38 protein-coding genes and 2 pseudogenes are annotated in these 48,083 nt (G+C 43.7%); 17 read left to right on the forward strand and 23 right to left on the reverse strand.

What is annotated here, in order from left to right:
* Positions 1-439: 439 nt before the first annotated feature.
* Positions 440-3,166, reverse strand: a complete 2,727-nt coding sequence (locus A8L45_RS08640) for a nitrate reductase (protein ID WP_068901286.1) — start codon at positions 3,164-3,166, stop codon at positions 440-442.
* A 504-nt stretch (positions 3,167-3,670) separates the two neighbouring features.
* Here A8L45_RS08640 and nirB point away from each other — a divergent pair.
* The 4 genes and pseudogenes from nirB to A8L45_RS08660 all read left to right on the forward strand — a co-directional run bounded on the left by nirB (position 3,671) and on the right by A8L45_RS08660 (position 9,969).
* Positions 3,671-6,236: pseudogene (nirB, locus tag A8L45_RS08645) on the forward strand (nitrite reductase large subunit NirB).
* Positions 6,233-6,565, forward strand: coding sequence for a nitrite reductase small subunit NirD (nirD, locus tag A8L45_RS08650; protein ID WP_068901287.1), 333 nt, complete (start codon positions 6,233-6,235; stop codon positions 6,563-6,565). Before nirB ends, nirD begins: the two are co-directional and overlap by 4 nt.
* Before the next feature lie 126 nt (positions 6,566-6,691).
* Positions 6,692-8,158: a NarK family nitrate/nitrite MFS transporter gene (locus A8L45_RS08655; protein WP_068901288.1), complete on the forward strand. Its 1,467-nt coding sequence runs from the start codon at positions 6,692-6,694 to the stop codon at positions 8,156-8,158.
* Between the two features lie 29 nt (positions 8,159-8,187).
* Positions 8,188-9,969, forward strand: coding sequence for a bifunctional protein-serine/threonine kinase/phosphatase (locus A8L45_RS08660; RefSeq protein ID WP_175401950.1), 1,782 nt, complete (start codon positions 8,188-8,190; stop codon positions 9,967-9,969).
* Positions 9,970-9,972: 3 nt separating this feature from the next.
* Here the strand turns inward: A8L45_RS08660 and A8L45_RS08665 are convergent, their stop codons facing one another.
* Entirely contained in the window at positions 9,973-10,668 is a 696-nt protein-coding gene (locus A8L45_RS08665) for an aspartate/glutamate racemase family protein (RefSeq protein ID WP_068901291.1), read from the reverse strand.
* A 248-nt stretch (positions 10,669-10,916) separates the two neighbouring features.
* On the reverse strand, positions 10,917-12,689 hold the full coding sequence (locus A8L45_RS08670) for a hypothetical protein (protein ID WP_068901292.1): 1,773 nt from the start codon (positions 12,687-12,689) through the stop codon (positions 10,917-10,919).
* A gap of 622 nt (positions 12,690-13,311) precedes the next feature.
* On the opposite strand from A8L45_RS08670, the gene A8L45_RS08675 reads away from it, so the two are divergent.
* Positions 13,312-14,622: a cache domain-containing protein gene (locus A8L45_RS08675; protein ID WP_175401951.1), complete on the forward strand. Its 1,311-nt coding sequence runs from the start codon at positions 13,312-13,314 to the stop codon at positions 14,620-14,622.
* Positions 14,622-15,257 (forward strand): response regulator transcription factor, encoded by a 636-nt coding sequence (locus A8L45_RS08680; protein WP_068901295.1) that lies wholly within the window; start codon positions 14,622-14,624, stop codon positions 15,255-15,257. Before A8L45_RS08675 ends, A8L45_RS08680 begins: the two co-directional genes overlap by 1 nt.
* Positions 15,258-15,416: 159 nt before the next feature.
* On the opposite strand, the gene A8L45_RS08685 is transcribed toward A8L45_RS08680, so the two are convergent.
* From A8L45_RS08685 to A8L45_RS08695, 3 genes are all read right to left on the reverse strand, one after another.
* Positions 15,417-15,917, reverse strand: a complete 501-nt coding sequence (locus A8L45_RS08685) for a GNAT family N-acetyltransferase (protein ID WP_068901297.1) — start codon at positions 15,915-15,917, stop codon at positions 15,417-15,419.
* A 226-nt stretch (positions 15,918-16,143) separates the two neighbouring features.
* Complete coding sequence (locus A8L45_RS08690) at positions 16,144-17,691, reverse strand: MATE family efflux transporter (RefSeq protein WP_349266994.1); 1,548 nt, start codon at positions 17,689-17,691, stop codon at positions 16,144-16,146.
* Positions 17,692-17,894: 203 nt separating this feature from the next.
* The gene (locus A8L45_RS08695) at positions 17,895-18,341 is read right to left on the reverse strand and encodes a GNAT family N-acetyltransferase (protein ID WP_068901299.1); all 447 of its coding nucleotides are present in this window, start codon (positions 18,339-18,341) and stop codon (positions 17,895-17,897) included.
* Between the two features lie 110 nt (positions 18,342-18,451).
* Between A8L45_RS08695 and A8L45_RS23780 the strand changes: the two genes are divergently transcribed.
* Together A8L45_RS23780 and A8L45_RS08700 are read left to right on the forward strand one after the other, a co-directional pair.
* Positions 18,452-18,763: a cysteine-rich CWC family protein gene (locus A8L45_RS23780; protein WP_083228265.1), complete on the forward strand. Its 312-nt coding sequence runs from the start codon at positions 18,452-18,454 to the stop codon at positions 18,761-18,763.
* A 184-nt stretch (positions 18,764-18,947) separates the two neighbouring features.
* Entirely contained in the window at positions 18,948-20,258 is a 1,311-nt protein-coding gene (locus A8L45_RS08700) for a glycoside hydrolase family 18 protein (RefSeq protein ID WP_068901300.1), read from the forward strand.
* A gap of 98 nt (positions 20,259-20,356) precedes the next feature.
* Here A8L45_RS08700 and A8L45_RS08705 read toward each other — a convergent pair.
* The 4 genes and pseudogenes from A8L45_RS08705 to A8L45_RS08715 form a co-directional block, all read right to left on the reverse strand.
* Positions 20,357-22,947 (reverse strand): annotated as a pseudogene (locus tag A8L45_RS08705) (M14 family zinc carboxypeptidase).
* Between the two features lie 47 nt (positions 22,948-22,994).
* A complete protein-coding gene (locus A8L45_RS25265; RefSeq protein ID WP_245680682.1) occupies positions 22,995-23,843 on the reverse strand; it encodes an ATP-grasp domain-containing protein in 849 nt (282 codons plus the stop codon).
* Positions 23,822-24,376 (reverse strand): ATP-grasp domain-containing protein, encoded by a 555-nt coding sequence (locus A8L45_RS25270; protein ID WP_245680683.1) that lies wholly within the window; start codon positions 24,374-24,376, stop codon positions 23,822-23,824. The genes A8L45_RS25265 and A8L45_RS25270 overlap by 22 nt, the downstream gene beginning before the upstream one ends.
* A gap of 2 nt (positions 24,377-24,378) precedes the next feature.
* A complete protein-coding gene (locus tag A8L45_RS08715) occupies positions 24,379-25,290 on the reverse strand; it encodes an ATP-grasp domain-containing protein (RefSeq protein WP_217492143.1) in 912 nt (303 codons plus the stop codon).
* A gap of 198 nt (positions 25,291-25,488) precedes the next feature.
* Here A8L45_RS08715 and A8L45_RS08720 point away from each other — a divergent pair, with 198 nt between their 5' ends.
* The gene (locus tag A8L45_RS08720; protein ID WP_068901304.1) at positions 25,489-26,628 is read left to right on the forward strand and encodes a M20 family metallopeptidase; all 1,140 of its coding nucleotides are present in this window, start codon (positions 25,489-25,491) and stop codon (positions 26,626-26,628) included.
* 39 nt (positions 26,629-26,667) lie between these two features.
* Here A8L45_RS08720 and A8L45_RS08725 read toward each other — a convergent pair whose 3' ends face one another.
* The 3 genes from A8L45_RS08725 to A8L45_RS08735 all read right to left on the reverse strand — a co-directional run bounded on the left by A8L45_RS08725 (position 26,668) and on the right by A8L45_RS08735 (position 28,974).
* Complete coding sequence (locus tag A8L45_RS08725; protein ID WP_068901305.1) at positions 26,668-27,105, reverse strand: nuclear transport factor 2 family protein; 438 nt, start codon at positions 27,103-27,105, stop codon at positions 26,668-26,670.
* Positions 27,106-27,556: 451 nt separating this feature from the next.
* The gene (locus tag A8L45_RS08730; protein WP_245680684.1) at positions 27,557-28,156 is read right to left on the reverse strand and encodes a GNAT family N-acetyltransferase; all 600 of its coding nucleotides are present in this window, start codon (positions 28,154-28,156) and stop codon (positions 27,557-27,559) included.
* 128 nt (positions 28,157-28,284) lie between these two features.
* Positions 28,285-28,974: a Crp/Fnr family transcriptional regulator gene (locus A8L45_RS08735; RefSeq protein WP_083228266.1), complete on the reverse strand. Its 690-nt coding sequence runs from the start codon at positions 28,972-28,974 to the stop codon at positions 28,285-28,287.
* A 176-nt stretch (positions 28,975-29,150) separates the two neighbouring features.
* Here A8L45_RS08735 and A8L45_RS08740 point away from each other — a divergent pair, with 176 nt between their 5' ends.
* From A8L45_RS08740 to xylA, 3 genes are read left to right on the forward strand one after another with little or no spacing between them, the layout of a single operon-like run.
* Complete coding sequence (locus tag A8L45_RS08740; protein ID WP_083228267.1) at positions 29,151-31,244, forward strand: beta-glucosidase family protein; 2,094 nt, start codon at positions 29,151-29,153, stop codon at positions 31,242-31,244.
* Between the two features lie 33 nt (positions 31,245-31,277).
* Complete coding sequence (gene xylB, locus A8L45_RS08745; RefSeq protein WP_083228268.1) at positions 31,278-32,789, forward strand: xylulokinase; 1,512 nt, start codon at positions 31,278-31,280, stop codon at positions 32,787-32,789.
* A 27-nt stretch (positions 32,790-32,816) separates the two neighbouring features.
* Positions 32,817-34,160, forward strand: coding sequence for a xylose isomerase (gene xylA / locus A8L45_RS08750; RefSeq protein WP_068901310.1), 1,344 nt, complete (start codon positions 32,817-32,819; stop codon positions 34,158-34,160).
* An 88-nt stretch (positions 34,161-34,248) separates the two neighbouring features.
* On the opposite strand, the gene lepB is transcribed toward xylA, so the two are convergent.
* The 7 genes from lepB to A8L45_RS08785 form a co-directional block, all read right to left on the reverse strand.
* Positions 34,249-34,899 (reverse strand): signal peptidase I, encoded by a 651-nt coding sequence (lepB, locus tag A8L45_RS08755; RefSeq protein WP_068901312.1) that lies wholly within the window; start codon positions 34,897-34,899, stop codon positions 34,249-34,251.
* Between the two features lie 62 nt (positions 34,900-34,961).
* A complete protein-coding gene (locus tag A8L45_RS08760; protein ID WP_068901315.1) occupies positions 34,962-35,276 on the reverse strand; it encodes a DUF6693 family protein in 315 nt (104 codons plus the stop codon).
* Between the two features lie 416 nt (positions 35,277-35,692).
* The gene (locus tag A8L45_RS08765) at positions 35,693-36,091 is read right to left on the reverse strand and encodes a hypothetical protein (RefSeq protein ID WP_139122343.1); all 399 of its coding nucleotides are present in this window, start codon (positions 36,089-36,091) and stop codon (positions 35,693-35,695) included.
* Between the two features lie 315 nt (positions 36,092-36,406).
* Complete coding sequence (locus A8L45_RS08770; RefSeq protein ID WP_068901320.1) at positions 36,407-36,826, reverse strand: GNAT family N-acetyltransferase; 420 nt, start codon at positions 36,824-36,826, stop codon at positions 36,407-36,409.
* A gap of 191 nt (positions 36,827-37,017) precedes the next feature.
* Positions 37,018-38,502: a DUF2306 domain-containing protein gene (locus tag A8L45_RS08775; RefSeq protein ID WP_068901322.1), complete on the reverse strand. Its 1,485-nt coding sequence runs from the start codon at positions 38,500-38,502 to the stop codon at positions 37,018-37,020.
* Positions 38,503-38,589: 87 nt separating this feature from the next.
* The gene (locus A8L45_RS08780; protein WP_068901324.1) at positions 38,590-39,696 is read right to left on the reverse strand and encodes a hypothetical protein; all 1,107 of its coding nucleotides are present in this window, start codon (positions 39,694-39,696) and stop codon (positions 38,590-38,592) included.
* Positions 39,697-39,952: 256 nt separating this feature from the next.
* Positions 39,953-40,582, reverse strand: a complete 630-nt coding sequence (locus A8L45_RS08785; protein WP_068901326.1) for a CPBP family intramembrane glutamic endopeptidase — start codon at positions 40,580-40,582, stop codon at positions 39,953-39,955.
* Positions 40,583-40,718: 136 nt separating this feature from the next.
* Between A8L45_RS08785 and A8L45_RS08790 the strand changes: the two genes are divergently transcribed.
* From A8L45_RS08790 to A8L45_RS08805, 4 genes are all read left to right on the forward strand, one after another.
* Positions 40,719-41,885 (forward strand): hypothetical protein, encoded by a 1,167-nt coding sequence (locus A8L45_RS08790; RefSeq protein ID WP_139122344.1) that lies wholly within the window; start codon positions 40,719-40,721, stop codon positions 41,883-41,885.
* A gap of 222 nt (positions 41,886-42,107) precedes the next feature.
* The gene (locus A8L45_RS08795) at positions 42,108-43,568 is read left to right on the forward strand and encodes a coniferyl aldehyde dehydrogenase (protein WP_217492144.1); all 1,461 of its coding nucleotides are present in this window, start codon (positions 42,108-42,110) and stop codon (positions 43,566-43,568) included.
* A gap of 9 nt (positions 43,569-43,577) precedes the next feature.
* Positions 43,578-44,195 carry a TetR/AcrR family transcriptional regulator gene (locus A8L45_RS08800; RefSeq protein ID WP_068901331.1) on the forward strand — a complete coding sequence of 206 codons (618 nt, stop codon included), beginning with the start codon at positions 43,578-43,580 and terminating at the stop codon, positions 44,193-44,195.
* A gap of 404 nt (positions 44,196-44,599) precedes the next feature.
* Positions 44,600-44,890 (forward strand): VOC family protein, encoded by a 291-nt coding sequence (locus A8L45_RS08805; RefSeq protein ID WP_217492145.1) that lies wholly within the window; start codon positions 44,600-44,602, stop codon positions 44,888-44,890.
* 375 nt (positions 44,891-45,265) lie between these two features.
* Here the strand turns inward: A8L45_RS08805 and amrS are convergent, their stop codons facing one another.
* Both amrS and A8L45_RS08815 read right to left on the reverse strand, forming a co-directional pair.
* Positions 45,266-46,369: an AmmeMemoRadiSam system radical SAM enzyme gene (gene amrS / locus A8L45_RS08810; protein WP_068901333.1), complete on the reverse strand. Its 1,104-nt coding sequence runs from the start codon at positions 46,367-46,369 to the stop codon at positions 45,266-45,268.
* Between the two features lie 229 nt (positions 46,370-46,598).
* A complete protein-coding gene (locus A8L45_RS08815) occupies positions 46,599-47,006 on the reverse strand; it encodes a helix-turn-helix domain-containing protein (RefSeq protein WP_068901335.1) in 408 nt (135 codons plus the stop codon).
* A gap of 156 nt (positions 47,007-47,162) precedes the next feature.
* Here A8L45_RS08815 and A8L45_RS08820 point away from each other — a divergent pair, with 156 nt between their 5' ends.
* The gene (locus tag A8L45_RS08820) at positions 47,163-47,741 is read left to right on the forward strand and encodes a DUF2938 domain-containing protein (RefSeq protein ID WP_068901337.1); all 579 of its coding nucleotides are present in this window, start codon (positions 47,163-47,165) and stop codon (positions 47,739-47,741) included.
* Positions 47,742-47,903: 162 nt separating this feature from the next.
* Here A8L45_RS08820 and A8L45_RS25015 read toward each other — a convergent pair.
* Positions 47,904-48,083, reverse strand: a 180-nt coding sequence (locus A8L45_RS25015; protein WP_217492146.1) for a hypothetical protein, incomplete at its 5' end; no start/stop codon positions are given.

The following is a 48,083-nucleotide window of genomic DNA, read 5'->3' on the forward strand; positions in this document are numbered from 1 at the left end:
TTGTATCTGATGAATGCTTGAATATCATTTGTATACATCAATGTCTTGGATACTATACAGCAACTACTATGCCAATGTTTAAAGGCCGTATTTAACGGTGCATCCACACTAATAGACTGAATAAATTGGATAAATTCGAGTGATAATTACCGAATATTGGTAATATTTACTAAGTTTTGAAATTTTAGAAAATATAGATTAAGCGTGTTTTATTAGGCAAAACAGGCGACTGTAGGACAGACATAACCGTCTATGTTTTATGGTGGTTGAGAACAGTTCTAGCGTTATCACATCATGTTTGAATCACTTATTGTTTACTGTACTGAATACTTTGCAGGTATACCGCCCTAGAGTTATGACGCCTTTCAGCATAAGAGCGGTTTTTCGATAGCGTTCTGCTGACATGTTTGCAGAAACGATTCTGATTGAGCTGGCAGGTCTACGCGATGCCGATTTCCTTTATCGGTATACGCTGTTGGTTGGTTTGCTCGGAAAGGATAACATCGAGTTCTGACAAACAGGAGCCACAGCCAGTTCCTGCTCCAGTGCATGCTGAGAGTGTCTGCCTGTCACAATCACTATTATTCTCAATAGCTTCAATAATGGCTGATTTCGTTACTTGCTTGCACGCGCAAACGACCTCTGATTGCTGAGTGCCTACCTCACCTCGCATAAACCGATATATGGTCATATTCTCTGTCGTCAGTCCCAGTATCTCTCCTTGCCAGCTTCCGATTGTGTTGCAGCTATCATCTTCAATTTCTAACGTGCTGACACAGGCTCCCTGATAGAAATTGACTTGCCTAATGTTTCCATTTCCTTCGAATATGATCGGCTGCTGTTCGTTGGTCAGTATTACTGCTGATAGTGCATTGTGTAGGCTAGATATGTCAGCCTGAGACGCTATTTGATAGAGGTAACCTTGTTTTAGTCTTTTTCTACTCCAGTATGTTACTTCATCAGTATTCAGTAACTCTGGTTCGATCGGCGTGACACTCGTTACGACAGCGATATGTGTTACTGCAACTGCAGATATTCTGACTGGTGTGATTTTAAATTCAGGCTGCCCTGAGTTTAGGTCACATTCTGGTGATATAAGGGTGCACACAGAGGCTGATGACGAGGTGGTTTTACTCCAGTGAATAGGAGCGAATACATGCCCTTTACACAAACCTGCGGTGATTTTTGCTCTGAATAGGCCACTGCCCTTTATACTGCTTACCGATACCAATTGATGTTGGCTAACCTGATAGGCATCGGCATCCTTAGGATGGATAAACAGCGTTGGTTCTTCGACATGTTCGGCAAGCCTACTCGACAGCCCTGTTCGGGTCATAGTATGCCATTGATCCCGCAGACGACCCGTATTCATGATAAGTGGAAATAAATCCGACGATTGACTTGCCGGTAGAGAGTAGGCGACTGATACAAAGCGTGCTTTTCCGTTCGGCGTAGGGAAAATTGAATCAGTAAACAGGCGTGCAGAGGTGTTTGATTCAGCACCAATAGCATTTTGACAGTCAAAAGATGCAACGGGCCATTGAATCGGCGACAGACTGTCATACTCTTTTTGTCCAATATACTTCAGACCATTTAGGTTCAATTCTCTGAATTGTCTTTCTTTTTCATTTCCCAGTGCTGTAAGCCGAGCGTGTTCGGTAAAGATCTCCGCTTCATTGCGATAGTTAAAACTGTCAGTGAAACCCATTTTTTTCGCTACCTCGCAGACAATCCACCAGTCTGGCATCGCTGACCCGGGTGAGGGCATCAGTTTGCGCTGTCGGGATATTCGGCGTTCAGAGTTGGTTACTGTTCCAGACTTTTCACCCCATCCCTGAGCGGGCAACCGTATCGTGGCATGTCTGAGCGTATCGTTATCCTCAATACAGTCTGACACAATCACACAGGGGCATTTTGCCAGCGCCCGATTAATCTTCTCACTGTCCGGTAAACTTACTGCGGGGTTTGTCGCCATGATCCAGACTGCTTTGATATCGCCCCGTTCGATAGCATCGAACATTTCAATCGCTTTGAGGCCCGGCTTCTGACTGAGGTTATCCGTTTGCCAGAAGTCGCTGACTAATTTGTGATGTTCCGGCTTACCGAAGTCCATATGTGCTGCCAGCATATTTGCCAAGCCCCCAACTTCCCGTCCACCCATTGCGTTGGGTTGGCCAGTAACGGAAAAAGGAGTCGCCCCCGGTTTACCAACCCTCCCAGTAGCAAGATGGCAGTTAATAATACTGTTCACCTTATCGGTCCCGGACGTGGACTGATTGACGCCCTGTGAGTAGACGGTAACAGTGCGATCGTTGTCAGCAAACCATTGATAAAAGGTCATCAGGTCTTGTGATGAAATACCAGTGACCATTGTCACTTCGTCGATAGCCTTGAACGGTTCTGCGTATTCAAGGGCTAGTTCCATGTCATCGGTGTGATGTGCAATAAAATTCCGGTCGGTATGCTTTTCGCGGTGCAGAAAAGAGAGTAATCCATTAAAAAGGGCCACATCGCTACCGGGAGATAAGGCAAGGTGTAAATCTGCAATTTCACAACTGGATGTAGCGCGCGGATCAATAACAACTACTTTAGTTCCACGCTGTTGTTTTGCTGCTTTCAATCGCTGAAACAGAACAGGGTGACACCACGCGAGGTTTGAACCTGTAAGTACGACTAAGTCTGCTACTTCCAAATCTTCGTAGCATCCGGGAACGCAATCTTCACCGAATGCCCGTTTATGACCGGCGACGGAGGACGACATACAGAGCCTTGAATTAGTATCTATACTCGATGTGCCAATAAACCCTTTGGCAAGCTTGTTCACAACGTAATAGTCTTCTGTCAGCAGCTGGCCCGACACATAGAAAGCAACAGCATCAGGGCCATGAAGACTAATGATTTCGTTCAGCTGTCGCGCGGTTTCGAGCAGTGCATGTTCCCACTGGCACTCCTTACCTGCCACAGAGGGTGACAGCATTCGTCCTTCATGGGTGACTGTCTCACCCAATGTCAGGCCTTTTGCGCAGAGCTTTCCATAGTTTGAGGGGTGGTCGGCGTCACCTCGCACTGTCAGTGAGCCATCTATATTTGTTTTTGCCTCAATACCGCACCCAACACCGCAGTATGCACATGTCGTCTTAACCCAGCCGTCTGTTTTTATTGTCATCCAACATCCCCTCATTGTTCTACGGAAAGTGCCACAGAAAATATTTCTACTGAGAGAAAAGCAATATATACGCCATTATTATTTTGGTTGTTACTGCAGTTGTTTTTTGTCATAAAAACCAATTTATTCAATAGGTTGATTTTTTTCTGGGTGAGAAATGATTTACTGATGGGGTGTTTTATTCTTTATGCACTGCTTGTTTTATTTTTTATGGTGCAATCAATGCTAATAACTGCACAAAGAAGGTGCTTTAAATTGTATTAAACAGAATTTCTAATAATGATCAATTTTACCATATTGATTTTAATTTACTGATTTAAAGATAATTAATTCTATATTTGATTCTTGATTTAATTTTGGCACTACCTTTGCTATTTCATCAGTAAACCCACCAAATAGATATTATTAGACTGATATCAGGTCCAATTAAAAATAGAAAAACATCCACATTATGTTGACGAAATAACACTGTCTCAACGTCAAAAAGCGGTAAGAGGAGAAGTGATGATAAAAGATAAAATGCGCATTATTGTTGTTGGAAATGGCATGGTGGGCCATCGTTTCATCGAAGAAATATTAGAAAAAACCAATCGTGAAAATATTCAACTGGTGACATTTGCAGAAGAAGAGCGTCTGGCTTACGACAGAGTGCAACTCAGCAGTTATTTCGGAGGGAAAAGTGCTGAGGATTTATCGTTGACCTCCGAATCCCACTATCAGGCATCGGGTGTTCAGTATTTTCTTAACCATCAAGTGATAGAGATTGACCGCGCCAATAAGTCAGTGACGACAGACAAAGGTGAAACCCTCAATTACGACAAACTTGTTTTGGCAACAGGCTCATACCCTTTTGTTCCCCCAATTCCCGGTAATGAACAACCACACTGTCATGTCTATCGAACAATTAATGACCTGGAAGCCATTGCTGACTCTGGCAAGAGCAGTCGGGTAGGGACTGTGATTGGTGGTGGTTTATTAGGATTGGAAGCTGCCAATGCACTTCGCCAAATGGGACTGGAGACTCATGTTGTTGAGTTCGCTCCCCGTTTGATGGCTGTTCAGCTGGATGAGGGCGGTGGTGAACTGTTAAGGCACAAAATAGAAGATCTCGGCGTCAGTGTTCATACTCGAAAAGCAACGGAATGCATTACGAGCGGAGATCATTGTCGATACAAACTTGTCTTTGCCGATGGTAGTGAACTCGAAACTGATATGTTGGTTTTTTCAGCAGGTATTAGGCCGCAGGATACGCTGGCTCGTCAGTCTGGTCTCGACATTGGTGAACGTGGCGGGATAGTGATCGATGATCACTGTCAAACCAGTGATGCTGATATCTTTGCTATTGGTGAATGTGCCCTGTGGGAGAACCAAATATTTGGACTGGTCGCCCCGGGCTATCAGATGGCGCGGGTGGCGGCAGCAGTGCTCTGTGGCGGAGATGGGGCATTTACCGGTGCGGACATGAGTACCAAATTAAAGTTGTTGGGTGTTGATGTTGCCAGTATCGGGGATGCACATGCAGCAACCCCGGGTGCGCAAACGTACACCCTCTCCGACGGCTTGAAGGGAGTATACAAGCGCATCATTGTTTCTAAAGAGGGTGACAGATTATTGGGTGCTGTCTTGGTCGGTGATGTCGAGTCATATCCAGAGCTGTTACAAAGCATGCTGAACTGTTTACCCCTGCCGGAACAACCCTCTGTGCTTTTGTTACCGCCAGCGGAATCAGAAGGAGGCCATTCAGGTGCAGCCATGGATGCCTTGCCTGATTCGGCACAGATTTGTTCATGCTATGACGTGACCAAGGGGCAGATTCGTGAAGCTGTAGCGGCAGGGTGCTGTGATATGGCCTCCCTGAAATCAACCACGAAAGCCTGTACCGGGTGCGGAGGTTGTGCGGCACTGACGAAACAAGTGATGGATACTGAGCTTGCCGCGATGGGGCATGAAGTAAATAACCATATCTGTGAACATTTCGCTTACAGCCGTCAGGAGCTGGCAGACATTGTCAGAGCAACGCGGGTGAAAAGTTTTGCTGAACTATTGGAAAGTCATGGCAAAGGGCTAGGGTGTGACGTTTGCAAACCAACCATAGGATCAATCCTTGCCTCGTTCTGGAACGATTACATTCTTGAACCGCAGCATATTGGCTTGCAGGATACCAATGACATTTATCTCGGTAATATGCAAAAAGACGGTACTTACTCGGTGGTTCCTCGTATTCCGGGCGGAGAGATCACACCTGAAAAGCTGATTGTACTTGGTCAGGTCGCTAAAGATTTCAATCTCTACACCAAAATCACGGGTGGTCAACGGGTAGATCTGTTTGGTGCCCAGCTTCATGAACTCCCTGCAATATGGCGAATTTTGGTTGATGCGGTTCGAAACCGGTCATGCATACGGGAAATCGGTTCGAACGGTAAAATCTTGTGTCGGTTCAACCTGGTGCAGATATGGTGTAGATGACAGCCTAGCGTTCGCCATCGGTATCGAGAATCGCTACAAGGGTCTGAGATCCCCCCATAAATTGAAATTTGCGGTTTCTGGTTGTACACGGGAATGTGCTGAAGCTCAGTCAAAAGATATCGGCATCATTGCAACTGAAAATGGCTGGAATCTTTACGTTTGCGGTAATGGAGGAATGCGACCAAGGCATGCAGATCTTTTTGCCTCCGACCTCGACAGTGACACCCTGATTCGCTACATCGACCGAATTTTAATGTTTTATATCCGTACCGCAGACAGGCTTCAGCGGACATCGGTATGGCTTGAAAATATGGAAGGCGGGCTGGATTACCTTCGTGAAGTCGTGATTGAAGACAAGCTGGATATCGGCGAAGAATTGGAGAGGGAAATGGCCGCTACGCTCGGTAAATACCAGTGTGAATGGAAGACGACTCTGGAGTCACCTGAAAAACTGGCGCGATTCCAACACTTCATTAATAGCAAACAGCAGGACGATGGAATCAAATTCATAGAAGAAAGAGGGCAGAAAGTTCCCGCGATGGATCTGACAAGCCAGTTGGCGATTCCTGTTATCGATATCACTAATGAGGAGACAATATCATGAGTATCTGGCAAACAGTGTGTGAAAAGGATGTTCTTATTGCAGACACTGGTGTCTGTGCCCTTGTGGGTGATGAGCAGGTAGCCATTTTCTTATCTGGGTTTGATGATGCCTTGTACGCGATCAATAACTTCGACCCTATTGGCAAAGCTAATGTGCTATCTCGCGGCATCATCGGCTCCATCGATGACAAAGTTGTGGTTGCCTCTCCCCTTTACAAACAGCACTTCTGTCTGACATCAGGGCAATGTATTGAGCAGGAGGATATTTTTGTGAGCACTTATGAGATCCGCATAGACGGTAATCAAATACAGGTTGCGTTAGGAGCCTGACGGCCTAAGCACCACGCTATGGATTTTTAATCCTAAGATACCCACGCCTTTGTGATTAAACAAATTATCCGGTGATAGATCTTTTCCCCGGACAGGGATTCTATTGTCTTTAAAAAGGAAAGAAATATGTCTTTATCCTCTGGCTTTAACCTTTTTTCCTTCAGTGGAAAAATGAAAATACTTCATCTCAGTTGGTTTGCTTTTTTTATTACTTTTGTTGTTTGGTTTAATTTCGCTCCGTTATTACAAGCAGTAAAAAGCTCGCTGGGCCTGACCACAGAAGAAATTAAAACGCTGTTAATTTTAAATGTTGCCTTGACGATTCCCGCCAGAGTATTAATTGGAATGTTAACAGACAGGTATGGGCCGAGATTGACCTATTCAGTATTGCTTGCAGTCTGCTCTATTCCCTGTTTTATGTTCGCCTTCGCGGAGTCATATGTTCAGGCTGCGATTGCCCGCTTTGCACTTGGTTTTATTGGTGCGGGATTCGTAATTGGTATTCGTCTTGTCTCTGAGTGGTTTCCACACAATGAACTGGGAACAGCGGAAGGCATTTATGGAGGCTGGGGGAACTTTGGTTCTGCAGCAGCAGCCTTCACTCTGCCGACACTGGCCGTCGCCTTTGGTGGTGAGGACGGTTGGCGCTATGCGATGGCGATCACCGGGGTGTTGAGCCTGCTGTTCTCAATGGTTTTCTATGCGAATGTCACTGATACACCTAAAGGGGCTACCTATTTCAAGCCTAAAAATACCGCAATGGAAGTCACATCTACCGGTGATTTCTTCCTGTTGTTAATTATGAAAGTGCCCATGTATGCGGCGTTGGCCTTGTTGGCATGGAAGCTGTCGCCAAATGGCGTGAATATGATATCCAGTCAAACATGTGGGTTGATTTATGCTGGTCTGGTTGCATTTTATTGCTTTGATATTCTTCAGGTCTGGAAGGTGAATAAACATATTTTCTCTGAGCCAGTTCCTGAGATTCATCGTTATAACTTTAAACAGGTTGCGGTGTTAAACGTCCTTTACTTTGCGACATTTGGCTCTGAATTAGCTGTGGTTTCCATGCTCCCCCTGTTCTTTTCCGAAACCTTCGAATTGACCCCAGTTGTTGCGGGAATGGTCGCATCGGCTTATGCCTTTATGAACTTAATGTCGCGCCCCGGAGGAGGATGGTTATCAGATAAATTTGGACGAAAGTCGACCTTACTCATCCTTACCGCTGGCCTTGCATTTGGCTATTTCCTGATGAGCCGTGTAGACAGTCAGTGGCCTGTATGGTTAGCGGTTATCGCTGCGATGGGATGTTCTTTCTTTGTCCAGTCTGGAGAAGGCGCAGTGTTTGCGGCTGTCCCATTGATAAAACGCAGAATGACAGGCCAGATTGCGGGCATGACCGGAGCTTACGGCAATGTTGGCGCAGTCTGTTATCTGACTGTGCTTTCTTTGGTCGATTACAGCACCTTCTTTATGATTATTGCCGCAACAGCAGTGCTTGGTTTCGTGATCCTTTTCTTCATGGAAGAGCCAAGCGGAAAAATGGCAGAGGTTAATGATGACGGCAGTGTTACGCTGATTGATGTTGCGTAAATCCGCGAGTTTAAATGGAAGGATCAAATTTGAAAAAAGGAAAGGGTAAGGCTGACAGAGCCTTATCCGACTTTTCTGTTAGCTATGGTGGTAACTCTGACAGGGGTGAGAAAAAGCATAATCAGGATGCTTTTGCTGCCTTGCTGCCGTCAAATCAGGCTGAATGTCGACACAAAGGTATGGTGGCTTGCATCGCTGACGGGGTAAGTTGCAGTGAAAATAGTCAGGTTGCCAGTCAGATAAGTGTCACACATTTTATTGAGGATTATCTTGCCACACCAAAAACTCTCACCGTCAGGGAGTCTGCGGGGATTGTGTTAAATCGTCTAAACCAATGGCTATTTCATCACGGTCAACAGGATAATCTGAAGCACAACACAATGGTGGCCTCGTTCTCTGCGCTAATTGTTAAATCAAATACAGCTTATATTTTCCATGCCGGGGATTGTCGTATTTATCTCTTTCGTAACAATGAACTGAGCGTGCTAACCCGTGACCACCGCCAATATACCCTGAACGAACAACATTATCTTATTCGCGGGCTGGGAATGGACGCCCATCTGGAAGTTGATTACCAGTCAATTGACATCCAACCGGGTGATATGTTGTTGCTCACGACAGATGGTATTCATGAAACGCTCAGCCAGACGGCTCTGAAAGATATATTGCTAGGGCAATATGACATTCGAAAAGAAAGTATGTTGGCCGCCAATAAAGGACATGATGCCGGGCTGGAATGTCTGGCAAAGCAGATTACAGATGCAGCTAAGCAAACAGGTGGAGATGATAACGGTACGTGCTTACTGGTTAGCATTCATTCACTTCCACCTCTTTTGTTAGGAGAAAGCATTGAATTCTTGTCAACACGAAGCATTCCGCCAGTGCTTGAAGTCGGACAAAAAATTGATGGCTATCTGATAAAGCGTGTTATTTATTCAGGCAGCCGCAGCCACCTGTATTTGGTGAAAGACCTTGAAGATAATAAAGAGTACGTTCTAAAAACGCCGTCAGAGAATTTTGAAGACGACCCCTCGTATTTACAGGCATTTATTCGTGAAGGGTGGATTGGTGAGCACATGAGCCACGCGGGAATAATGCGCGTTTTCGAGAGTCGGGAAAGCACGCCATTTCTCTATCATGTCTGTGAGCATATAAAGGGCGTGACATTACGACAGTGGCTGTACGACAACCCCAAACCTGATATCGCTGATGTAAGAATGATTGCTGCCGAAGTTATCGTTGCTATTCGGGCGCTACAAAGGGGAGGAATTTATCACGGTGATATTAAGCCGGACAATATTATGATTCGGCCCGATATGACGGTGGTACTGATAGACTTTGGCAGTGCACATGTTAAGGGCTATCAGGAGCTGAATGATCCAGTCACCCACTTGTTACCAGCAGGCGATTTAAATTACCTGGCTCCAGAATGCTTAATATCACCTGAACCGAACATGTCATCAGAACTATTCTCGTTAGGCGTAACCCTCTATGAAACGTTAACAGGAGAACTGCCCTACAAGCGGGTCAGGTCGCAGCGTATGGGAAGAACCGTGGCTAAGATGGACTATATTCCGATCAGTCGATTTAGGTCAGATGTCCCTGAATGGATTGATGTGGCGTTAAAAAAAGCCTGTCATCCGTTACCTGAAGGTCGATTTAACGCGTTGTCAGAATTTATCACGGCACTCCATAAGCCTGTGACCACTGATGTTACCAGTATGCCCCTCATCGAACGTGATCCGGTTTTATTCTGGCAATGTATCAGTGGTGTTTTATTGGCACTGTTGTTAGTGCAGTGGCTTTGGTGACGGTTACCCGTTAAGTGCCAATGCCACAGCCTGCTTCGCGTGGATCTCTGTGGTGTCAAAAAGTGGGATTAAGCTGTCCTCAGCAGTAAGCAGCAGGTTAATTTCGGTACAGCCAAGAGCAATTGCCTCTGAGCCCTGCTGGTGGAGTCTGTTTATCACTGCAAGATACTTCTCTTTTGACGACCGATGGATTTTTCCGAGGCAAAGTTCCTGATAAATAATAGAGTGCACTGTTTCTCTGTCGTTATCATTGGGTGTGATCAACTCAATATCAAACCTGTCTTTCAATCGATTTTTATAAAAGGACTTTTCCATGGTGAAAGCGGTGGCGAGCAGACCCACCTTCTTTAAACCATGCTGCTGAAGTTGCTCGCCTAATGTATCCGCAATATGAATTACAGGGATATCGACGGCCGCTTGAATCTGGTCAAACACAAGATGCATGGTATTGGTGCAGATAAGAATAAAATCAGCGCCAGCAGCTTCAACCGCGCGAGCAGCATCAGCTAAGATGACAGCCGCTGAATCCCAGTCCCCTTGCCTTTGTAGGGCCTCGATTTGACAGAAATTGACACTGTATAAGATACAGTTGGCAGAGTTTAAGCCCCCCAGTCGATGCTTTACTTCCTCGTTTAGAAGCTTGTAATAGATGGCGGTCGACTCCCAGCTCATTCCACCAATCATTCCTATTTTCCTCACTATCCTCACTCCTATATCTCTTGCCAATCATTTCAATTTATCGAGAAACAGATATAAAGCGTATCTGTAAGTAGGAAAACTTAGACTCATGTCTTGCCCATTATCAGAGCAATTTCTTTTATTCTTTGGCAAAAAATAAGTCTCGCTCGATACGTTAATATCAGATATCCAAGTAGTTAATCATGAAAAATACAAATTCTTTATCTGATTAACAGAAATATAATGCGAGACTTATTTATTATTTTCTTCTAATTAATTAACGCTTCGGTTTGAATAATTTCTGTCGGTATTCCACTTTGTCTTTGTACCGAGAAATAACTGTTTCCACCGACTGTTCCCACTTTAAACGAGACATCATCGTAGCGTGGAACACCATCAAGTCCTGCCCATGTTCCCTCGTCACCACGTGGCTTAAACGCAGCAAAAGAGTCTTGAATATAGAGGTTGATATCCTGATTATCATCAATCAACTCATCGAATATATTTTCATGGGGCATTGAGACGCTCACATCGATAATATCGGCGGGAACCAAGTTGCCTAAGAAGTAATTAGTTTCCTCAACGCTGGTTTGACTGCCCACTGTGTTTGTCACATTCCTTGAATTCTGCTGACCATTGGACGACACATGATCGAAAGAAGAGCCCGTCGATTGAGTGTTGACATGGTTAACCGTTAAGCCGACTTTTGCTCCTCCTGATTTCACAGGAGTTCCACCCCCAGCCTCACCACTCAGTGAAAAACCAACTGCAGTTTCACTCGTCTCGGTCTCAAACTGTGAATTACTATTACCACTTGACGCGCTAGATACTGTTCCCTCGGTGATTGTTGCATCGTTTGACGTTTGATTGTGGATTGTCTGTGACTGTTCCCGTAGCAACACTCGCTTCGAGGGTAAGCTATCGTTTGTTACAACCTGACCATCGCCTGTTACTTTGCTGTACGCATAAATATGTGCTTCCTGGCCGGATTCAGTCCAGTTTGAGGGTATTTTAATTTCAGTATGAATATAACTTCCTGCAGCTGGCTGACTTAAGTTTCTCTCACCATTTTTAGAGGAGGGAACAAGTCTCGCCTTTTCGTTGTAATCACTATTTTTTGAATCCTTATAAATAGTGTTCCAGTTGTCAACATAGTCATGTTTACTTGTCGCATTAAATTCCGTTTTTAAGGTCCAATTTGGGTCAAATCTACTTCTTATGTCTTTGAGTGCTGAAAGTTGATCTTGATTATTTTTGATTGAGTCGGGCAGACTATTTTCATCAATCTTACCCTGAATGAAATGATCTGCTTTCACGTTGAGTGAATTGCTCGGCGCTTTACCCAGTGCATTCGGACTGAGAAAAAAAACAGGTGAATTTATATTTGTTCTTCTTTCTCCGTTCGGGATACTGGCATCAGCGACATTGGCAGGGTTTTGAGATGGATTAACACCATTTAGACCTTTTAACTGAGCCTGTGTTTTGAACCTCTGATCATGTGTGGTTAGATCTATTATCTCATCAATCCCGAGTCTACTTTTCAGCTTCTCCTCTCTTGTGTCTCGCTGTTTAGCGTGGTCGAGTGAATGACTACGATCTGGTTGAGGTTGAGGATTTTTTGATTTGCCAGCACCGGGTGAGTGGGCACGGTTATGATTTGGAGTGGCAACGTTGTTTGACTCTGTAGGTGCACGGTTAGGTGGTGGAGACGTATTATTATTCACTGACTTTGCGTCTGTTTTATCACCAGTCGTTCTTGCAAATGCTTTACTCTCTGTCCCTTTACTCTCCGCCCCTTCTGTCTCTGTATTATCCTTCTGTTGAGTTTGTGTACTGCTCTCTATGCGTTGATGATTTACGACACTTTGTTGATTCTGATGTCTCCCCGGTCTGACAGTTTGGGATTTATTCGACTGATTCACTGGTATTGTCAACGAAGAGGTGTGGGTTTTGGGTTGATTTGCATTGACACTACTACCATCGATTTTAACTGTACTGATGTATCTTGTGTCTCTTCCCGGCTTTACAGTTATATTAGTCATTTTTATCTCCGTAATTAAATTTTAATAAAAATATAAATCCATTTTAAAAGTGTTTTTTGTTTTTTAGTTTTTAAAAGCGAATTTAAGCTACCAGTATTCAATAATTTTTTATTGGTTTTTTGATTTTTATAAATGAAAAATGAAGCCTGAATAGCTGATATTGGCAATACATAAATAGTTATTTATTATATGAGATATTATTATCATAAACGATAAAGATATATTTTATAATTAAAATTAGTTAGTTAATTGTATGAGAGTATTGAAGTAAATAATATTAGAGTGGAAATTACCTAATTCATATTCTTTTTAATTTTAGATATTTTACCTATTAATTTAGTTTGTTGATTAGGCGATGTTACCTAAGTACTAGAGAGTTAAACTATCAAATGATAAAAACTATCCGTGATTGTTTCAATTTTTCTCAAAAAGGAGTGTTAAATTATCATTTAAAAGACAAAAGTTAAAAATAACAATAATGGAAGGAAAGCTATATGGAAAATATGCTTTCGCCTAATTATATTTCATTTTCTTAATAAAACTAAAATATGTAATTATGAAGTTGAGACATAAGGTTATCCTTTTAACACTTACCCCCATACTCTTGGTGAGTAGTATTTTTATGTGGGTAATCAATAATCAACTATCTTTACTCGCAGTGAGTGAAACTGAGGCTCTAAGCAATGAGTTATTTGATAATCGAAAAAATATACTCAAACATTATGTCGAACTCACGACGAGGGTTATTTCATACCTAGAAACTACACCCTCATCCGAAGATAACCACACAAAAGAAGAGATACTCAATATCATAAGATCGCTGCGATTTGCCGATGATGGGTACTTTTATGTTTATGACGGTGAGGGTAACAATCTAGCCCATCCGGTTATACCGGCCTTGGAGGGTAAAAACCTTATTGAGCTGAGGGATTCAGAGGGCAACCTCGTGATAAGAAACTTATTGGCTGCCGCTCAATTTGGCGATGGGTACTATAAATATACATGGCAAAAACCATCGACCAGTGAAGTGGTACCCAAGCTTGGCTACGCCGTTTGGCTTCCCGACAAGAAATGGATGCTGGGAACCGGCCTGTACATAGAAGATATTGACCAGCAAGTCGCTAAGGTTGAATCAGTAATAGATTCCAGTATTCAACGAATATTTTCGATGTTTGTCTTTGTTCTCGTGACTGTGATTATTGTCATCATCCTCATTGCACTTGCTGTAAACCTTCACGAACATTATGAGTCTGATTGTCGCTTGAGAGAGCTGACCTATAAAAACGTAATACTTCAGGAAGAGAGCAGTAAACGACTCTCCAGAGAATTACACGATGGAGTCAATCAGTTGCTCGTATCTGCAAAGTGTCATCTGGAAATTATTAAAACGTCGCTGGATAAAAACCAGCCGCTACCCATATTGAATCACATTGTTAAGAGCGAACATTCACTGACTAAAGCGATTAATGAAGTCAGAACAATCTCAAGGAGGTTAAGACCAAGTGCACTTGATGATATCGGTTTAAATGCTGCGATTGAAAGTTTGCTTGATGACTTTTTTGCAGATGGTGCAATGAGGGTATTACTGTTTCTCGATCAAAAATTACCCTGCCTGCCATGTGACTTTGGTACAAGCCTCTACAGAACGGTTCAGGAATCTCTGGTCAATGTGAAGAAGCATGCTAACAGCCATAAGGTGGAGGTAACACTGAAATATATTCAGCCCTGCGTGCACCTTTCAATTAGAGATGAGGGTACTGGGTTTTCTGTTGAACAAGCGCTGGCAGGGGAGGGTATTGGCCTGAGGAATATGAGGGAGAGGATTGAATATATAGGTGGTGAATTTCATATATGGTCGCAGCCAAATAGAGGCACTGAAATTACAGCCGTCGTGAAAATACCAGAGACTGCATTAAAAATGGGGAATGATTGATGACTAAAATTCGCATAATGCTAGTGGACGATCATCAAATGGTTTTGGACGGTTTCTCGGCTCGTTTTCATCTTGAGGAGAGTATTGACGTAGTTGCGAAAGCCAATAATGGATTGGACGCATACCGTATTGCCGCCGAAAAACGACCTGATGTCGTGCTTATGGACATTAGTATGCCAGCCCTGAATGGCGTTGAAGCTACCGCAATGCTGAATAGAAACTACCCTGATATTCGCATTCTCATGCTGAGCATGCACGACAATAGAGAGTACATAAAGAGTGCGATAAACGCTGGTGCATCAGGGTATGTGCTCAAAGAAGTGCCGTTGGATGAAATGGTAGAAGCCATACACTCTGTTCATAGAGGAGCAAGCTACTTCTGCAGAACATCCAGCAATACATTGTTTTCAAATCCGAATGCTTTTGATTTTTGTGAACCCAAGGTAGAAATTAGTCAGAGAGAAAAGGCTGTATTGGCCCTTGTGGCAAAAGGCTTGAGTAGCAAAGAAATGGCCAAGGAACTTCAAATAAGTGCAAGGACCATTGATGCGCACCGAAGAAATATCAAACAAAAACTCCAGTTAAAGACGACCGCTGAAATGATCACTTACGCTTTAAACAACAAGATATCGTAGAGGACGACATATCGCAGAGTTATTGTATGAGCCTCATAAATAACGAATTTTGATCGTTCAAATTGGGAGTCATTACATCATATGCATCGATATAACACTCTGCTATTGCCGTTATAAAACCATCTAAAATCGTTAATTTAAATGGTCTTTTCTATGCTGTCACAGCTCCTTTCGGTATCGTGCAGCTGTCGCTTTTAGCACCTTACGGTAACCTTCTTCGCCGTCGGGCAGATAGCCTGAACGTAAATAAAATTGGTGGGCACCGATGTTGTCTTTTAATGCCCATAGAGTCACTGAGCCGTAACCCTGATCTCTCAGCTGCTGCTCTGTATGTTGAATGAGTGCTGAACCCGCTCCTTTTCTTTCATGATCGGGACTAAGATATATTGCTGTGATTTCGCCGACGTTGTCATCTGAATTAGCAGGGTCTCTACTCTGACAGCAATGAACAAAGCCTATAACCTTATCGTCTAATGTTGCGACAAACACATGGTTGGGTTGTTGGAGTAACTGTTGCCAAAACGCTGTCGTTTTATTTATCTCAACGCTCGCTAGAAAGTTATCACAAACAAGGCCACGATAAGTTTTATGCCATGATGAAACCTTAATATCTGCAATTTCTGCGGCATCGCTGGGTATCGCCTCCCGAATTGAAATCACTGTGTGCTCCATCCTTACACAAAAACTCAGTATATTTTTCAATTCTAAGAGGGTGAAACGTATTGAGTGTAACTACCTTCAAAAGTGCGAGATATTTCATAAGGTTGACGTTTAATACTATTTTTCGACAGGGTGTCAGCAACATATACGGATACTGGATTGGACGTGTAGAAAGTAAAAAGCAGGCTACGGGGAACCTGCTTTTGATATGTGTTCTTGCTCTTATCTAATTCGCAACGATGATTTGTTGACCAGCTTGCTGCTTGAGCTTCCAGAACATGTAAATAGTTAATGCCGCCGCAGTAACAGGAAGCGAGATCCATACCCCTGTTGCGCCAAAGAGCAGACAGAACAGTGCCAACACAGCCGCGATAAGTATTAGTTTACCACCCGTTAGCCAGTTAGCAACACTTGCCTGATTGACTGACTGAAAATAAATAGCACCAACCAGCAGCATACCCTCCAGTGGTAGCCCCCAGAAATACAGTTGCATACCTTCGACAGCGGTTTCTTCGAGAACGGGGTTGTGACTGGAAAAAGCTGCAACCAACAGCTCGGGTGATACATAGACGAGTAACATGCCAAGAGCGGCTATCACTATGGTTGAGGCCAATGCAATATTCCGACTTTCCTTCACTCTATCTATTCTTTCCGCACCGAAATTAAAGCTGGTGATGGGCTGCATACCCAGCGCGATCCCCTCGAAAACCAAATAGAAAAAAGCCTCGACGTAGCTGACGATAGCATACGCAGCAACATGTACTGTGCTGCCCAAAAACAGAAAGGCCATATTGTGGAAGGTGAGGACCACTGATAGATAGAGATACATTAAAAAACCGGGTGTGCCAATCTGAAAGATATCTCTTAATACCGCCGCTGATGGCAGCATACTGTTTAATGTGATCTTAAGTCTGGTCCCATTTCGGAAGAAGTGCTGGAGACATAATGCCGCGGTAACAGCTTGAGAAAGCATGGTCGCGATAGCTGCGCCCGTGAGCTCCCACGGAATAACGACAATCAATAGCCAGTCAAGCACGATATTCAACAGTCCGCCCAGGATCATGATCCCAGTGACAAGCTTGGGCTGTCCGTCGTTCCTCAGTAGGGTAGAAAACGCCATAGTCAGAATGGCAAAACCACCCAGAGCAAAGTACCAACGAAGATAGGTACTGGCCATTGATAGTATGGGTTCTTTTGCACCAAGTGAATGAAGAAGATCATCCGCAAAAAATAGCCCAAGCACAGAGGTCAAAAACGTCATTAGCAGACACAACAAGAATGCATTACCGACAATTTTTTGTGCTGCACCCGGAAGCTTCTGGCCAAGTTTTATTGACACCAAAGATGAGGCGCCCATTCCGACTAAATTACCCAAGGCATAGAGAACAGAACCAATAGGGTAGGCGACCATGATCGCAGCCAGGCCATCTTCGCCAATGAAATGACCAATAAAAATACCGTCAACAACCACATAGATACCTGTAACAAGCATGGCGGCGATGGTAGGTAATGAATAACGCAGAAATAATTTAAAAACCGGTTGCTCAACTAATTGTTGATCACTGGTTTCAAAAGCCGATGTCATAAATCCAAATCCAAAAATGCGAATACAACGGGAGTGAGCCCAATTCGTTTTTGCTGCTGACTTACATGAAGCTTGGAAGCGTTTCTTTGAGGGTAGCAGTAAACTGCCTTCATTCTGCTCAGCATCAAGGATAAAAGCAATCAGAACATCCAGCGAGATGACGGCGTTGCCGCAAAATAGAAAAAGCATTGGAAATGATTGGGCGGGTATTTGTTGTACACAGATAAAAGTAACAAACTATTGTTGTCATCAACCTCTTTATCGACAGAAAAAGAACAATATAGCGAATAACATTTATGCTGTGTTAACCGATGGATGTCCCTCTCTTTTCAAGCAGAGAAGGACTTTAAATAAGGGAAAAAAGCCTGATATTATCAGACTGTTTTATATTGTTAATTAAGGGGCTTGACGAAATTCACGGTCCTCTCTACTTCATCAAAACCCAGCTTTTTATGAAGATGAATTGCATGTTGGTTGTCGATTTGACTGTCGCTGGCAATAAAAGCAAATCCGCGTTCTTTTGCCCATTGTTCCGCCTCTTTGACTAAGCTTGCACCGTAGCCTTGAGAGCGATGATTTTCGCAGACGAACCAGCCTTCAATGTAGGGAACATACTTCGTTGTTACCCCTTCTGCATGACTTCTCACATTCAGTTCAATAAAACCGACCAGTTTGTCACTGGTGTTTCTCACACCGAATGCCGTGACTATGTCATTACTGTCGCCGCAAAGATATTCCTCAATATCGTCCTGATGCTGTTCAACGGATTCTTGCCAGAGTTGATGTCTGAGTAAGGCCCACTCGTTTTTGTCATCGAGCATCATTGGATAGGCTTGCATATTTCTATTCCCCCAATGTCTTTGCTTATCGAATAAGCACATTGTTTTGTAAGCTGTCTATCGCCTGATAATTTTGATAATCTGCACACAAAAAAATCAGAGGCAGATCAATGAAATCACCATGTATAGGTTCCTGCAAAAGCCAAGGCGGTATATGCAGCGGATGTCACCGAACGATGGATGAAATAGTGAATTGGGTTCGGTTTAGTGAGATAGAAAGACAAGAAGTTATGGATGCATTGTCAGGTCAGCTAACAACAGGCCACTGTATAGATTGTGGTCAACCTCTTCATTGTGATATCTCGGCCGGAAAAAATACCTGTTGGTGTTTTTCACTGGATCAGCGCGATACCTCCGACACTGCTGATAGCGATGCTTGTTTATGCCGCAAATGTTTATCAAAAAAGCCTGTATTGGTGTAGGGTAAAAGTGACTTAACTACTTGTGTTAGCAGTGAAAAAAGTAGTTATTTTGTTTGTGTAGACTCGCAAAGCGATACGTTAACCATCATAAACTTCACAAAAAGACACCGTTAATTCCAACTCATCGACAGGACGCCTTAAAAATAGCCAGTCTCATATTTTTCACCTAACACAGGGAAAACCCATGAAAAAACTGGCATTAAGCGCTGCGGCTATCGCCGCACTCTCCGGTCAGGCGGTTGCTGATCAACCCTCTGTTGTTGGCGGTTACTTTGCCGACTGGCAGTATCAGAACCAGCAAAATCCTTACACTGTTAAAGATATTCCCGCAGACAAACTTACCCATGTTATTTACGCATTTTTAAGTATGTGCGGACCTCATACTGGTGCTTCTGAAGCTGTCCGCAAGCAGGTAACAGCAGCTTGTAAAGACAAAGAACCTTTCAGTGCGATCGTCGTTGACCAGCAGGCTGCGCTGCATCATGACTTTGGCGAGGTATCGGTTAATGTGCCATATAACGGACACTTTGCTCAGCTTGCAGAGCTGAAAAAGACCCATCCCGATTTGAAAATCTTACCTTCCTTTGGCGGTTGGACCATGTCCGAGCCCTTCCATGCAATGGCGAAGGATGACGCAAGCATCAAACAGTTTGCCAAAAGTGCGGTTGAACTTATTGCTCAGTACGACTTTTTTGATGGTATCGACCTCGACTGGGAATACCCCGGCGGCGGTGGTTTAACAACGTCACCTTGGAATCCTGATACCAAGCTGACCGATGAAGAAATGGCTCTCGAAAAGCAGGCTTTTACCACATTGGTAACAGAAATTCGCCGTGAACTCGACAAATTACAATTGGAAACCAAACGTAACTACGAACTGTCGACGGCAGTTGGTGTAGGACCTAAAGCTACTCAAATCGACTGGGCAACAGCGGCACCAAAGCTGACCAACATGTTCGCCATGACTTATGATTTTCTTGGTGGCTGGGGAACGCAGACCGGGCATTTGACAAATCTCCATGCGACAGAACGAAGCTGGTGGGGTATGGGAGCGGATGTATTCGTTAATCAAATGATTGAAGCTGGTGTACCAAAAGAGAAATTAGTGCTTGGTGCGGCTTTCTATGGCCGCGGATGGGAAGGCACTACATTCGACGGTGGACTCCCCACTTCTGATCTGTCATCCGAAAAAGGTGCGAGCTTTGGGTCCGGTGAGGCCGGCTACTTTATGTATTGGGATCTGATGAAAAATTATCAGTCTGAACAAGGTTACACGTACAATTATGATGAAGATTCACAGGCACCGTATCTTTGGAATCCGGAGAAAAAAGTCTTTATTTCCTTCGATGACCAACGTTCAGTGAGAGCAAAGGCAGAGTGGGCGAAGGAGCAGGGGCTGGCTGGCATCTTTACATGGGAGCTTTCCGGTGACCCGGATAATGAGCTTACCGCTGTAATGAGCGAAGTCATGAATAGTAAGGTGGCGAAAAAGTAAGCTAGAAAAGAGATGTCGCATCAAATTGGCTACTGAGCAAAAACTGGCCGACAGCCTATTGTTAATCCTGTCAGCCAGTTTTTTAGCGAGCGTTGCGGTTACTCGCCTATATATTTCAGCACTTCAGGCTCAGAGTAGTTAGGTACGTCATCGTAGCTAAATACGGCGTAGTATTTGTCAATGCTGGGGTTACCGAAGTTGTCATAGGTATAACCGTCTTTTCCGCCATACAGTTTAACGCCGTCAAATGGCGATCTGGGGGCATGGAAGCGGTTACGCACGACAAAGCAGCCGACAAAGTCCTCGTCATCGGGGTTATCCCAATTCAGTCTCACCATATTATTTTCAAGCGTATACTGCAGATTGGCTGGGGGGCTGACCGCTTTGGTTCGCCGATTGACGTAATTAATGACCAATTCGGTACTGTTTTTGCTCTGCCCACTACTGTCCACCATCCACTCAACCAGAGCTTCATTAGGCTGAGACTCTACTGTTGCCCGAATAATAAAGTAAAAAGGCTTGTTCTGTTGATGGAGCCTACCAATTTCTCTGAGGCTAAAACTGTCAAAGATAAAGTAGTGACTACTTTGCTCTCGCAATTGATTATTACTGACTTCATAGCCGATGTACTCAATCTTACTTCGCTGCTGGACACTCTGATAATCCAAATCCTGAAGTTCGACAAGCTCCAAGGTAAAGCGCACATCTGTTCCGAGGGAAAGAGCATTCTTATTGACCAGCTTGACATAAGCACTGGTGAAAACGCATTTCTCAGGATTGGGTAGGCCAGCTAAGGGATAAACCATCTGACCATAAACGATTCTTCCCTCATTATCGAAGCCGGAGCGGAGCCGTTCAGGTGTGACTGTGTCGTGGCTGATCGTATTCACTGACGTTGGCGATAGACTCATCGTCTGCTCGGGCAGTTGGTAAATAATATCGAGATGCGGTCTGTAGTGCAGGCCGCCACCAAATGGACCATATCCAATATCAAATTGCATGACCTGAGAATTATTACCAAGCGGTAATGTCTGAGGCCCTTGCAGTCGCAAAATGACCACGCCAGTTTCTACCAGTGTTTGAAGTATTTCGCGTTCGACACCATTGAAATGCCATTGCATCCATATGCCCTGTGTCACTCTATCGGAGGCGATGGTTACCCCCAACGTATGAAGGGCAGGTGACTCGGCGATGGCATTGAAATCTTTGATATCAGATATTTTATTTGGGTCCAGAAGGGAGACAGACCATTCACCATAATTTTCGATTTTGGCGTTAACCCGGTTCATTGGATAAAGAGATAGAATGGCCTGTGAAACGGTAGAGTCGACCTGAATATTGCTGATATCAAATGCTATTACGCCAAGACTGGTGCCGCGTTTACTATCGACACCAACAAACATAGAGTTGTAACCGAAATGCTCGCGGTTCTTTGCCGATGTCTTTTTACCTAGATAACCGATTTGATCCTTTGCGGGGAATACAGTGACAGCGCATTCGTGGCCTGCCAGTTTTGTCTTTAGCCGAAGCTCTGGGCTGAATGGTGATTTAATGCCGCTTATCTTGTCTACTGCACGTATGTTGTAGAAGTAAACATGCCCACTTTTTAGCTGGGTGTCGGTAAACGTCAGTGATTTGGTAATAGCGACCAGATTATCCTCACCACAACGGCTTTTGTTGTTTTCTGATCGATAAATTTCAAAGTAGATGTCATCGCTTGTAGGATAATCCCATTCAAGTGTCACATTATCATACTCAATATCTTTGAGTGTAAAATTCGGTACTCTTTCGGGCGCGGCTGGCGAATAGTTGATACATTCACTGAGTGCGCAAATAAGAGCAGGGATATTTTCATTCACGCACTCGGTCATATTTTTCATGTAGTCAGGAATGTTACGAGTGCCCACTTCAACAACGGTAGCCAGAATTCCCCGACGATAATAGTATTCTCGTCCACTTCCGTGTATTAAGTTTGCTGGCGGCTTTCCCCGGTGAATTCCATACTGTCTGCCGGTCACTTTGCCAATTTCGTGGTTCATATTGGCACACAGCACATTGAGATCTGTGCCTTCAATTTCGACTTCATGATTAAATTTGTGAGCAGGAAAAAACACATTACCCTGACTGTGATAGTCCAAAGCAATACGGATGTTATTGTGCTCTTCAACAAAATCTTTTATGGCACAGGTTTCAGGCTCTGAAAATGCGTGCGGGCCGCCATAAGTATTGGAGGCAGTGTTTTGATTGCGCATAAATCGGGCGTCAAAATTCCGGTTTAAATCGACACCGAAAGTCCCATCACCATTGTTACGGCGTTTTTGCGCCAAAACGAGAAATGATTGCGAGAAAACTCAAAGCCATCAGGGTTCAAGCAGGGGACCATATACAAGGTATTTTTATTTAGTGCACGTAAAAGTTTAGGGTTAAAGCGGTAGTTATCGACGACATATTGAATAAATTTGATGGCCAATTCATTGCCGATCCACTCTCTGGCATGGGTAGAGCCCGTATAGAGCAACGCTGGCTTATCGTCAGCGTACGTTACGTCGTTTGAAATTGTCATCAGCATTATGGGCCGACCCTCCCATGTTTCGCCGATGCTCTGTAAACGAAAAAGATGCGGGTGAGCCCGCATCGTAGATTTAAGAAACGCTATGGTTTCTTGGTATGAAGCATATTGAATTTTCATTGGGCCCCTCTATCCCTGTGCGCTCCGAAATCAGAAGCCCACTTCACTCAGTCCTGATCGTATTGTTGCTTCCATTGATCCAGTAAAAGGTTGAGCTTCTTTGCTTTAAGATTTTTTATGATGCAAAGTTGCTCGGGGTCAGTATTGATGGCGTTAACAAACCCTTCTGCACCAAATTGGAGCAGAATGTCATCAACCATCTTGTCACCTATCCCTCTAATATTATTGAGGAAGGTTCGAAGTTCTGCCTCGTTAAATTTAGCCGGTTCGTAGGAACCGAGATCTGGATCTTGCTGCTCATCAGCTCCCGGCAAAGGAGTGAGCGTTGCAGCTTGAGTTGCAGCAGCTTCAAGTCTGAAATTGTCTTGTCGGTTCCACACTTCACTCGGCCATTCCTCGCCTGAGCGGTATTCAGTGTCCTGTATAGGGAAACCAAATTCATCGAAGCGGGAGAAACATTCGTTACTGTCTTGGCTGGGCGTGTACTTAGAAAAAGAGATGTGACGCATGGTGCGGAGCAGGCTGGAGTCTATTTTACCCAGTTCCTCCCAGTTGTAGAGGGGGATATTTGGTTTTTTAAGCTGACCATCAGATAGCAGCCACATCAGATATTGGCCGATCCAGTCACGAATATATGGGAATGCTGCAAATGCCGTTGCACATTCAAGGATGCGTAGCTTGCCATCTTTACCCAGTGCAATATCGCAGGCCCAGTATTCCGCATTTGCTGCTTTTGACGCGCGCTTAGCCAAATCCAGGACATTTTTAGGCACATCCTGATAGTCCATGCTGCCACCTTGGCTTGTATTGGTCAGCCATTCGCCTTCAGGGGGACGACGCCAGAAAGCACAAACTGGTTTGTGTCCAATGAGCATCACCCTGATGTCAGCTTCCATCGGACAAAATCCTGCACATAAACAGGGTAATATCTCTTCTCCCACAGTAAAGATTTTGCTTCACGATAGTTGTTCACTTTATGAACAAAGTATCCACCATAGTTTGAAGGCCCATAAGAACGCTTAATGATCTTGGGGTATTTTGCATTTACCAAATAATTATCAGCTTGGTCCGGAATATAGAATATTTCAGTATGGGGCGTTGGTAGCTTATACTTTTTACAAAAGTGAGTGACATTTTCTTTTGATTTATTTGAGAACTGGCTATCCAACGAGGGCACAAATTTTACGTCCGGTAGCTCTCTCGATATTTCCCTGAATGTCTCGTAAGCGGTAGCTGGAATGTTACCAATTAACACTTCTATTTTTTTTCGCTTTATTTCATTGATAAACCTTTGCTTATCATTTCCCCAGCGATAAGTGACATGCTCAATTTTATCAGGCCAGTTTTTAAAGTTAGATTTATCAAAAAACCTTAAAACATAGTCGAGATAAAGGAGTCCAATTTTGGGCAGTGCTTTGTTGGTCTTCATTTTTATGCAACCTTGAAAGAATGAGGGGTACTTTTTTTCAATGCTGAGCGTTCCAGTAAATTAACCAGCGCATCAATTTTTCTCTGATTAAAGTTCAAACCGAGCTTTTCCTGATCAGGAGTAGCAAATGCAGGAATGGTGTTAACCTCCAGAACAACATATTCTTCATGTTCTCTGTCATAGATAATATCTACACCTGAGATCTCTAGGCCCAACGTCTTTGTGGCCTTGAGTGCAAGGTCTATTACTTCTTGTTCTGGCTCTCTAACAAATACCGAGCCACCACTCGTCACATTCGTTTTCCAGTCATCTTTTGGTGCCTTTCGGCCGTAGCAACCGACAAACTGGCCGTCGACAATATCAACCCGATAATCCGTATTGTCGTAGTCAATGAATCTCTCAAGATAGAAATAACGCAAATCTGTCCGGCTAATAAAAGGCAGTAGCATGTCCAATGCTCGCTCACCTTCAATTTTAGTAATACCAACGCCTCCCCACCCATCAGTAGGTTTGTATACCAGCTTTCCACCCCATTCTCGGATAGCCTGCTTTAATCCATCCGTGTCGTTTTTGTGGCAGAGTCGGTAATCTGGTGTGGCAATTCCATGCACGTTTAAAAGGTGAGCGGTATGAAATTTGTCTTCAGCAATCGAGAAAGCTTCAAAATTATTAACGGTAGGTATGACGCGACTGAGCATTTGGTAGAGATAGAGTTGGAATTGACTCTGTTGGCCAGCGTTGTAACTAACAAAAACATCTAAGTCTTCCATTATTGTGTTATTACATACTATTTTTCCATCTTTGGCTCTGGCATCTCGGAGGTTCAGTCCAGTAATACAATCAATATTTTTTTCTTTAAGCTTTGTAATAATTTTGTCTTGTATTTCTTTCCCCCTCCATTTTCGTACATCCACAACCCTACCGTTGCTAAAGTCATTATTTTCTCCTAGATAATTGTGAGCAAGCTAAAAAATCGACAACATTTTACCGGATATTCGATGACAGTTGTTTGACTGAAAAATACCGCATTTTAATGTAAGAAAATATTCACTTTGTCTACAATCCTCGTGTGACATACTTTTTGCAACTCTCTCATTAAAATGGGAAAAAATATGTTTGACTTCGGATGTGAGTGTGACTTTGATGAACTCAGAGAGTTTATTCTCTGTAATTCTTACAGCAAAAATAAAAAAGGAATCGATCAGCATGGGGAACAAATGATTTCCCAGCTTCTCCCCCTTAATTATCAGGTCGAGAGGTTTAGCCGTGAGGATATTGGAAACCATCTCTTATTTACTTCGAATAAACGTGATGGATTAAAGATTCTTCTATTAGGCCACCTCGATACTGTTTATCCGCCTGGCACGTTTACTTCCTTTACTCAGGACGAAGAATGGGTGTATGGCCCGGGTGTCTGCGATATGAAAGGAGGAAATTTTGTTGCTCTTAATGCTCTTCGAAACCTTTATCATGAGCTGCCGTCAGGGGTATATAACATTGATTTTCTCTTGGTCAGTGATGAGGAAACAGGTAGCGATGACAGTCGTGAACTGACGGCTAGAATCGCCACTCAGTATGATTATTGTCTGGTTTTCGAAGCCGCTGGGAAGAATCACGAAGTTGTTACAGGAAGAAAGGGGATCGCGACTTATCAAGTCGAGATAACGGGTAAAGCAGCACATGCAGGTAACCACTACATAGACGGGATTGATGCTAATTTGGCGTTGTCACAACTTCTCATTAAGCTCAAAGCACTGACTCGACTAGACAAAGGGACGACAGTAAACCCCGGAAAAATTCAGGGTGGTCTCGGTGCAAACACCATATCTCCAACTGCTCAAATGTTGGTGGAGGCCAGATTTAGTGATCAGGAAGAAAAACATCGTGTTATGTCCTCTATTCACAACCTCTGTGGCCTCATTGAAAAAAGCGGCGTTAGCGTCTCCCTTTCCGGTGGTTTACAGCGTGACGTCATGGAGCCTAATGTACGGCAACAGGCGTTAATCACTGCTTTAAACCAGATTCTACCCACAGACATTGTGACTGAACAGCGAGGGGGAGTGAGTGATGCAAACATTGTTGCAGGAGCAGGAACGGTCACATTAGATGGCTGGGGGCCATTTGGTGATGGCGATCATACGGTTCATGAACGCGCGAGCAAACAGAGTTTTTTGAGACGTATTCGAGAGGTGACTGATATACTCAGGTTTCTCATTTCCGACAGTGCGCAACAATCATTGAAACCTGAATGACGGTGTTAAATCGGCGCGGAGAGCACGAGGTCATCCCGCTTACGGGATAGAGGTAGTGTTGGGAATCTCTGCCCAGAAATCGTCGATTTCGTCTTGATTGGAGGAAAAAGACCACACTTCGACGATTTTACCATCTGCCACTCTGAATATGTCAGTGCCCTCACGGGTTAATTCCTTATCTTCCACCTTTGCTTCAAAGCGAACAGGGATTGATACCAAATCATTGTTTGCCATTGGGTTCGCCATAGGCGTTATATCGAGGTTGTCTTGTGTGATTGTCAGCATACTCGCCATCATCATACCGACTTCCATGATGCCGTTGTGAGAACCGGAAAAACGATTCTCTCCTGGCTGATGCCAGATGATTTCAGGTGAAGCGATCTCAGTCAGTGACAAGATATCTCGTTTAGCGAGTAGTGAAAAAAACGTATTGATGAGAGCAATATTTTCTTCCTGCACTGCCTTTTGAACGCTCATTATATTCTCCTTTCTATGGGCAAATGAAGAGGGTGAATGTCTATATTTCTAGTGTTTGTTATTTAATGTCAGATAGTTAGTAATGACATCCACTTCTCAGTCGATCGCGAGTACAACACTCTGCCCTTCGCACAGAGTATATTTTGTTTTATTTATAAAACTGTATGGCATATAGCTACTCGTAACAGTATAAACCCTGAACCTTACTTTGCATTTGTCAGGAAAGTAGTAACAAGGTATGGCAACAAAATGCGAATGGACAATGCACTAAGATATTCGGTCTATTCGATTATCTGTCTGTTTATTAACGATGGTTGGTGAGCAGTGGCTTTGTAAACGGTAGCTATGTGAATTGAAAGTGAAGTAGGAACCGATTTATCGCATCTACTGATATTTTCTCTTTGCTGAATAAGGACTCATTCACTTTAAAGCGACTAACACTGTTGGGAGATCACGCCGGGTTGATTTTCGCAGTGAGCACATGGTCTTGCCAGTGTCCGGCAATACGAAGATATGATTTGGCGTACCCCTCTTTTTCAAATCCTATTTTTTTCAGAACAGCGGCACTGGCATGATTATCGGGCATGTAATTTGCCATGACGCGATGGAGGCCCACTTCCTCAAATATGTAGTCGATTGATGCTGTTAATATCTCTGTCATCAATCCCTGATTTACCTGCTTTTGGTCAATACAATAGCCTAGCATGCACGCATCGAAGACACCGCGAATGACACCTGTAAAATTTGCCACACCAATGATTGTTTTTCTCTCTTTATCCAGCGCTGCAAATTTATATTCTTGTCCCATTTTAAGCGCCATTTGCTGGTGAGAAAGCTGCCTTATCCAGTATTCTTCGCTGTAATATTCTTCAGTTCTTAATGGTTCCCATGGGGCAAGGTGCTCTCTGTTGCGGTCACAGAATGCGGTCATCATATGCGCATCGTCAGGAGAGAGAAACTCTAGTCGGGTTCTTTTGGTATGTATAACAGTTGATTGCATGGTTTTTTCAATAACACAGTGAGAAGGGTTTTCGGGAGGGGAGACTAACATACCGTCCGCCCGCGATAATGGTTTGTATGTTGCGTAAACAGTAAAGCGTGAAGCCAATCCAACTATTGTTCATGTGGATGCTTTACTCGTTAATACGGGTATTTAATGTTTAACGTGGTTTTGGGGTATCAATCAGATACTCGAGCAAATAGTTCCAGTTCTTCCAGTTTATGAATGGTGACCTCCCGATATTTCACGGTGATCCAATCATTTAATTCCCATGCTTTCAGTTGTCGGTTCACTCTCTGCCGTGGTTTTCCTACCATGGCTGCCAGTGTTTCCTGCGTCAATGGCAGTTGAATACAAATGCCCTGACCAGATTCTCTGCCAAATAAATTGGCCAGTTTGACCAATGCCAGTGCCAGTCTTTTTTCGACATTCATAACCAGTGAAAAACGCATAAGATAATCCAACTCTTTTGCGTAATAATTGACAAAATGAAAGAGTGCCGAGGCATCCTTTCGAAAAATTTCGAGGAAATGCATTTTTTTTATCGCTAAGACCTCGCTATCTTGCAAGGCGATCGCCTGACTTATTCTCGGGCCATTATTAAATACCTCCAGTTCGCCGATAAAGGTATTGTCTGCAGCGATACCAAGAATAAATGACTTCCCCTCTTTGTCATGAAAGGTAAAGCTTACTGCTCCTGAAACGAGATAAAAAACCAGCTCTGATGTTTCATTTTCATGGAAGAGTACTTCCCCTTCTTGATAACAACGCTTTCTACTCATACTGAGAAAGCTATCTCGACTCTCCTGAGAGGCATATTTTAAAAAGCCGTTCTGCTCAATCATCGACACTGCCTGTAAAAATTCCATTCATCATCTGATCTCTGACACAAACTCGAATAATTGTCTGCCACAGGACAGACCAGATTTTCATCTTTTCCTAATGTTGTAGTGAAAATAGCACAATAAGACTCTTCCTTGTTTGTGGAGGCGACGCTGTTGGTGCTAATGACTTATAAGCGCGACATTTGACAGGGATTGTAGTGGTGAAAACAGAGAGCTCAGCCAACGGACAACCGGACAGACTCAACAACACAGCGCAGAAAAAAAAGCGCCTTGAACGTAAAGTGGAAAGATTGGTTCGTCAGATGTCGCTAAAAGACAAGCTGCATCAAATGAGCGGTGACCTCTACACGCTGACCTCTTTTCTGCCCGATATGATCATTCGCTATAACATGCATCCCATACCAGCAGGTCATTGCCCGGAACTGGGTATTCCGGCGCTTCTTTTTGCAGACGGCCCAAGGGGAGTCGTTTGCGGCACATCTACTTGCTTTCCAGTCTCTATGGCCCGGGGAGCGAGTTGGGATATCGAATTAGAAGAAAGAATCGGTGATGTCATAGGTGTAGAAATGCGCAGCCACGGGGCGAACTATGCTGGCTCAGTATGTATTAATCTTCTCAGGCATCCTGCGTGGGGCAGAGCTCAGGAAACATACGGTGAAGATACTCATCACCTTGGTGAACTTGGGGCGGCATTAGTCAGAGGCATACAACGCCATGGCATGGCGTGTGCGAAACATTTCGCGGTAAACAGTATTGAGAACGCACGATTTAAGGTAGATGTGCATGTCAGTGAACGAACACTGAGGGAAGTGTATCTGCCTCATTTTAAGCGCTGTGTCGATGAGGGGGTTGCTTCTGTGATGAGTGCTTACAACAAACTCAATGGCGAACGCTGTAGCGAGAGTGATTTTCTTCTGAGAAAGATACTGAAGGAAGAGTGGAAGTTCGACGGTTTTGTTTTGTCCGACTTCCTGTTTGCAATTCGCAGTGCCACTAAAGCGTTGAAAGGCGGATTGGATGTTGAAATGCCGTATAGCTGGCATTACAGCTTTTTCCTCTGGCTTTCGCTTAAATTGGGTCGGGTGTCAGAACAGGATGTTAACGAAGCTGTCACCCGAATTTTGCGCAAGAAGTTTGAGTTTCAGGATGTTGGGGAAGACCATCGATATAGTTCTCGGGCTATCAATTGTTCTGAGCATATTGCACTGGCAAAAGAGGCGGCAGATAAATCTATCGTGCTACTTAAAAATGAGGAAATTCAGGCCGGGAAGGCATTGTTGCCATTAGATCTGACGCAAAAGCAAACTGTCGCGGTCATAGGAAAACTGGCTGAGGCGCAAAATACAGGTGATCACGGAAGCTCTGCGGTGGACGCGAATCATGTGGTGACTGCTTTGCAAGGCCTTAAGTCATTGACGTCAGATACAGATGTTTGCCTCTCATATGATGACGCTACCTCCATCAGCAAGGCGACTCGACTTGCCAGTGAAGCAGATACAGTGATTCTTTGCGTAGGCTATACCCATATGGATGAAGGGGAGTTTTTGATTTACAGCGGTGGCGACCGCGATAGCTTATCGCTGAATCCACTTGACGAAAGACTAATCAATTCTGTCGTGAATACTAATAGTAATACCGTTGTTGTGATGTTTGGCGGAAGTGCCATTGTCACTGAAAAATGGCGACAAAAAGTGCCTGCTATTTTGATGGCATGGTATGCCGGAGAGCAAGGAGGAAATGCGCTGGCAGATATACTCTTCGGCAAAGTGAACCCCTCAGCAAAGTTGCCCTGTTCTTTTCCCCGCGGCAACGACGATCTGCCTTATTTTACTAAAAATACCCGTTTCATCCGTTATGAGTATTTGCACGGTTATCGGCACCTTGAACACTACGGGCGGCCACCTGCATTTGCGATGGGTTTCGGCCTCAGTTACAGCCAGTTTCTTTATTCTAATCTGACCCTCTCCGCTGATAGCATCGATGCTGAACAATCACTGACCGTCAGTATCGATGTAGAGAATGTCAGTGAAACTGACGGAGCCGAGATTATTCAGCTTTATATTAGCTATCCGCAAACCGTATTTAGGGCACCGAAAGATCTAAAAGCATTTCGCCGTGTCGATATCGCTGCTCACAACACAGTTAGCGTATTCATGACGGTGACAGCAGAACAGCTTAGATATTTTGATGAGGCTTCTGGCCGTTGGCAAAGCGAGCCCGGGCAATATCAAGTGCATGTTGGCTCCTCATCTCAGGCGATTGATTTACTCACATTGCCTTTCACCGTGCAGTGATTCTTGTGTTGTCTTTTTCGGAGTAGGCAGACAATGAGCGAAAAAAACGAAACAGCAAGCACTGTGATGGGCATCGACCTAGGGACACAAAGCCTCAAGATCGTCATTTACGATCCTTGCAGAAAAATGATTATTGCCAGTTCAGATGCTCCACTGCCTATTTGTCAGGACATATCGGGAAAAAGTGAACAACAGGCGAGCTGGTGGATTGATGCGCTGAAAAGTGCGTGTGATCAGTTGCCGTTTCAGATAAAGCAAACGGTCAAATCTATTGCAGTATCAGGGCAGCAACACGGTTTTGTGCCTCTCGACTCGGATGGAAACGTGATCTATCCAGTAAAGCTTTGGAATGACACAACAACCATTCAGGAGTGCGGCCAGATTCGTGAAGCATACGGGGGCGATTCCGAACTACTTCGGAAGGTAGGGAATACGATTCTGCCCGGGTATACCATTCCAAAAGTGCTATGGCTTAAAAATAATCATCCTGATATTTATCGCAAATTGGCATGCATTTTACTCCCCCATGACTACCTGAATTATTACCTCACGGGCCGACAGGTCATGGAGTGTGGTGATGCATCGGGGACCGGAGTGTTGAATATTCGGACCCGTTTCTGGGATAAAGAGTTGCTTAATTGTATTGACCCTGATGGAGGCTTATTCGACTGTTTGCCTGAGCTAATTAACGCAGACTCAGCGGTAGGTTATGTCCAGCCCGTCATTGCTGACACTCTGGGTTTACCATCGGGTGTAAAAGTCGCTTCAGGTGGTGGGGACAATATGATGGCAGCGATTGGTACGGGAAATGTTCGTGAGGGAATCGCCACGGTCAGTCTCGGTACGTCATCCACATTATTTGCATTCAGTGAGACAGCTGTCATCGACCACAAAGACGGCGCAGTCGCCGCTTTTTGTTCATCCACAAACGGTTGGTTGCCACTGATATGCTCTCTTAACTGCGCAAATGGAAAAAAACTGATTGAGACCTTGTTTGGCATGGACGGTGATCATTTGGCATTTGAAGGGTTGCTGAGAACTTCCTCTGTTGGCAGCGAAGGTGTGTTGACCCTCCCTTTCTTCGATGGAGAGAGAAGTCCTTATCTTCCTGACGCACAGGGCTCTGTTTTTGGCCTGAATTCGCACAATTTTACCCGTTCAAACCTTATGCGCTCGATGATTGAGGGCGCAACTTACACCCTGAAAATGGGCTTTGACAGATTGACTGACCTTGGAATGTCTTTTGACGAGATAAGACTGACAGGTGGCGGTAGTCTGAGCCAAATCTGGGTTCAAATCGTCGCGGATGTGTTTAACCGACCTGTGCTGTTAATGGATAGCCATAATGGTGCGGCCTTTGGTGCGGCTATACAGGCCCTGTGGTTACTTGAAAACGAGCATCAAAACATTGTGTCCTTGTGCAATGAGCATGTAGAGCAGAGGCTAACAAGCCGAATTGAACCCAATGCACTGTCGGTAAAAAAATACCGTCTTGAATATCAACGCTTTGTCAGGGCTGTGAGCACGGTCAAAGCGTTCTACTGACGTTTCATTCAAATCACGGGAACAGCTATGACAGATATTTTCATTGGAAATCAGACTTATTTCCCTGAAATAACACGCAAGATCCCCTTCGAGGGTATTGAGTCAGATTCACCGTTGGCATTTAAATTTTATGACGAAGATAAGGTCATTGCTGGCAAAACCATGAAGGAGCATTTGCGGTTTTCTGCATGTTATTGGCATACCTTTTGTGGAAAAGGGTCTGATCCCTTCGGTCCGGGAACCCAGAACTATCCGTGGGATGCGGTCAATGATCCTATGACTGCGGCAAAGCACAAACTTGATGCCGCCTTTGAGTTTTTCTCTAAGCTTGGTGTTCCTTATTACTGTTTTCATGATCGCGATTTAGCACCTGAGGGCACATCACCCATCGACTCGGAAAACCGTTTGATGGAATTGGCTGATATGGCTCGTGAGCGTCAAAACGCGACGGGTGTAAGATTGTTGTGGGGTACAGCAAACCTCTTTTCACATCCAAGATATATGAATGGAGCAGCGACAAACCCTGATTTTAATGTATTGGCACACGCTGGGTCACAGGTGAAAAGTGCCCTTGACGCCACTATAGCGCTCGATGGCGAGAACTACGTATTTTGGGGAGGTCGAGAAGGATACACATCGCTGTTGAACACCCGCACTGATATTGAAATTGAGAACATGGCCCGCTTCCTTCAGGCGGCAAGAGATTATGGACGCGCCTGCGGCTTTACGGGGACTTTTTTGATAGAGCCTAAACCGATGGAGCCGATGAAGCATCAATATGATTTTGACGCTCAGACAGTCATTGGTTTCCTCCGACACCATGGACTTGAAAATGACTTCAAACTCAATATTGAAGCGAATCATGCAACTCTCGCTAGCCATACCTTTTCTCATGAGTTACAAATGAGCGTTGATGCAGGCCTACTGGGCAGTATTGATGCGAACAGGGGAGACCCTCAGAATGGCTGGGATACCGACCAGTTTCCAACGGATATCTATGACACGACCCAAGCAATGATGGTGTTACTGTCTGCGGGTGGCTTTCAGAGTGGTGGCCTGAATTTTGATGCGAAGTTGAGGCGAGAGTCAACGGATTTAGAGGACATGTTTGTTGCGCACATTGGGGGGATGGATGCATTTGCAAGAGGTCTTGAAGTTGCGGATTATTTACTCAACAAGACTGACCTTAAAGTGCGAAAAACGCTAAGATACAGTAGCTTTTCTCATGGAAAAGGCGCGGATTTTCAAATGGGGAAACTATCGCTACGTCAACTTTTCTCGCATGCTGAATCGATGGGTGAACTCAAACAGACATCAGGAAAACAAGAATATCTGGAAAATCTGATTAACCAAGCCCTCGTCAGAGCATAAGGAAACAGAGAATGGGGAAATACACATCTATGTGATGCCCCTTCCTGTTACCTCAGTACCATTGTGTGTTTACGTTGGATAAATCACATTAAAGCGTGCGTAAAAATCTCTCGGCGCGTGGGATAAAGTAATTATCATAGTCAAAAGACATAACAACGCTTCTGGTGCGACCTCGGATTTCCTTTCTGGGGACAAATCCAATAAATCTGGAGTCCGCACTGTTATCCCTGTTATCGCCCAACATCAGGTAATGTCCTTGCGGAACTTCTACGGCCTTAAAGTTTGAGGCTGGGCTATGCTCTCGGTTAATCCTAATTTGATAGTGGCCGTTACGGGTTGTTTCCTCGAAAAACTGGATTGGCCCCTGCGTAGATGTCTGATGATATGTCATAGGAGCGCCGTTAATATATAGTCGGTTATCGACCATAGCAATAATGTCACCGGGTATCCCAATCACTCGTTTAACCATGTTATTTCCTGTCACCTCAGACTCAAACGTAACAATATCGCCACGTTCAGGGTCCGAAAATGTATACAGTGAAAAACCTGTGAAGGGTATACGAAGATCGTAGGCCATTTTGTTAACCAGAATCCTGTCACCAATCTGTATCGTTGGCTTCATTGAGCCAGTAGGTACATGGTTCCAGTCAGCAAAGCTGGAGCGAAACACCGTCATGAGTAAAATGAAAATTAACAGAGAACGGTATTCCAGATAAATATCATGCCACTTCTTTTTCATAACACACTCTCGATTGTAACGTTAATCATGAGACTAAATATTCTGAATTAAGTTCATGATAATTAAATAATCTTTGTATGATTGAGAGAGTAATTCCAAACGCGATAAAAATAAAAAAGATAGCCGATACCAAGAGTAACGATTGTAATAAATAGCCAAACAACAACGTGGCCAATATTGCTAAAAATATCTACATCACAATACATCTGTTTTTCACTACCATCGGGGTAAACCAACGAGGAACGGTCGATAATGAATTTTGCAAAGGCGTAGGGGTAGACAAAAAAGGCAAGACCAAAGGTTAAAATGGTCAATAAAAACCAGATAAGGAGGTGAAGTGCTATCTCCGCTACCGGCACCTGTGCATTAATAAACATACAGTTCCCACAGTCAATATATTATATGTAGGTCAACATGTTAGGTGGTTTTTTGGTGAGTGAGAACGAGGTAAGGGTAATAACTATATATCTTATCCGATCTGAGACAATTCACTGCAATCACGTCATGATTTAGAAATGCTGATCCCAACAAAATCATTAAAGCGAAGATAGTTTAGCCGACTAAGGTGATACCTTGTTGATGACAAGCTTTGTGCGGAAAAGAGTCATGAGGCGAGGTGAACGCGAAATGAGGTTGTGCTGTTTGAAACCCAATTGCGCATTGAATTAGGCGTATTACCCAAAAGTACGACGTTGAACAAAGTGGTTGTGAGGTGAGCATACGTTATTTATATTGCGCATGCTCACCCATAGACAGCCTAGACAGATTCAAATGGAATGATTGCCGGCCGTCATTATCCATTCCATGAACTATTGTTACGTTTCTTCACTGATATCTTGTTGTTGACGTCGAGGATTATTCTCTGTGCACATGAGACAGCGTCTTGCTTCATCACTGAATCAGATAGGTGTCCGGGCAACTTCATGACTGCTACACCTTCGCCGATCTCCATCGAGATACCACCGTAGTAGAAGTCTCCGCGTTCAAAGCTCTCGTATAAACGGTCGCATTGTTTTGGCCAATCCATAGCTTCAGTGCCAACGCCTTCGACACTTGCTTTGTAACCAAAGCTTTTGAATGTGATATCAGCGTTGTCAAAAGCGAGATTTTTTGCATCAATCTTCACTTCAAGGGGCTTTGTGCAGCCCATCAAGGACATCAACAGTAGAACGAAAAATATCCGTAATTTCATATTCTCAATAACCCCTTGAAAGAGAGCATTTGCACCCATGTCTGTCTGGCTATTCGGGTATTTACCAACACTTTATCTTCCATGAATAGCGTGAAGTGATATTTTTATCATGAATTAGACGGTGACATTACCGCCCATTGTATGTTGTATCGACTGCATCATCGATTTTTGTCTCAGCAATATGAAAAATAGAGAAGTCGATCCAATAAAAAACAATTGATATTCGGTCTATCGCTATCGCAAGTTCTGTTTGTCGATGAAATCGTGATGCTGCGTTAGGCCTCTTGGTAAACAGAGATCCCACAGATATATGAATCAGGCGTCCAGAGTTTTAACTAGGAAATAGATCTTCATGTCCGGAATAGGGTAGTCGTCTAACGTCATTCGCTCTTCAAACCCAAGCTTTTTGTAAAAGGGCAGGGCCTGAAAACTCAGTGTATCGACCAAGACCTTTTTACACCCTTTTTCGATGATGTGGTTTTCTGTTGCAGTCATCAGTTGACTGCCGACACCAGTACCTCTGAGTTTTTCATCTACCCACAAATACTGGATACAGAACCACTGTCCGAATAATCTGCCAGAACAACCTGCTATCACGTCGTCCGCTTCACGAAGTAGGAACAATATTTGCTCCGATTGGATATCCTCAAGATGTGGGCGGTTATAACTCCTCAGCCCATCTGTCACTAACGCGACCTGTTTATCGGAAGGGCTGTAGATAACATCAATATTCACAATACGATATCCTGTTGAATACTTTAATTATCCAGAAATACTTTTCGTCTATCAAAGAGTCAATTTATCTTCCGCCCTCCTTGAGTGAGATCCAAAAATAGATAGCCAACTTTCGAGTAGTGTCTACATTTGGTTACTGGAAAAGACAAATTCAGGCGATTGATGCGGTAATAAAAAATGAACAGGTAAAGTCAGGATACTTTCCTCGCTTGAGTTGCAGGCCCGTAAATAGCAAGAACCATGGCGATCAGAAAGAGTGTTTGCATGACTCCACCATTTAAAAGTACTGAGGTATGGCCGCCTTCAATATAAGCATGAGGTATAACATCAATGAAACTGAAAATAGGTGATAACCACAGCGCACCCACTGGCATAAATGACAGTACCCACGTCATGACAGTCCACTCTGTCAGCAATAGTTCATAGCGGCGAATTGCAGCAAATACGATCATGCTACCGAACAAAAGATGCAATATACCCCAGCCAAAGTAATGGCTGCCGCCAGATGACAGGTGAACAGTAGGGTAACCAATTTCATGGCTCCACGTCAGCTCAATCATTGCTATGGCTATGCACATTGCACCGAGTAAGTAGGCCAGAGAATGGTGTTTGCGATAAGCAATGATCATATATCCACTGACTAACATCATGCCAACGGTGAGCAATGCAAATAGGGATACCAGTATAGAACCTGACCCAAAGAGAACCTCTCTTTCTCTGGTGAGAAGATCGGTATTAACAAGTTTCCCATATCCATCTGAACTGAAATTACCTTCAGAAAATGCATAAAACATGAACATAGTCAGCACGCCCAAAGCAGTGATCGTCATGATATTTCGTTTAAATACCTGAGAGTAGCCCTCAAAAACGAAAGCGGTATTTGTTGGAGACGCCTGACGGTTAGCAACCATAACAAAATAAGCAGTCAGGTATGCCTGAGTATACAAAACAGTATCAACGGCACCATTAATGACTTGATGAGTATGGCCTGTATCCATCCAGGCTAGCATCATCCAGTTGTATCTTTGCCAAGGGGCCGTCAAGAATGAGCCGAGAGTTATGGCCATCCATCCCAGATGTTGAGCGTACTGACGCTTTTTAAGGGCGTAGAAGGCCATAAAGAGCGCAAACATTTCGGTACCTGATAGAATATACAAGCCCCAGTTTCCGACCAACTGATCGTAGGTTCCATCCATGCCAGCGTAAATAAGGTAAACCCACACACTGAGACCGAGTGCCAATGCGCAAAGCGCATATATGCTTCCCATTACTCTGTGTATTTTTCGGTGTTTTCGTCTAAACGCGGGCCAAAATTGAAAAACGCCTAATATTAGACAGGCTGAGCCGCAGAACATATGGAATCCGAGATTGATTTTTTCAAAATCAGAACGCAGATCATGGGCAATGTAAGCCTCCAAATAACTGCCAACGCCATACGCCCATTCAGAAGACGAAAGTAACCTAAAAAGTTTGAATAAGGTTGGGTTAACAATCTCGCTTTCAATTTCGCTGTAGTCAAACTCCTCAGGGGTGGTATTTTCGTATAACGCCTCGTTTGCGCGGGTTACATCTTTGAGCTGCACGAGGTTCCAGCCTGTCATTGATGCAATAAAACCAAAGACCAACATAAAAGACATGATACTTGCCAGCATCAAAATTTTCGCATTTTTCAACATGAAAAAGACCTCACCAATACCCCTCGTGCCCAGCGAAAATCTCTGGATTTTGACTACTCACCAATTACAAACTAACGGCCGATATGATTAAAAGTACATTCTTTTATATATAAATTTCTTTATGAATCCCATTCTATTTCCTCTCTCTTTTTCATCGCTCGCTAATAGTTCTCTTGCATATTTTCTATTTATTTCACTCCATATTTCACTGAGTTCTTCTTTATTTGGCACTTCAAATGGGCTTGGGATATTTTTTGCCATTCTGAGAGTCATCATATTAAATGTAATAACGAGAGCGATGGCACGAGCGTGAATGTAGTAGTCTCCTGTTGCATTGGAAACAACGGGGATGAGAAGTTTTGGATACATTAAATCGAGGTGGGGTAAGTCTTGAGTAATAAAGCAAAGGTTCCATGTGTGGTAGAGGCTGGCCCAACCTTGTGTATGATGGTAAAGCACTTGTCCATCGCAGGTAACTTTATCTGTCGTTGTGCTGGTTAAGACGAAACCCGCCTCAGAGTTGCCATTCTTTTTGACAAAAAAATCTTGCATGGTCGCTTCGTAAATATTGAGGTTGAGCATAGCTATCCAAGTCTTCTGGTTCCACTTATCGCCTAAACTGCCGGGCTCAAATTTTTTCTTGTTCATTCGCTTTATATAACGGAGAGCAACAAGTTCTATGCTGGCAAGCTTAGCGGCAACAAACCAACGACCAGCAATGCGGTAAGCACCTCGAAAAGAGTTAAATACACCCTTCGGGATACCCATTTTCGCTCTTTTGTCGAAGAAGAAGTTAAATAACTGTTCACCCCAGCGATAATCAAGGGTTACTTTTTCTGTAATTTTTTCGAGTATAAAGCTGTAGTTGAGTATCCGTATGACTAAATCCGAATTTTCACCGTCATAATTAATAAGCCCCCTTTTGTCCGCTTCAACCAGAAACTCAACAACGGCGGGATGTTTTTCGTGTAAACCCAGTGCCACTTTGTCCAGCATAGGATCTAATTCTTGCGGGATGTTAAATTCATCATGGAAAGTACTTTTCAGCAACTCTGAATCACCAAGGTGGAGATCCTTTTCTAAGATATCCTGAATTAATGCTGGGTCTGTTTTGTGGCCTCGCATGTTGAATTTATCAATAAAAGCTTCAACCACATCATTTCCTAGCAACTCTTCACTTTTTTTCAATTCCATAATCTGAGTACCAATAATTTTTTAATGAATTCAATAAGAAAAAAGAACACAATTAGAGCATAAGTTCTAATTATAGAGCTGGTTGCCAATATGTAAATTTTATGTTGTTTTATGTTTGAGATTTGTGGCGGGCGTTAACTTATAAATGAATGAAAAATAATGACATTAAAATAATTAAATCTGAAATATTATTAATATGAAATTTAACGCTTATTAGAATGTTGATTATTGTCATAAGTTCATGTTTAAAATACAGTTATATTGTTTTTGATAAATCGAGATACTGACCAAAGCCGAGTATGAATAACCATATACCCCAAATAGAGTGTTCAATAACACACGCAGCAGTTGAGCGCGATGCTGCATAGGTATATGCAAAAATAAGACCGCCAAAAAATGAAAATATCACTGCTATCCAGTTGGCATAAATAATGTGAGATAGCGCAAACGCTGAGGCGCTGACAATTATCCGAATAGTTTTGCTGGGGAATTGATGTTTATATCGATGGAAGAGGTAGGTTCTGAAAATCACCTCTTGTGGAATAACCGAGAATATCGGATAAATAATAATTAAAAACAATAATTTACTTATATCAGAGACAGGAACCGTATTGAGCCAGACATCTGATAAAAACCATATTATTGTTCCTCCAGCGATAAATAATACTGGAGAGCGCCACAGCATTGTTTTTAGACTTCCGTAGTTAGTCAAACGAAAGCGTTTAAACTTCTTATCGCGATAAATAATGTAAAAGCAGATAGTCGCAACAAAACATAACAGTGGCAGCAGCACCGGGTGCAGGCGTTCTCTAAACACGTAGGCAGCGATTGGGAGTATCAAAAAAAGGGAAAAAAACTCTACCCATCTAAGATTATCTATTTTCATTCGTAAACTTTATTGATTAGGTGGTTTGAGACTAGCACAATATTTTTTTTCGTGGTCTTGTCATTCCACGCTACATTTAAATAAATGAAATATATTGATTTTTAGCATATTAACTGTAGTGATTGGTGGGATCGAGATGACAAAGTCTGCGTCATGGCAGAGGGCCGTAACCAGTGGCGAGTGGGAGAACTTGTTGATACTTCTTGAGTCAGATACTGCAACGTTATCGACAGAAGAAAAAATCGGGCAATATTCTCAGGCTGCCAACGCGGCGAAAAAAGCTAATCAATACCAATTTGCCATAGGTTGCTACCAAATTATGTTAGAGCTGGTGACAACTGACAGTGAAAGAGCGTCAATATATGGCTGGCTATCATCTTGCAGTGCCGACGACCGAAATTTTGAAGCTGCTGAAAAGTATGGTAAGTCGGCTCTTAATTTACAGGACCATCTGGCTGAAGTTGGCAAAATAAATACCCGCAATGTTGTTTCATTTTCTCTTTTTGGCAGTAATCCAAAGTACTGCGAGACCGCAATATTAAATGCTGAGGCGATGTCTGACATATATCCCGATTGGATCATGCAAGTATTTTATGATGAGACAGTGCCAACACATGTTCTGGAACGCCTTAAACAACTTGATGTTGAGCTGACTAACGTAGCTGATGTAAACGCAGAACACATGCCCGGTACATTCTGGCGTTTCCTCGCATTGGAAAACATTCAAAATGATATTGTGCTGTGTCGGGATATTGATTCAATTGTCTGTGAACGAGAGAGGGTCTTGGTCGATGAATGGCTGGCGAGCCGAAAGGCATTTCATGTGATCAGAGATTGGTTTGGTCATACAGATCTTATCCTTGCTGGTCTTTGGGGAACGCGTTTTGGTCTGTTAACAGGGATAAGAGAGATGATTGAGCATTACCTAAAACACGCTGGTGACAATGTGAAATCCACCCATGCAGATCAGTTTTTCTTGGCAGAATATATCTGGCCACGTATCCGCCACTCGTGCTGCCATCATTCCAGTATTTTTTCAGGTGTACTGGAGGCTTGCTGGCCTGATAGTGAAGCAAGAATGCTGGAAAATAAAGATGGAAATGACCAATTGGGGTCATGGAAAACGACATCAATATCAATTTCTAACATTGGCGATGCCTTTATCGACATTGTCGAAAATGGAAAAGTCATTTGCAGTTACCAGCTTGAGAAAGGTGGTGTTCTTAGCCTGCCGAGACTTTATCGAACTCGCATACAAAAAAATGTTTATCAGCTTATCGTCAGGCCAGCTGACAATTCATAGTCAACGCATTTTATGTTATTGCCAGATTTAAACGGCCTTAAACGACTGTGAGGCCAGCTCAACCCTTTCAACCTAAAAAATCATCGGGTACGCATACCCCAACAGGTTTGTACATTAGATCTTACTTTTAAAACAGGGTTAAGTTGACGTCAGGTCCTCCCTTAGCTAATCTCAGACCGACTAATCAGTCGGTTTTTTGAGTGGGACAGGGAGAGAGCAATTATGGACATGCATGCGCATGACGAAAATGCAGTGGCTGAGCCAGAAGCAGTCATCAAAATAGATCCAAAAACGGAATTACTGAAAGCACTGGATATCCAGCGAAATGCCTTTTCTAAGCATACCTACCCGACGTACGAGGAGCGTATAAAAGACCTCAAAGCCCTCAAGAATGCGATTCTTAAACATCAAGATGCTTTTTGTGCAGCAGTAAGCGAAGATTATGGTCATCGGAGCGTTGATGACACATTAAGAGCCGACGTTCTTCCGACTATTCACAGTATTAATTACTGCATGAAAAACCTGAAAAAATGGATGAAACCATCCCGACGGTCTGCGGGGCTGCTATTTCTTCCTTCGACTGTGCGGGTTCACTATCAACCAGTGGGTATTGTTGGCATTATTGTGCCGTGGAACGTTCCTATGGTTCTCTCATTAGCTCCCTTGGCTTATGCGTTGGCATCGGGTAATTCCGCGATGATCAAGCTGTCAGAGCTGGTCCCAAAGACGAACAAAGTATTGCGTCAAATTTGCAATGAAGTCTTTACCGAGCAAAAAGTGGCGATCTTTGAGGGCGAGGCTGATGTTGCTGCCGCTTTCTCTTCGCTACCGTTCGATCATCTGCTGTTCACTGGTTCAACGGCGGTCGGCAAGCACGTCATGCGCGCTGCTTCAGAAAACTTAACGCCAGTGACCCTTGAGCTGGGCGGTAAATCACCAACTATCATTGCGCCAGATATGGACATCGACTTGGCTGTGAATCGTTTGATTTTTGGTAAATCGTTAAATGCTGGTCAGTTATGTATAAGCACCGACTACATCTTATGCCCGAAAGATAAAGTCGACGAATTACTGACGTCGTACAAGAAACGGTTTGCATCTATGTACAGTAATCAGTCATCAGACGATTACAGCAGTGTTGTCAATGACGGACACTTTGTGCGTTTGAAGAATTTGCTAAACGATGCGGTCAATAAGGGTGCGAAAGTCCATAGTGCAACCAATGAGAATGTCCCTGAAAATGGTAGACGAATGGCTACCCAACTGGTGACAGATGTATCAGATGATATGGAAATCATGCAGTCCGAAATATTTGGACCCTTATTACCCATTGTGGGTTACAGCGATCTCGATGAAGCTATTGAGTATGTGAAAAGCCATGACAGACCCCTATCTCTCTACATAATGAGTCATGATAGTGAGCTGCAGGAGAGGGTACTCAAGGAGACGCACTCTGGTGGTGTGAGTATCAATGAAACTGTGTTCCAGTTTGCTGTTGATGATGCACCTTTTGGCGGTACTGGTCCTTCTGGTATTGGCAACTACCACGGTAAGGAAGGGTTTATACGCTTCAGCCACGCAAAAACGGTTCTCAAGAGCGGTCGGATTAATACAGCACCTTTATTGCGACCGCCTTATGGTGGCTTGTTGCAGAAATTGTTATTGAAGATATTTATCCGCTAGTGACTGTTTATGACAAAGAAAGATAAGAAACAACTGATTCTCGATACAGCCCTGACCCTATTTGTGGGTCAGGGCTACGAGGCAACGTCTACTGCAGCACTGGCAAAAGCAGCAGGCGTAGCTACAGGTACGCTTTTCCATCATTTCCCCAACAAAGAAGCGATTCTCAAAGCTATCTTTATCAGTGTTAAAAGCGAGTTTGCTGAGATAATGCAGCGCGCAATTGGAGATAAATCACTTGAGGAGACATTCAAATCAATCTGGTTTGAGGGAATTGACTGGGCGTTGCAACACCCCGAAAAGGCAAACTTTATTCAGCGATATTGCCTTTCACCGACGCTAAAACCTGATATAAGACATCAGACAATGCTCGAAATTTTTGGTTTTGTTGCGGAGCTTGTCATAAAAGGTCAGATGCGCGGCATTATTCATAATTATCCTCTGATGCTTATGATGGAGACGACCAATGGTCAATTCTTAGCAACGACCCGCTTCTTCATGGATCATCCAGAGTTTTGGCAGGATGCTCGATATCGCGACAGTAGCTTTAATATGGCTTGGGGGGCGATGTGCAACACGCCACAGTTGACAGAGAGCAATACACAACAATGCAAAAATGAAGCGTAGAGGTCTTCCGGAATAATACTTGGCATTGACCGCTTTATTTTTGTAATGAATGTTGATGGTAAAGGTAAACAACACTCTCGTCTTGTTTGCCGCAGATGCATCCTAATAAGCGTTATCCTTATATCGTGTCGCGTTTTTATGGAGCGCAATATTTGAACCGCTTCCAATCGCGTTTTTCAAGTCCAAAAGTCCTATCTATCGCGTCAGGCGCATTCTTCTCCATGTTATTTAACTCGCCCTCAAAAAATGGGCTCAGGTCTCGATGTGTATTGTCTTCACCAATGCATTTGCTCTAAGGGACTCGCAAATTTTGTGTTGAAATCTAATGGCATAACGCGAATCAATTAAAGTCACATCCCCTTGGGGAAGAACCCCTTTTCATCATGATCAGAGAGGACAGCCAATTGTTTAAGAAAATTGAATCGACAATGTTTTTTGCTGAAGACATTAATCAATCAGCCGCCTGGTATGCTGACCTACTCGACGCAGAGGTTGAATATGAAAACCCTCAATATGCCTTTGTCCGTGGGGCTGGCATGATATTGGGATTTCACCCAGTCGATGAAAAAAATAACGTAGGCATCAATGGTTCTGTCACCTATTGGGAAGTTGATGATATGAGTGCAACAATATCAGTGCTCAGTTCAAAAGGCGCGACTTTGTACCGGGCCCGGAAAAACCGATTTAGGCGCTGAGGTTGCCATGTTGATCGATCCCTTTGGCAATGCCATTGGCTTGAACCATTCCCCCGACAACGCCTAGCCCATAGTTCCCTTCCTCATTTTTGGTTGTAAGTTCGGCCGGAACCAGGGGATGACATTTTGGACATGGCAAGTATCATTTTGAACAGCTAGTGTGTCATGGTCTACCTTCGATTTGTAAAATTAACAACTGGTGGGTAGACCATTTATCCGGTCTGACGATCGAAGCGTTTAAAGCCCAAGTGAAGAGTCAAGCGACACCAGATTGAGCTGCTATCACGTCCTTCTATCCATGCTCCCATCTAGCAAGGCTTTGCGGCGAAGCAGCGCAGTATCAAAGATACAATGTGGTCAGCAATGTCACGTATGTCATTTGAACCGAACTGGTATACGGCGGGGGCCAAAGGGGCTAGAGAATGTCGTGAAGCGGCCAGCGATTTGAGTACCACATTGCTGGCAGTGACCATCTGCACTGACGTCATAAGTGCCAAGTTTATACCAGTCGCGCTCTATGAGTAGGCTGCCACAGTCGGGACAATACGTACTGCTGGCTTCAGCGTGATGAACATTTCCCACGTAAACAAACTTGAGCCCATTTCTCACCGCAATCTCTCTTGCTCGCAATAGAGTGGAGGCCGGGGTTCTTGGTTTATCCATCATTTTAAAATCAGGATGAAAGGCGCTGAAATGGAGTGGTACCTGATCGCCAAGGTTATCGACGATCCATGCTGTCATGGCGTCGATTTCCTCGTCGCTGTCATTTTCGTCGGGTATCAGAAGGGTAGTAATTTCAAACCATACATCGGTTTCTTGCTTAAGGTATTTCAGAGTTTCAAGTACTGGTGCCAGTTGTGACAGACAGACCTTTTGATAAAAGCGTTCTGTGAAAGCTTTTAAGTCGATATTCACCGCATCCATCACCGAATAAAATTCTTCTCTTGGTTTGTCGCACATATATCCTGCACTAACAGCAACCGGATGAATGCCCTGCTCACGGCAGGCAATCGCGGTATTAATGGCATATTCGAGAAAGATGACCGGATCGTTATAAGTAAATGCAATACTGTCACAACCCACTTGCTTGGTTGCCAGTGCCAGTTTTTCGGGTGAGGCTTTATCGGCAAGCGTATCCATTTGATGGGATTTACTGATTGACCAGTTCTGACAAAACTTACAGCCAAGATTACAACCTGCGGTGCCAAAAGAGAGGACAGATGAGCCGGGATAAAAATGATTAAGAGGTTTTTTCTCTATAGGATCGATACAGAAACCACTTGAGCGACCATAGGTGGTTAGCACTATTTTGCCATTTTCAGCCTTTCTGACAAAGCAGGCACCACGTTTACCCTCCCTCAATGAACAATGTCGTGGGCACACATCGCAAACAACACGACCATCTTCTAAAACGTGCCAATATTGGGTGGGATAACTGTCGCTGGATTTACCAGTAGATAACAACTCACTATCTTTCATAGGCCAAATGAGTTCTGACTTTAAAATGTATTATTTCAAAGTGGGTTTGGTGTATATCAAGCCAGCGCCTTAACCTTTACAACAAAATATTCGTCGCTGTTAGCAATGAATGTCGATGTATTTAAACGTTGACGTTCGGCTCTCTTCAAACCGTATACGCAAGTCGTCAATATTGCCAGTATCCACGAAGATGTGGCGTCATCACCGTAAGCCAGTAAGCCTCATCATGTTATTGATTTCTCTCCTTGCCTTGTCTTCTGCCCGCTACACGCAAAAGTTTCTGAAACTTCGGGCACTCGCTGTGGCTGGGTGCTGAGCAATCAGCGGCATGCTTTAACCCATCACTGATAGCCATCATTCGTTGGGCCTGAGCCTCCAGTTCATCTGCCTTAGCTCTTAGCATGACTCTATTCACCTTGTATTGACCGTGGACAGAAAACATCTCTGAAATCTCTCCGAGGGAGAAGCCTGCTAGTCGTCCCAACGCCACGAATTCCAGTTGCTCAAGAACCTTATGGTCAAAAAGCCTGCGTAATCCGTTTCGTCCGACGGATTGAATCAGACCCTTTTCCTCATAAAACCTAAGAGTCGATGTTGGAAGCCCTGACAGTTTTGCTACTTCTCCAATATCTAGCATAGAGACCCACTAAAAAGACCTTGACTTAAAGTTAACTTGAACTTGTAGCATGACAATTTATAAAGAACAACAGGTTAGGTATCAGTTCCATGGTCGATTCTGATATTAAGTTTTAAAACACGAGCTACGATGCGCTAAGAAAAGTAGGAGAGAACAATGTTTGAAAATACATTACTGTCGCAAAATCTGATGTTGTCAGCAGTGATTATTGGTATCGGTGCCACAGCCATGATGGATATCTGGGCGCTTTTTTTAAAAATGACATTCAATATCTCAGGGCTTAATTACGCTCTTGTCGGCCGTTGGTTTGGCCACCTGGCAAAGCGAAAACTGATACACCAAAACATCGTGACCAGTTCGCCCATAACCGGCGAATTACTCATTGGTTGGACAGCCCATTATGTGATTGGAATTATTTTTGCCGCCACCCTGCTTTTGTTGGTGGGAGCACCTTGGGCTCACTCACCCAGTTTACTCCCTGCATTGTTTGTCGGCTTGGTCACGGTCACGTTTCCGCTATTCGTCATACAACCATGTTTTGGCATGGGGATAGCCGCGACCAAGTTACCTAAACCTCATATTAGTCAAATGAAGAGTCTTATCGCTCATTCGGTATTCGGGTTTGGTTTATATTTTTCTGCGCTGTTACATCATCAATTGGTTATGACGATTGACAAAGGTCAGGATGCAAAAACAGTTGGCGTAGAAGTTTACGAAAGCGTGAGCGAAAGGTAGTACGAGTTTTCATGTCAGGAAAATTAAGCACATTTGGATAAATCTGACTGAAAGAATAAACAGGACATATCTCTGAGGTTGAAAGGCGTATTTGTGGCAGACGAGATGATAGGTAGAGAGTGGATTAGTGCTTCTTATTCTGGCTTTACTTAGAGTAAATAATCAAAAATAAAACAAATAACCACAGATCAGTTTAAAAGCTTCTGCTAACGTTGGTTTGATATGAGATTTAGTGCAGAAAGAGTGGGGAACTAGCTTCTTATAAAAATCGCGCTTACGTAATACGCTCATATCCGCTTGTTGCCGCCCGGTACAAATCTGTATTCGGGCTGGTAATGAGCG

It is taken from the genome of Veronia pacifica (assembly GCF_001707825.1).
Classification (GTDB): domain Bacteria; phylum Pseudomonadota; class Gammaproteobacteria; order Enterobacterales; family Vibrionaceae; genus Veronia; species Veronia pacifica.

What these genes read in the sequence shown, in the direction of transcription:
- A8L45_RS08695 (WP_068901299.1), bottom strand. Translation starts at nt 18,341, where the DNA reads ATGCAAGCCTATCCAATGATGCTCGATGACAAAAACGAGTGGGCCTTA.
- A8L45_RS08655 (WP_068901288.1), top strand. Translation starts at nt 6,692, where the DNA reads ATGTCTTTATCCTCTGGCTTTAACCTTTTTTCCTTCAGTGGAAAAATG.
- xylB (WP_083228268.1), top strand. Translation starts at nt 31,278, where the DNA reads ATGAGCGAAAAAAACGAAACAGCAAGCACTGTGATGGGCATCGACCTA.
- A8L45_RS08680 (WP_068901295.1), top strand. Translation starts at nt 14,622, where the DNA reads ATGACTAAAATTCGCATAATGCTAGTGGACGATCATCAAATGGTTTTG.
- A8L45_RS08725 (WP_068901305.1), bottom strand. Translation starts at nt 27,105, where the DNA reads ATGAGCGTTCAAAAGGCAGTGCAGGAAGAAAATATTGCTCTCATCAAT.
- A8L45_RS25270 (WP_245680683.1), bottom strand. Translation starts at nt 24,376, where the DNA reads ATGAAGACCAACAAAGCACTGCCCAAAATTGGACTCCTTTATCTCGAC.
- A8L45_RS08675 (WP_175401951.1), top strand. Translation starts at nt 13,312, where the DNA reads ATGTGGGTAATCAATAATCAACTATCTTTACTCGCAGTGAGTGAAACT.
- A8L45_RS08785 (WP_068901326.1), bottom strand. Translation starts at nt 40,582, where the DNA reads ATGAAAATAGATAATCTTAGATGGGTAGAGTTTTTTTCCCTTTTTTTG.
- xylA (WP_068901310.1), top strand. Translation starts at nt 32,817, where the DNA reads ATGACAGATATTTTCATTGGAAATCAGACTTATTTCCCTGAAATAACA.
- amrS (WP_068901333.1), bottom strand. Translation starts at nt 46,369, where the DNA reads ATGAAAGATAGTGAGTTGTTATCTACTGGTAAATCCAGCGACAGTTAT.
- A8L45_RS08670 (WP_068901292.1), bottom strand. Translation starts at nt 12,689, where the DNA reads ATGACTAATATAACTGTAAAGCCGGGAAGAGACACAAGATACATCAGT.
- A8L45_RS08720 (WP_068901304.1), top strand. Translation starts at nt 25,489, where the DNA reads ATGTTTGACTTCGGATGTGAGTGTGACTTTGATGAACTCAGAGAGTTT.
- A8L45_RS08760 (WP_068901315.1), bottom strand. Translation starts at nt 35,276, where the DNA reads ATGTTTATTAATGCACAGGTGCCGGTAGCGGAGATAGCACTTCACCTC.
- A8L45_RS08690 (WP_349266994.1), bottom strand. Translation starts at nt 17,691, where the DNA reads ATGCTTTTTCTATTTTGCGGCAACGCCGTCATCTCGCTGGATGTTCTG.
- A8L45_RS08815 (WP_068901335.1), bottom strand. Translation starts at nt 47,006, where the DNA reads ATGCTAGATATTGGAGAAGTAGCAAAACTGTCAGGGCTTCCAACATCG.
- A8L45_RS08790 (WP_139122344.1), top strand. Translation starts at nt 40,719, where the DNA reads ATGACAAAGTCTGCGTCATGGCAGAGGGCCGTAACCAGTGGCGAGTGG.
- A8L45_RS08820 (WP_068901337.1), top strand. Translation starts at nt 47,163, where the DNA reads ATGTTTGAAAATACATTACTGTCGCAAAATCTGATGTTGTCAGCAGTG.
- A8L45_RS08780 (WP_068901324.1), bottom strand. Translation starts at nt 39,696, where the DNA reads ATGGAATTGAAAAAAAGTGAAGAGTTGCTAGGAAATGATGTGGTTGAA.
- A8L45_RS08775 (WP_068901322.1), bottom strand. Translation starts at nt 38,502, where the DNA reads ATGTTGAAAAATGCGAAAATTTTGATGCTGGCAAGTATCATGTCTTTT.
- A8L45_RS08765 (WP_139122343.1), bottom strand. Translation starts at nt 36,091, where the DNA reads ATGAAATTACGGATATTTTTCGTTCTACTGTTGATGTCCTTGATGGGC.
- A8L45_RS08735 (WP_083228266.1), bottom strand. Translation starts at nt 28,974, where the DNA reads ATGGAATTTTTACAGGCAGTGTCGATGATTGAGCAGAACGGCTTTTTA.
- A8L45_RS08640 (WP_068901286.1), bottom strand. Translation starts at nt 3,166, where the DNA reads ATGACAATAAAAACAGACGGCTGGGTTAAGACGACATGTGCATACTGC.
- A8L45_RS08730 (WP_245680684.1), bottom strand. Translation starts at nt 28,156, where the DNA reads ATGTTAGTCTCCCCTCCCGAAAACCCTTCTCACTGTGTTATTGAAAAA.
- A8L45_RS08700 (WP_068901300.1), top strand. Translation starts at nt 18,948, where the DNA reads ATGAAAAAACTGGCATTAAGCGCTGCGGCTATCGCCGCACTCTCCGGT.
- A8L45_RS08800 (WP_068901331.1), top strand. Translation starts at nt 43,578, where the DNA reads ATGACAAAGAAAGATAAGAAACAACTGATTCTCGATACAGCCCTGACC.
- A8L45_RS25265 (WP_245680682.1), bottom strand. Translation starts at nt 23,843, where the DNA reads ATGGAAGCTGACATCAGGGTGATGCTCATTGGACACAAACCAGTTTGT.
- nirD (WP_068901287.1), top strand. Translation starts at nt 6,233, where the DNA reads ATGAGTATCTGGCAAACAGTGTGTGAAAAGGATGTTCTTATTGCAGAC.
- A8L45_RS08795 (WP_217492144.1), top strand. Translation starts at nt 42,108, where the DNA reads ATGGACATGCATGCGCATGACGAAAATGCAGTGGCTGAGCCAGAAGCA.
- A8L45_RS23780 (WP_083228265.1), top strand. Translation starts at nt 18,452, where the DNA reads ATGAAATCACCATGTATAGGTTCCTGCAAAAGCCAAGGCGGTATATGC.
- lepB (WP_068901312.1), bottom strand. Translation starts at nt 34,899, where the DNA reads ATGAAAAAGAAGTGGCATGATATTTATCTGGAATACCGTTCTCTGTTA.